Raw genomic sequence first — 57,671 nt, forward strand, 5'->3', positions numbered from 1 at the left:
TCTAATAGCACTTAAATAATATTAAATATTATCGAAAAAAGACCCTCCGCCATTACTAATTGATGCAGGAGATTCTTTGGCAAATTCTTCCATTACTGATGAAACGGTTGGTAATCCATCATCTTTTGTCAGTTTTCGAGGTCTGCCACGTGCTGCTTTCATTTCTTTTGTCAAATTATCCGCAATTTCATTAAATGGTAGTGAAGACAAATCTACCTGATGTTCTTCACTTAATATTGTATTAACTGTCGGCAATTCTATGTCTTCTTCTTTCTCAGCTAAAATCTTATGAACAGTTGGCAACTCAACTTCTTCTTCGATTTCACCTAAAATAGCATGAGTTGTTGGTAGTTCTGCTTCTTTTTCTACCAAAATATTGTGAACAGTTGGCAACTCTGCTACTACTTCTTTTTCACTCAATATAGCATGAACTGTCGGCAATTCTTCATTCTCATCATCAAAATCACTGGCAGGTTCAAAATCAATTTCAGCTTCATTGCTAACTTCTGGCTCAACGAAATTTGAAGATGGTTCTGAAATTACATTTGATAATTCTGTTCTAATTGGTTCTTCAACTGACTCTAAATCATTAATTATTAAACTACTTGTCGTCTCTTCAACAATAGGTTCAACAATTTTGTTCTCTTCCACTTCTTGAGTAGTCTCAAAAGATAATTCTGGAGTAACAATTGTAGGGATTGGAGCTGTTATGGCTGCCTCTTTTTCTGCAATTTTTATATCAAGGTCATTGAGTCTTGCTTCATTTGTTCTGCTATTGATACGTTCTTCAAACTTAGTTACTTTGTCGAGAGCATCATTAGCAAAACTTTTTAATTCAACCACCAAATAATCTTTATATCGTTCCATTGCCTTGAAATCACGCTCATAATTTTTGAGGTCATTCACGGCATCCTCCACTAAGAATTTGGCTTTACTTTCAGCTTCAGAAATTATCATATCAGCACCTTTCTGAGCTTCGGCAGTTATTCCCTCCGCATCTTTGGTAGCTTTATCTGTAATTAAATCAGCTTCTGCTTGAGCTTTTGAATTTATTTCTTGTTGAGCATCTTCGGCAGCTTTAAGAGTTTTGAAAAGACTATTTTCAATTTCTTTCATTCTTACAATCTCACGCTCAGCAACTTCCAATTGCTGTTTCGATTGTCTAAGTTCCTCCGATACACGTTCCCACTCCTGCGAAAGAGAAAGCAAGAAAGCATCAACCGACTCAGTATCGTAACCTCTAAAACTTTTATCGAAAGTATGTTGTCTGATTTCAAGGGGAGTAATTCTCATGATTTTTTAATTTATTTCCTCAGGTTAAGGATATATAAAACAAAGTTGGATTTTTATAGTTATTAGTTATTAGTTATTAGTTATTAGTTATTAGTTATTAGTTATTAGTTATTAGTTATTAGTTATTAGTTATTAGTTATTAGTTAAAAAGAATTGACTTTCAATCATATAAGTTCCCAAAACATTCGTAACTTACTACTTATTTTCTCTATTCTCTATTCGCTATATCAAGCTCCAAACAGAAATATGTCTATCGTCTGATGCTGTAACTAATAGGTTTTCGTATTGACTCCACCACAATTTATTGATTGAAGTCCCATGTCCTGCGTGACGAGCTTTATCAATAACTTTTAATAATTTGAATTGTTCTGCATCCCAAATTTTCACCGATTTATCCATACTACATGTAGCAAATAACTTTCCGTCTGGACTATACTTTATATCATTTATGGCAAATAAATGTGCTGCAATATCTTCTTGCAACTGATAGCCTTCTTCCGCATTCCAAATTTTTAAGTGAGCATCTCGGCCTGTTGAGAGTAAATACTGATAATCAGGCGAATAGCAAACACTAAAAACTGAGTTTGTGTGGTGATTTAACACTAATTTCAATGAAAAATCCTGCAAATCAAAGATTTTTACAGAAAAATCGCTGTATGCAACTGCAAATTCCCTTAAAATTGGGTTTATTGATATATTTCTAACGCTTTTATCTGATGCTTTAATATGCTTTTTTATACCAAAACTCTCTACGTCCATTACTACAATCGTTCCATCTGATAGTCCAATTAAAGCAATATTTTTATAAATTTTTATGTCAAAAATTGACCCTGAAGTAATTTTTATAGAAGCAATTTCTTCCTGCGAATCAACATCAATCAAATGAATACCTTCAAAATTTTGACCAATCCATAAATGATTTCTTGTTTCATCCAAACACAAAGCATAAATAGAAGCAGGTATTTGAGCAAATAGTTCTCCTGCATCAGGTTTGAGTAAATCCCAACGGACAACTAAGCCATCTCCACCTGCTGAAAAAAACTGACTACTTTCGGTAGCCCTTTCGAGCGTATAAACACAGTCACGATGTCCAGAAAATGTATCTATTTTTTCTACTTGCATTTTGTTGGTTATTGGCAACTGGTTATTAGTTATTGGTAGAAATTACATAAAATATCAGCGAAATTACCTTATTTTGCAGGGAATGACAACATTTTTAAATATGACTAATTATCCATAAAATTATTACCTTTTTCTAACCTCCTGATAACTAATAACAAATAACAAATAACCACCATCAAAATGGCCGTAATTTTTTCAAAAAATATTTCCGAACAATGTATCATCACACTTTGGAAAATTGAGGAAAACATCCATTTCTTTCTTAAATACTTAAATATTAAAGAAGAAGATTTACCAAGCCTTTCTAATGCAACACATCCTTTAAAACAATTAGAATGGTTGGCAAGCCGAACTTGCGTAAAATATACGGTTGAGTTGTTAGAATATAATTATCAAGGGATAGAAAAAGACGAATTCAACAATCCTTTTCTTTGTGAAATTAAAGGTTATGTTTCATTATCACATACTAACGAATATGCAGTGGCTATTGTTAGCTTGACTGATGAAGTTGGTATCGACATTGAGAGAGTTTCTAATAAATTAAGTAGAGTTGCACATAAATTTTTATCTAACCCTGAGCGTATTCATGCAGGTGAAGATTTATTTAAAATGTGTATTTATTGGTGTGCTAAGGAAAGTCTCTATAAATGGTATGGAAAAAAGAACCTTTCCTTCAAAGACAATATTTACATTGAGCCTTTTGATGAAAAACCTAAGACAATCCAAGGGGAAATTTTCATTGATGGTCAATTGAAAACGCAACATGAATTGGGGGTTTTCTATGTTGAAGATTTTGTCATCACAGCAACGATTTAGGGTTAAAAGTTAAAAGTTAAAAGTTAAAACAAAATGGAAATTGAAAAGATAAGTTCCCCAAAGTGTTGGGGATACTAAGATTTCAACACTTCTTATTTAGACATAACTTCATTATTGAATCACGACTTCATCATTTCCTCTAAGGCTCTTTCTATTTCTTTTACTTTGTCATCGTCACCTACTTTCTCAAAAGCCAACGTTAAATTTCTTAACACTCTGCGGATAATATCAAGGTGATTACATGGTTGATAGAAAATCTCATTTTGAGATAAATTAAGTTGAGAAATATAACTATCTATATCTACTTTACTAAAAACCAATCCACGATTAAACACATTGATATAAAATTGCATTCCACCCGATTTATAAGTCAGGATAAATAAATTGGGAAGATTCACACCCCAAATTGGAAGATTTAATTTCTGAGCTACCAATAAATAAATCACACACAGAGAAATCGGATTTCCTTTTTTAGAATCAATTACCACATTAAGCATCGAATTAGACGCTGAATGAAAATGTTTGGTATTTGCTCCAAATTTCAACTTTCCAAAAATAACCGAATTTAGGGTTTTAATTTGGTCCATTGGGTGCATATTATCTCGGATTTCGAGCCAAACTTCATAATAAATTTGTTCTAAATCTTGACGCAATTTTTCCAACGAAAGTTCTGGATATTGATACGTAGCAATTGCCCACATTCCTTCCAAGAGGTCTTGGGATTCACTATTTTTCCATTGTATTAGACGTTGATAAAAAGCATTGTATTGCAAGTCATGGATTAAATCTTCCAGTTTCTTTTGCATTATAGGACTTAAAGAGGATTCTTCCCAACGGTCTTCAAGGTACGGGATAACGGTATCTCCCATTGAACGAATTTTATTTTCTACATGATTTAGAACTTCATAATCATCGTCATCTAATAAAGAGATTAAGGCTTTAATTTCAGATTGTTTCATGTTTTTGAGCGAAATTAGCGAACTGCGATTTAGCGGACAATTTACTGATTTATCCTGAAAGAGACAGGTTCAAATGGTTTCACTATTTATTTAACTAAAATACAATATCTTTTTGATAAGCACAAATACAAAAAAATGATATTTTTACTTACCGTTTACACAAAATACATCAGGATAGTTTTTTCTAACAAGGCATTATTGTATTTTTGTAAAAACGAGTAAATATACTTCTATTCATATATACCTTCTAAAGAAGATTCCTTCATGAAAATTTTAGTCACAGGCGGAGCAGGCTTCATTGGCTCACACACAGTAGTAGAACTTCACAACGCAGGTTATGAATCCATTATTTTAGATAATTTCTCCAATTCAGAGAAGAAAGCTCTTGCAGGAATAGAGAAAATCATTGGTAAATCTGTAAAATATTACGAAGCAGATATTAATGAACCTTCTACTTGGGATAAAGTTTTCTCGGAACAGGATATTGATGGCATTATTCACTTTGCCGCAGCCAAAGCAGTAGGAGAATCTGTTGAAAAGCCTTTAAAATATTATCGAAATAATATTGCAGCAACAGTTTTGATGCTTGAGAAAATGATGGAACACAATGTAAATAACTTAGTCTTTTCATCTTCATGTACCGTTTATGGTGAACCCGATTCTTTACCAGTTACAGAAAATTCGGCTGTAAAACCTGCTACATCTCCTTACGGAAATACAAAACAAGTTTGTGAAGTTATTATTAAAGATACCGTTTCAAGTACCAAACATTTCCATGCTATCTCATTAAGGTATTTTAATCCAATTGGAGCTCATGAAAGTTGTTTAATAGGCGAATTACCATTGGGAGTTCCTGCCAATCTTGTGCCTTTCCTTACACAGTCTGTCGCAGGTATTCGTGGTCAATTAGCGGTTTATGGAAATGATTATCCTACGCCAGATGGTACGGCAGTTCGTGATTATATCCACGTAGTTGATTTAGCAAAAGCTCATGTGTCAGCATTAGATTTACTTCTCAAACAACCCGAAGGAAATTATTATGATTTCTTTAATATCGGAACAGGTACAGGAAGTTCGGTTTTAGAAGTTATTACAGCATTTGAAGAAGCAACTGGCTTAAAAGTTGATTATGCAATTAAGCCAAGACGTGATGGAGATATTACAGCCGTTTATGCAGACTGTACAAAATCAAAAGAAATATTAGGTTGGCAAACCCAAAAATCACTCAAAGATGCTTTGGGTGATGCTTGGAATTGGCAGAAAAAAATAAGTTAGTTTTGTATAAGCAACCAACCCTATCTGAACTGAGATTTGCAAAATTCATGGATTTTAGGATTAAAAACTCAATCCTAAAATCTGTAAATCTTGAAAATCATAGTGCAAACAGAAATAAGATTATATAATTGAATAAAAACAAATGAAAAAAATATTAATCACTGGCGGAGCAGGTTTTATTGGCTCACACGTTGTAAGACTTTTTGTTACTAAATATCCAAATTATCAAATCGTTAATCTCGACAAATTGACTTATGCAGGGAATTTAGAAAATATTTCTGATATTGAAAATTCCCCTAATTATACTTTCGTAAAAGGTGATATTGTTGATGCTCCGTTTATCGACCAACTTTTTGCAGAACATCAATTTGATGGCGTTATTCACTTAGCAGCGGAATCTCACGTTGACCGTTCTATTACCGACCCTATGGCATTTGTGATGACAAACGTTATTGGTACTTGCAATTTATTGAATGCTGCCAAAAATACGTGGAAAGAATCTGGTTACGAAGGCAAACGTTTTTATCATGTTTCAACAGATGAAGTTTACGGAGAATTACACAATCCAGAAGATTTCTTTACTGAAACTACGCCTTACGACCCACGTTCGCCATATTCAGCATCAAAGGCTTCATCTGACCACTTTGTTCGTGCGTATGGAAATACTTATAAGTTGCCAGTTGTCATTACAAACTGTTCTAACAATTATGGGCCAAATCACTTTCCAGAGAAATTATTGCCTCTAATGATTCATAATATCTTGAATAATAAACCGCTTCCTGTTTATGGAAAAGGCGAAAATGTAAGAGATTGGTTATTTGTGGTTGACCATGCAAGAGCGATTGATACCGTTTTCCACGACGGTGTTCTTGGTGAAACTTATAATATTGGTGGTTTTAACGAGTGGAAAAATATTGACATTGTGATGTTGGTTTGCAAGACAATGGATGAAAAATTAGGTCGTCCAGCAGGTACTTCAGAACAACTAATCACGTATGTAACCGACCGTGCTGGACATGACCTCCGCTATGCTATCGACGCTACTAAAATCATGAACGAATTAGGTTGGAAACCATCTTTACAATTTGAAGAAGGTTTAGAAAAAACTGTTGATTGGTTCTTGAATAATCAGGAATGGTTGGATAATGTAACTTCGGGGAATTATCAGAAATATTATGAAGGAATGTACGCAAATAGATAAATAGGGATTAGGGATTAGGGGTTAGGAATTAGTTGAGCAAACATTCTGCACACTAATTTCTAACCCCTAATCCCTACCCCCAAATCCCTTAAATAATGAACATATTAGTATTAGGCGGAACAGGACAATTAGGGCAATGCCTTGGCAAAGTAGCTTCGCAAAGAAATATAACATCCATCACTTTTGCGGATGAAATTGTAGGAAACATTTTAGACATTGACGTTTTAGAAAAACTCTTCATTGCTGAAAAACCTGCTTTTGTCATCAACTGTGCAGCTTATACAGCGGTTGATAAAGCCGAAGACGAAGTAGAACTTTCTCGTAAAATCAATCGTGATGGAGCTGAAAATATTGCTAAACTTTGCGTTAAATATAAGGCAACATTACTCCATATTTCTACCGATTTTATTTTTGAAGGAAATGTTCCTACGCTTCTAAACGAAGAAAGTCCTGCTGAACCGATTAGTGTTTATGGACTTACGAAATTGGAAGGAGAAAAAGCAATTACTGATGTTTTAGACCAATATTACATCGTGAGAACGGCATGGTTATATTCTGAATTTGCCAATAATTTCATGAAAACCATGATTAAATTAGGGACAGACCGTGACTCATTGGGTATTATTGCCGACCAAGTCGGAACGCCAACTTATGGTGTTGACTTAGCAGGTGCTTTATTAGACATTATTGCATCCGACAAAAAAGCGTATGGTATCTATCATTACAGTAACGAAGGAGCTGTTTCTTGGTACGATTTTGCCAAAGCTATTTTTGAAATTGGTAATATTACAGTGGCGGTCAAACCCTTAAAAACGAGCGAATACCCAACAAAAGCTACTCGCCCTGCTTTTTCAGTAATGGATAAAACGAAAATCAAAACGACTTTTGGTATTGATGTTCCCTATTGGAGAGATAGTTTAAAAGTAGCTATATCTGCTCTTTAATTTAATTAAAACATAGTTTTTATGAGAACGAATGATAATCACTCATTCACTCATTCACAATTCACTCATTAAGAAACATGAAAGGAATCATACTTGCAGGAGGCTCAGGCACACGCCTTCACCCATTGACTTTGGCAGTTAGCAAGCAATTAATGCCCGTTTACGACAAACCGATGATTTATTATCCTTTGTCGATTTTGATGCTTGCGGGAATTAAAGAAATTTTAATTATCTCCACACCACATGATTTACCACATTTCAAAAAACTTTTGGGTGATGGTTCACAAATAGGTTGTGAATTTTCTTATGCTGAACAACCACTTCCAAACGGACTTGCTCAAGCTTTCGTGATTGGTGAAGAATTTATCGGAAATGATAAAGTTGCGTTGGTTTTAGGTGATAATATTTTTTACGGAAGCGGTTTGAGTAAATTACTTCAAGCCAATAACGACCCTGACGGTGGCGTTGTATATGCTTATCAAGTACATGACCCTGAGCGTTATGGCGTAGTAGAATTCGACAAAGAATTTAATGTTCTTTCTATTGAAGAAAAACCTAATGAGCCAAAATCAAATTATGCGGTTCCGGGATTATATTTTTATGATAATTCAGTGGTAGAAATTGCAAAAAATATTGCTCCTTCCCCACGTGGTGAATATGAAATTACGGACGTAAACAAAGAATATTTGAAGCAAGGTAAACTAAAAGTAGGCGTTTTGAACCGTGGAACGGCTTGGTTAGATACAGGTACATTTGCTTCATTGATGCAAGCGGGACAATTTGTACAAGTAATCGAAGAGCGTCAAGGATTGAAAGTAGGTTGTATTGAAGAAGTTGCCTACCGAATGGGCTTCATTGATACTGAGCAACTGCGTAAAGTTGCCGAACCATTAGTAAAAAGTGGTTATGGGCAGTATTTGTTGAATTTGTTGAAGTAGTTTTTTTTCCAATGGAAGACAAGTATTTATACATAATTTCAGGTTGCAATGGAGCTGGGAAAACTACTGCTTCATTTACTATTTTACCCGAAATTTTGGACTGTAAAGAATTTGTAAATGCCGATGAAATAGCCAAAGGAATTTCACCATTTCAACCCGAATATGTATCATTAGAAGCGGGAAGAATTATGTTGAATCGAATTAAAGAATTACTATCTGATAATCATAGTTTTGCATTTGAAACTACTTTGGCAACTAAAAGTTATAAGAACACAATTGTTGAAGCCAAATCAAAAGGTTATACCGTTATTCTACTGTATTTCTGGTTAGAGACAATTAGTTTAGCCAAAGAAAGGGTAAAAATAAGATTTTCAGAAGGAGGACATAATATTGAGCATAATGTTATTGAAAGAAGATACAAAGCTGGAATACAAAATCTATTCGATATCTATCTTGATATTGTTGATTATGCACTTATTTTTGATAACTCACAAGGAAATCATCAATTGATTGCTGATAAATCTATCAATGAGCTACTTCATATTATTGATTATGTAAAATTCAACGAATTAAAATCATACTACTATGACTCCACAAAAAACCCTTGAAATAAAAGAGAAAATTCTATTCGGACTTGAAAAGACTTACGAAAACTTGATTGAATATAAGAAATATAAAAAATCAGATTTAGTAGTGATGCGAGATAAAAAAATTGTTAGAATTAAGCCTGAATAATTGCTTGACCACTTGTGAAGAGTGGGTATGACAGTATAAAAATAAATTTTGCCCCCAGAAATGAAAATCCTCTCTAAAATTAATTTAGCGGGGATTTTCATTTATAATTCAAATAGACCATTTATCTTTATCTCCATAAACTTCAAAATAATGGGAAAATTTAGTAATTCTATTAGTCCTGCTCATCAGGAATTTATCAAACAACAGCATATCTTTTTTGTTGCAACCGCACCGCTTAGTACTGAAGGACATATCAATCTTTCGCCAAAAGGAATGGATGCGTTCCGAGTTTTGGGAGAAAACAAAGTGGGTTACATGGACGTAATTAGTAGCGGAAATGAGACTTCTGCCCATACTTTAGAAAATGGAAGAATAACATTTATGCTCTGTTCTTTCGACAAAACGCCTAATATTCTCAGATTGTACGGAAAAGGCTTTGCGGTATTACCAAATACCCCTGAGTGGGATTTATACGCTCCACATTTTACCATTTATCCAAGCACTCGTCAACTTATCGTTGCGGATATTCATTTGGTACAAACTTCATGTGGCTTTGGGATTCCGATGTATGATTACATTGAAGAAAGAGACATACATTTTAAATGGGCAGAACAAAAAGGCGAAGAAGGCTTACAAGAATATATCAAAGAGAATAATCTTAAAAGTTTGGATGGACTTCCTACTGACATTGGGCTGAAAGATTCGTAATCAGTCTTACATTTTCCCCAAAATATCCTCAATCAAATCATTCATCACATTTCCTTGAATTTGTGGTTTTTGGTAACGACTATCGAAGTAAAATGGAGAGATTTTCGTGAGAATACTATCGTTCATTCGCTCATGAAGCGGATTCAAAAGCACATTGTACGATAATTCCGTTTGGGCAGAATGTACCGCCGTCGGGATTTGTAAAGCTAAAAACTTTTCACTTTTAAACCACTGGTTTGTAACGGTTTGTAAAGATTTTGGAGCGGGAGAATTCCGCCAATTTTTCGGCAACATTTCTGCTTCAATCGTCAAAATATCTTCTTGAGCAATTTCAATCGTTCCAACTAACAAATCAGGAAGTTTACTATTTGGAAAACCTTCAAAATAATGTACTAAATATTCTAAAGATGCTAATTCAACCGTTCGAGAAGTGTAAACAACGGGCATTCCAACAGGATTCCAACGTCCTCCCGTAAGTTCTGCTCCTTTCCCCGATAAAAAGTCTTTAGTTAAACCATAACGTGCCGATTGAAGGCGATATAATTTTATCATGAATACGTTCCAAATTCAATTCTGCTCAATACATTATCAACCCATTCAAAACCAGTTACGGTGTCTAAGAGGTCAAGGGCTGACTTATCCCCAAAAATTCGCATTGATTGACGCATCCAAGGTTTAAAATCTTCCAAATTAGCAAAAACCTCCTCACCGTGTTGGTATAAAAGCATTAACTTCAAAAGACGTTCTGTACTTGAAGTATCTAACTGTGTATCAGGCGTATATCTATGAAAAGTTCTTTCAGAAATATTTAAAATGCGTGCCATTTCACGGTCAGAGAGACTTAGTTTTTTTGCTACTAAATCTACCGCTGCACGACTTAACCCTTTGCGAGAAAGCTCAATTAAATCCAAAGGATTTTGAAGACGAGTTAATACAATTGGTTGTTTCATATCTACAAATTTACATTATGGCATAAATATATATGACAAATGGCGTATTTGCAAATTAATTTTTGGAAAGATGTTATGTCACAATTAAAGTAATTCCTAAATGTGGCACGTATCTACTTTTCAATTTACCTCTTTTCACCCATGTTCGAACCTTAGAAGCCGTCAATCCATTACGATTTGCATAATCACTTTGAGTAAATTCTCTACGGGAGTCTATTTCAATAATTGGAGGAGTTTCTGCTAAAACACTTTCGGTAAAAAGTGTATCAGGGTCAAATGAAATGGAGGTTAAATTGCCTTTTGTATTTACGTATTGAATATTCTCCCAAGAAAACGTATCGCCATCATTAATAGATACTTGAGAAAATTTTTCAAAATCTAATAATGGCTTTAATCTTTCTGTATTTCTAAAAATATCTAATTTACTGGAAAAGTCATTTAAACGTACATCTCCATTTGTCCAAAGAGAAGTAATTTTAAATGGTTCTACTTTTAATATTTTGATAATTCTTGGAGGTCTCATTTGCGAAGATGGGGATTTAAAAATTCAAATTCTTCCAATAATGCTTGTTGATTTATTTTAGCCCATTTCAAAATTCTCTTTAGCTGAGGTTTAGGCATTTCTCCTTTCAACACCTCCAAAGTGATAATAGAAATTAATACTTCGTACTCAGCACTAATAGCGTGAAAATGAGGTGGATTATGGTCAAAATCATAGACATAAATTTTTATGCCTTGTAAAAATTCAAACATTAGTTGTAGATTTTTAAATCAAATATACCAAGTGTAGCGTAACGTGTCAAACATTTCTATAAATATTTCCTGTTAAATAAAATCACACATTTTACCTCCCCCAATCAACTGCCAATTTGCCAATTTTCTCACCGCACATTTTACCTCCTTCATTATCACAGAAATAATGGATGCCCCCGTAAATTCTGGAAAGCCCAGCTTCGTTTGCCATTTTCTTTAAACGTACAGAATCTTTCGGGAAATAATGCCCCAAAACCAATGCGGCCGCAGCAGAAAATGTTGAATGCCCCGAAGTATATGAGGGGAAATTAGGTACACTCAATGAGTTCTTAATCGTTTTATCTACTTGCGTAGGTCTTGGGAAGAAATATTTATACTTCGTTGCCCAACAGGCAATAGCGGCATCTTCCTCCGCACGGTTGAGTTGTTGTAAAATTTTAGCAATTTTTAATTCCGTAAATTTTTCTTTTCTGATAAGTTCTTCTGCTATTTTATTCCAATGACCTGGAGGTGTAAAAGTACCAACACCGTCAGCCCAAAACTCTGCAATTCGCTTTTGTTCTTGGGTTCGGGTATCCCCTATTTTCTTGACAGAATCAATATCTTGCTTAAATTCCTTGCTTGTTAAAGCAGGCGGTGGAGATGGTTGCGGATTACCCAATACTTCATTTTTATCAAACCAAGTTTGTACCAAGCCCATTAATGGCAACAAAGGAGCGTGTTTGGGGTCATCTTGACTTATCCAACCATTTTTAATTTTATCAGTTTTTTCTTTCCATTTTTGGTCTTTGTCTTTGGCATTATCAAAATTATCATTTCGAGCATAATCAATGACTTTCTGAGCAATTTGTTCTCCTAAAAGTCCTCCTGCTACAATATCACTTTTCACGTTTGCTCCCGCCCATAAACGAGTATTTCCATGTTCAAGAGCCTTATTGTACAAATAATTATTTTCAGCAGGGAATAAATTGCTCAAAATCTTATAAGAAACCGCTGCAATAACGGCATCTTCAGAAGGATATGAAGGCAATTCTGTTTCGGGCAAAAAACTTTTTAAGCCACTATGAGAAGGACTTAGTCGGCGATATTTGTACTTATAAAACCATGTAGCAACCAAAGCATCGTATTGAGCAACACTTAATAAAGCATAAGCACGAGCCGCAAATGGAGGCGAAGCCATTGGTTTAATCGGGTCTGGTTTTTCACCTTCTTTAGGAGGATGATTATACTTTGCTACCAATTCTCTCGCAATCTGATTCCAACGCAAAACACCACCAGAAGCCCAATAATTGATGGCTACTTCTTGTGCATAAGTACGCTGAGAAACGGCATTTTTAGACTGAATAAGTTCATTTTGGTAAGTATCAGCATCCGTACTTTGAGGCGTTTCTACCAAATAATCTTGTGGAGCATTAATAATTACTGTTTTCCAAGCTCCTCCATTGGCATCTGGATTGTCAAAAGTTAAAGCAGAAAACTCAGGTTTGGACATGGGGGTATTCTCTTTACAACTTGACGTAAGTAAAGAAAGAATGACGGAAAAATGTGCGAAAATAGATAGCGGTTTTACTTTCATAGCAGTGTGTAAGTACAAACCTTTGGGTGGCAAAAACCGTGCAAAAAAATATTAGATTTATCACTTTTCTAAAAAGAAATAAATCTAATTATGAGTGTTAAACCTATATAAGATTAAATTTACTTTCTCTTACTCAACAAAGCTAAACCAATAAAAGTAAAAGCTCCGTTTACCAATAGTTTTTCAAATCCAAATTGATACCCACTTAGCCATTCTTTAGAATTAACATCAAGCACATAGGTTAAAATTGGGGAAATTACACACACAATAGGCACTAAAGAGTCTTTTACAGGTGTTTTTGTAAACAATCCGAAAGCAAATAAACCTAAAAGAGGGCCGTAGGTATATCCAGCAATATTGAAAACCGTTGAAATAATCGACTGGCTACTTACGGCATGGAAAATCAAGATAATCACAAAAAACAAGGCTGAAAAACCAAGATGTACATAATGTTTTATTTTCCCACGTTGAGCCTCTTCGTATTTTTCGATGTGCATAAAATCAATACAAAAAGCCGTTGTTAGGGCTGTAAGAGCAGAATCTGAGCTGGCATAAGTGGCAGCTGTAATACCTAATAAGAACGTGATGGCAGCTAAAAGCCCAAACTCTCCGCTTAATGCTAATTTTGGATATAATAAATCTGTACGAGCAGGAATTTCAAAACCAATTTTATCGGCATAAATATAAAGTAATGCTCCTAAACCTACAAACATCAAAGTTGTAAGGGCAAAAGTGCAGCAAAACCAAAACATATTTTTTTGAGCCTCACCAATATTTTTACACGTTAAATTTTTCTGCATTAAATCTTGGTCGAGTCCAGTCATTACAATGGCAATAAAAATGCCCGAAACAAAATCCTTACCAAAATGATGTTTGTAAGAAAAATCTTCAAAGAAAAACATTTGAGAATATTTACTTTCCTGAATCGTAGAAATTAATCCGCCCAAACCTAATTCTAATTTATTACCAATCAAGATAATTGTAAGTACCAAAGCCGTTAAAAGGAAAAACGTTTGAAGCGTATCTGTAACAATGATTGTTTTTACACCTCCACGATAAGTATAAACCCAAATCAAAGCAATCGTCACTAAAGCCGAAATCCAGAAAGGAATTTCCCAAGCATCAAAAATGGCTAATTGCAACACTTGAACGGCTAAAAACAAACGAGCTGCCGAACCTAAAGTACGAGCTAATAAGAAAAAAGATGACCCCGTTTTGTAAGACCATTTCCCAAAACGTTGCTCTAAGTATGTATAAATAGAAATTAGATTTAAGCGATAATAAAGTGGTAACAACACCGTTGCTATCACAAAGTAACCCACTAAATTTCCCAGAATAATTTGGTAGTATGAAAGTTTGTCAACACCCACTGCCCCAGGTACAGAAATAAAGGTTACTCCCGAAATAGATGTACCAATCATACCAATTGCCACAAGCCACCACGGAGACTGTTTATTGGCAGTAAAGAAAGTATTAGTGTCGGCACCTTTAGAAGTATAATGGGCAACAACGATAAGCATTAAAAAATAAACAGCTAAAATTCCGAATGCTAAACCTGTGGTCATGGGATAAGTTATTAGTTATTGGTAATTAGTGGGTGCGTTAATGGACGTAAAAAACTAATAACTGATACACCAGTAACTAATAACTAAAAACCGTTCTCCAAAATTGAGAAATTTTGTTAAATTTGCTACGATTATAGAGTTTTATTTTTCACAATCATTATTTTATCAGTATTATGTTACTGAAAAGATGATAAACCAAACATTCACAACAGAATAAATGCGACCTTTCGAACAATTTGAAGAAGACGTAGAAGTATTGGACGAAGTAATTGACGTTGACCAATACGACCTCATGGTATTTAATGATGAAATAAACACTTTTGACTTTGTGATTGAAACGCTCATCGATGTATGCGGGCATTCTGCTGAACAGGCTGAACAATGTACTTTGTTGATTCATTACAGAGGTAAATGTTCAGTTAAAAAGGGAACATTTGAAGAACTCGTTCCGATGCGAAACGATATTTGTCGTAGAGGAATTGATGCAAAAGTTGTTTGATTTTTAGCTATGAGGTAGTAGGTATGAATTATGAGGTATTAAAATTTCCTATCGCTTAGACCTCTATATTTTTTCAATTACTACTTCATTACTCATAACCGTAGCGGTGAGCCGCTCATCATTCGTAACTCTCTTGAATTATCCATCAAAACTCATAGAAAACGCCGTAGAAGAAATTTCCAAATTACCTGGTATTGGGAAGAAAACTGCCTTGAGAATGGCGTTACATTTATTGAAACGTGATGAACGCCAAACGCTTCAATTATCAGAAGCGATTATTGCTATGCGGACAAAAACTCAGTATTGTCGGCAATGCCATAATATTTCAGATGAAGAGTTATGTCAAATTTGTACCAATCCAAAGCGAGACGAATCCGTTGTATGTGTAGTAGAAGACACTCGTGACGTTTTAGCAATTGAGAATACTTCACAATACAGAGGTTTATATCACGTTTTGGGAGGAATCATCTCACCTTTGGAAGGAATTGGACCTAATGATTTAAAGATAGAATCATTATTGAAGCGTATTAGTGAAAAGCAAGGAACAGATTTAGCCGTAAAAGAAGTTATTTTAGGGCTAAGTCCTACAATGGAAGGTGATACTACTGCGTTTTATTTAACAAAAAGGTTAAAACCTTTAAATGTAAAAATCACGACTATTGCCAGAGGAATACCAATTGGGGGCGATTTAGAATATGCCGACGAAATAACATTGGGTAGAAGTATTGTTAGTCGTATTGTTTATGAGTAAAACAAAGATTAATAAAGCAACACATTGATTTACAGCCAATTATTTCTATTCTAATGAATTTAAAAGAAAAATACGTCAATCCATTTACAGACTTTGGTTTCAAAAAGCTATTTGGTACAGAACCCAATAAGGATTTACTGATTGATTTTTTGAATCAAATCATTCCAAAATCTCATACTATCAAAGATTTGAGTTATACCTCAAATGAATATTTAGGATATTCTGATGTGGATAGAAAAGCAATTTTTGATTTGTTTTGTACCTCTGAAAAAGGTGATAAATTCATTGTAGAATTACAGAAAGCAAAACAAAATTATTTTAAAGATAGAAGTATTTATTATTCTACTTTTCCTATTCAAGAACAAGCTATCAAAGGAGATTGGAATTATAAATTATCGGCAGTTTTTACCGTAGGAATTTTAGACTTTGTTTTTCAAGAAGACAAACAAGAAAAAGAGGTTTTACATATAGTGCAATTAAAAGACCAAAATAGTGAAGTTTTTTATGATAAACTGACTTATTTATATTTGGAGATGCCAAATTTCAATAAATCAGAAGATGAATTAGAAACACATTTTGATAAATGGCTTTATGTCTTCAAAAATCTTAATCGCTTAGAAAAAATCCCTGCAAAACTTCAAGATAAAGTTTTCAAAAAGCTATTTAATTCCGCAGAAGTTGCAAAATTTACTAAAAATGAGAGAGAACAGTACGAAGAGAGTTTAAAGATATATCGAGACTGGAAAAGTATTACAGATACGGCATTTGGTGAAGGTAAAATAGAAGGTAAAATAGAGGTAGCTTTAGTGGCTATTCAAAATGGTTTATCTGACGAAATGATTGTTACACTAACAGGGTTATCAAGCCAAGAGATTAATAAACTTAGACATAAACCATCTACCAAATGAAAAAGCTCATCTTTACCTTTAGTTTATGTACATTTTCTTTTTTAGGATTTTCACAAAATGCCCTAAAAATGAATCCAGAAATTCCTACATCTCCCATAATGTTGGATTTCTTGAAAAATTACCAAAATAAAAACGCTATTGCTAAAATAGAATTACCTCCTGTGGGAATTGAAAACGTTAAAAAATCTGCAAAGGAAATGGCAAATATTGATAATTTAACAATCGTAAAGCCCAACTTAACAGAACTCATAAAAATGCCTGTTGTTAAACCAGAAGATACTCAAACTTATCATTTGAAAATTGTTGGAGAACAACCCAAAGAATCAAATACTATCAAATAAACGCTAAAATTAGTTTCAGTTTTATTTCTTATCCCAAGTCGCTTACTATCTATTTATAAACGTGCAATAAATTATTGCCAACAAAATCCATGAATCGTAAAAACTTCCTTCAAACTACCTTGGCATCAGCATTTGCTTTATCAGGGTTCAAATCGTTTAGTTTCTCTTTTGGCAGTAGCTATAATAACAAGCTAACCCAAATGACTTTAGAGCAAACTACGCTTGAATCTGCTCCGTTTACTTTGCCTGCATTGCCTTATGCTCCAGAGAGTTTAGAACCTAATATTGACAAAATGACTATGGAAATCCACCACGGTCGTCATCATAAAGCTTATGTTGATAATTTAAACAAAGCAGTTACTGGAACACCCTTGGAAAAAACAACTCTTTGGGACTTGTTAAAAGATGCAGGAAAACAAACTGCGGCTGTTCGTAATAATGCAGGTGGACATTGGAATCACACCTTTTTCTGGAATGTTATGTCTCCAAAAGGTGGTGGCAGTCCGAAAGGAGCATTATTAGAAGACATCAACAAAACTTTTGGCTCTCTTGATAAATTTAAAGAAGATTTTGCCAAAGCAGGTACAACTCGTTTTGGTTCTGGTTGGGCTTGGTTGATTGTTCAAGATAAAAAATTGGTTATTACCTCAACGCCAAATCAAGACAACCCTTTGATGGACGTTGCTGAGAAAAAAGGAACGCCTGTTTTAGCATTAGACGTTTGGGAACACGCATATTATTTGAAATACCAAAACAAACGTGCTGATTATATTACTGCTTTCTGGAACGTAGTAAACTGGGATGCAGTAAGTAAAAATTATGAAAATGCGTTGAAATAGGAGTTAGGTTTTAGGGGTTAGGTTTTAGGGGTTAGAATTGAAAGATTAAGTCATTAACCTTTCAATTCTTTATTTACTTCTATCAAACCTAACACCTAAATTCTAACACCTAAAAACTATAAAAAAAACATGACACTTCTCGACACAATACCATCACTTGATTTAGCAGATTTTACTTCTGGAGACGCAACTCGCAAAGCGAAATTCGTACAAGATTTAGGAGCTGCTTTTAATAATATTGGCTTCGTTGCCATTAAAAATCACGGACTTTCGGACGATAATACAACTAAACTGTACGATACCGTTCAGAAGTTTTTTTATTCGCCAGACGAATTAAAACAAAAATATGCTATTGAAGGTATCGCTGGACAACGTGGCTATATCGGAAAAGGTAAAGAAACGGCAAAAGGCTTTAAAGTAGCAGATTTGAAAGAATTTTATCACGTCGGACAACCTAAAGTGGACGATGGCGACCCTATTTGGGAGGAATATCCAGATAATGTTTTTCCGAACGAATTACCTGATTTTGAAAAAGATACGCTTCATACTTATCGTACTTTAGAAAGTGCGGGTAAAAATTTATTACGTGCTATTGCTCTATATTTAGAATTACCTGAAGATTATTTTGAAGATAAAGTAAAACACGGAAATTCTATTCTGAGAGCTATTCATTACTTCCCAATTCCAAATCCTGATGATTTGCCCGAAGGAGCTGTAAGAGCTGCTGCACATGGTGACATTAACTTGATTACTTTATTAATGGGAGCATCTGCCGAAGGTTTAGAGGTTTTGAGAACGGACGGAAAATGGATTCCAATTACGTCATTACCTGATTATGTAGTGGTAAACGTAGGCGATATGCTTGACCGTTTGACCAATCACAAATTAAAATCTACGATTCACAGAGTAGTAAATCCTCCAAAAGAAAAATTAGGAACTTCTCGTTTTTCAATTCCTTTTTTCATGCACCCACGTTCAGAAATGAACTTGACTTGCTTAGAGTCTTGCGTAGATGCCACACACCCAAAAATGTACGTGGACATGACCGCAGGTGAGTTTTTAAATGAAAGATTGATTGAATTAGGACTTAAAAAATGAAAAAAATCAGACGACTCATTTTCTTGAAAGACGTTCTGATGCTTGCGTGCACTTCGTTTGGAGGGCCGCAAGTTCATTTGGCTATGTTCATAGACCTCTTCGTGAAGAAAAGAAATTATCTGACCGAAGCAGAGTTACTTGAGTTGCAAGCACTTTGTGCGTTTCTTCCCGGCCCTACCTCCACTCAAACCATTACGGCTTTGGGGTATAAAATTGGTGGACCAAATTTAGCCTACATTACTTTATTGGTTTGGATTACTCCCGCAGTGGCTGTTATGACTGCGGCTGCCTTTGGTATGACTTATCTCCAAAATAGAGATTTAATTCGTTTCATTCAGCCAATTGGGGTTGCCTTTATTATTCATGCAGGATTTATTTTAGGGCAAAAAGTTATTAAAAATAGCACGGGCATTATTTTAATGTTGCTTTCAGCGGTATTTGCTTTTTATTATCAATCGCCATGGGTTTGTCCGATTGCTCTAATAATTGGCGGGACTTTTACTTCCTTTAATTACAAAGATTACCCAAAGCAAACTCCACACAGAATGGTAATTCCTTGGGCAAATTTTAATTTGTTTTGGGGATTTTTACTGTTTTTAGCGGTTTTAGGGCATTTCACTGATTATGAACCAGTCCGACTTTTTGAGAATTTTTATCGAAATGGAAGTTTGGTTTTTGGTGGAGGTCAAGTATTAGCTCCCATGCTTTATACAGAGTTTGTAGAATTTAAGCATCTTATTCGTGGTGATGATTTCTTGACGGGTATGGCACTTTCTCAGGCTTTACCCGGCCCTGTATTTGCACTTACTTCTTATTTAGGCGTTTTAGTAATGAAAGGGGGTACTTGGTACGAACAACTTTTAGGCAGTGCCGTTGGTGCAGCAGGGATTTTTTTACCCGGTACTTTTTTGATTTTCTTCGTGTATAGAATTTGGGGACAACTCAAACAATATCGTGGAATCAGAGCTTCATTAGACGGTATCAATGCAACTTCTATTGGTTTAACACTTGCGGCGGCTTGTACTTTTTTAGTACCAATGGTTCAGCGAGTAGATATTTTAGGATTTATCACCATCATTATTACCTTCGCCCTTATTCATTTCACAAAAATCCCGACTTTCTTTATTTTTTTAGGAGGATTGATTTTAGGGTTAATTGTGTAATGGGGTTAGGGGTTGGGAATTAGGCAATGGTTAAAGTAGTGATTGGTGAATATTTCAAAAACCCGTACCTCGTTTAAGTAATTACCCGATAAATTCAACAATCGTAAATCGAATCATTCGTCAATTCTATATAATTTCTCCCATCATTTTTCCTTCTTGACTATCAAATCTTCTATGTTTGACTTCTCCAATTACTTGTTTGTTATAAATACTATTGTGTCCCGAAATCAGATAAGAAACTGTACACGCAATAGCCACATAAACGCCACATTCTGCTCCAAACAATTCAATTGCCATCATTGTACACGCTAAAGGCGTATTAGTTGCTCCTGCAAAAACGGCTACAAATCCCATTCCTGCCAATAATGCCATCGGGAGTGGAATAAAATACGACAAAGCATTACCTAATGTTGCCCCAATAAAAAAAAGCGGTGTCACTTCTCCCCCTTTAAATCCTGATGCAAGTGTGAGAATGGTAAATGCCATTTTCAAAGCAAAATCATAAGCAGGTAATTGATTCTCAAAAGATTCAACGATGGTTGGCACACCCAATCCAATGTATTTTGTAGTTCCCATTGTCCAAACCGCAAGAGCCACAATAATTCCTCCAATAACTGGGCGAAGCGGTGGGTAAGAAATCTTTGATTTGAAAAGGTAAGAAACTTTATGAATTACTTTGCTAAAAGTAGCAGCACAGATTCCGAAGAAAATACCTCCAATAATGGCATAAAGAAGATTAAAAGGATTAATTTCTGGAACAAAATCAATATGATAATGGGTATGTTTAGCTTGCCAAAGTTTGGTAACCATATCGGCAATGATTCCCGAAATAAAAGCAGGGAAAATGGCATTGTACCGCAAGCGACCCACTAAAAAAAACTCTAATCCAAAAATTGCTCCTGCTAAGGGCGTTCCAAAAACAGACCCAAAACCTGCTGAAACGCCCGCAATTAATAAGATTTTACGGTCGCTTTCTGTTAGTCGGAGCGGTTTGGTTAATTGGTCAACAATTCCACCTGCCATTTGAAGTGCAGTCCCCTCTCTCCCTGCCGAACCACCCAATAAATGCGTAACAATTGTACCCAAATAAATAAATGGCGTCATCCGAAAGGGAATAATTGACTTGGATTGACTGTCTTTGCTCTGCCCAATAATTTCAATAAGAAGATTATTTCCTGCCTCTACATCTTTTCCAAAATGTAGATACATCAATCCAACAAAAAAACCGCCCAATGGTAAAAAGGCAATCAGCCATAAATGCGTTTCTCTGAAATTACTAACCCAATCGAGCGAAATGAGAAAACCTGCCGATGCAGAACCCACCAAGACACCAACCAAAATACTTATCAATAACCATTTAAAAATATATGGCGTAGCGGGATACTTTCGAAAAAAATATTCACTCATATCCTTCTGTTTTTTTCTTCGATATCATTTCTTAACTAAATTCAGTTATCATTTAGATAACAAGTAAAGATAAGTTTTAAAATTTTGATGAGCAAAACATAAAAAAGTCCAAACCTCACAGCTTGGACTTTCATAAAACCTTATTTACAATTTATTACAAATTATAATGCGACCGAATTACGCCTTTATATCCACGTTGCGACAACCACGTTAATTTTTCAGTTGCGGCTTCTTTCGTATAAAATTCACCAAACATTAATCGAAAAATTTTATTAGTATCCTTCTCTCCTACCTGAACGTATATTTCTTCCTTTTTAATACCCATTTTCACCAATTCATCATATAAATCCTGAACCATATTCAAGCTTGAAAGTGCCGTAACTTGAACTCCAAAACCCTTTGGTGATTTCTCTGAGCCATTAATATCATACGTTCTATTTATTGAAAAAGGTGGTGCTGGCACTGCCGAATTTGCAACAATTTTATTCTCTTTGGGTTCTTCTTTAGAACTTACCTCACGTCCTTTGGTCAGTAAGTTATCCAAAGCTTTATCAATTGTTTTTTCAGGCGTTGGATGAGAAACTACTTCTAAACGAACTTTAGCTTTTCCACTTGCCATCATTCCTAATTTTGAAGCGGCTTCTTTTGATAAATTTATTATTTTACCCTCTTCTTCACATTTACAAAAATCATTGACTCTTACTTGTACTGAAAGATTATTTTCTAAATTAGTAACTTTCAATAAGGTATTAAGAGGAAATTTTGAATGAGAAGCTGTCAGTTGTGAATCGTCGTATTTTTCCCCAAAAGATGTTAACTTTCCTTTGAGATTAGCCGCATAGTAACGTGCTGTACCTTCTTCGGTACTTACGCCTTTGCCTACTGGGCCAATCTGATTGGCAAAGCTATGATGACCAGTGGCCCACAAAACAATCAATGCTGATGCGATAATCTTTTTCATGGTGGTTTGGTTTAATCTTAATTAATGGGTTATTTTTTATTTTAGTATGTTATAAACTTGTATCATAAATTCAATTTTTATTTATATTATTGTAAGGATTTGTTATTCAAAAAGGCTAATACTGCAAATCTAAGCACTTTTTATGACATTTACAGTAGGTATATCAATTTACGTGCCATTTTTTATAAACGAATAAAATGTGGTTTCGCTCACAAGTTACAAAATATTAAAAAATCAGCAAAAAATTGTGTAAAACAATCTATATTCACGCTTATACTGAGCTTAAAACCAAATTACCATTTTTTAACATAAACATTTATGAATCAATTTTCTAAATCAATTCAAGGACAACAACGAGTAATAATTGAACATATCACTCCACAATTAGAAGGTGGGCGTTTTGCGGTGAAAGCCTTTGTGGATGACACTATCAAAGTGGAAGCTGATGTATTTTTGGACGGACACGACCTCCTCTCTACCAATCTACTTTATAAATTTTCAAAAGATAAAGACTGGACAAGTATCCCGATGTCTTTTGTCGGAAATGACCATTACGAAGCCTATTTCGACGTAAAAGAGAATGGACTTTATACCTACACAATCGAGGCTTGGGTTGACCATTCGGCAAGTTGGGAGCATGAAATGGAAATGAAAATTAAGGACGGACAACACGTAAATGTTGAGCTATTGGTTGGGGCGAATATTTTAGATAAAATGGCATCAATTGCCAGTAAAGAAGATAAAACCGAACTAAAAGCCTACGCTAAATTATTCCGTGACCCTAAAAATTATGATGAATCCGTAGCCTTTGCCAGTAGCGAAAAAATGCACCATTGGATTCATCAATATCCAGATAAACAACACGTTAGCATTCATAAAGAATTAAAACTTTGGGTTGATAGAGAAAAAGCGGCATTTTCGTCGTGGTACTCCATGTTCCCACGTTCAGCATCAACCGACCGCAAGCGTTTGCACGGAAATTTTAAAGATGTTGAAGAAAATGTTTTACCCCGTATGAAATCACTGGGCTTTGATGTTTTGTATATTCCACCGATTCACCCCATCGGAATGCAATTCAGAAAAGGGAAAAATAATTCGACAACCTGTCAAGAAGATGAGCCAGGTGTTCCTTACGGCATTGGCTCAGAAGAAGGCGGACATACTGCTATTCATTCAGAATTAGGAACTTTAGACGACCTCAAACATTTAATTGCTACCTGTAAATCAATGGATATTGAGTTAGCGATGGATTTGGCAATTCAATGCTCGCCCGACCACCCTTGGGCAAAAGAACATCCAGAATGGTTCAAGATTCGCCCTGACGGAACGATTCAATACGCAGAAAATCCTCCGAAGAAATACCAAGATATTTACCCAATCAATTTTGAGTCTGAAAATTGGCAAGGGCTTTGGCAAGAACTTAAAAATGTCATTATGACGTGGGCAGAATGGGGCGTGCGTATTATTCGGGTAGATAACCCACACACCAAAGCTTTTGGCTTTTGGGAATGGGTCATTGCAGAAGTACAAGCGGTTTATCCTGATATGATTTTCTTAGCGGAAGCCTTCACGAAACCTCGTGTAATGGAACAATTGGCAAAATTGGGTTATACGCAGTCATATACGTATTACACGTGGAGAAATACAAAAGCGGACTTGATTGGCTACATGAATGAACTAACCAAAACAGACCAAGCGATGTATATGCGACCAAATTTTTGGTCGAATACTCATGATATTTTGCCGTATTCGTTGCAAAGCGGGCTTGAACCTTTGTTCTTGATTCGTTATTTTATGGCGGCTACGCTTTCATCAAATTACGGAATTTTTGGACCTTTCTACGAGTCGATGATTCACGAAGCAAATCCAGGAAAAGAAGAATATAAAAACTCTGAAAAGTACGAAATCAGACAGTGGGATTGGAAATTTGAGAATAAACTCACGCATATTATACGTATGACCAACCAAGCAAGAAAGGAAAATTCGGCACTACAACGCACCAATAATATTACTTTCTGTGAAATTGAAAACGATAATATTTTGGCGTATATCAAAACCCATTGGAACGGCAATCGTATTTTATCCATCGTCAATTTAGATGCGTACAATTCGCAAGGCGGTTATGTGCGAGTACCGTTAAATCTCATCGGCAAACGTCCAGACGAAGAATATATCGTTCATGATTTATTGACAGGAGCCAAATATTTTTGGACGGGGGAATTTAATCCAATTGAATTAAACCCACAATTAATGCCTATGCACTTGTTTAGAATTGAGGATTTGTAGCCAATCAAAGAAGTCTCTTCAATTTAGAGTTGAAAAGGCTTCTTTGTAAAATAACTATAATTAAAGTATTTTTAGAATCTATTTAAAGATTATATCAAACATGAGCAAACAACAATTACCAAAAGTGGTTGTAGAGATTCTGAAAGAAATTTCTCAGAAGGTGAAAGAGTTTAACAAAACTTCTGAGTTCAATTTAGTAGCAAAAACTTCTGATGACTTTTTGTTAAAAATTTACCCACAAAATCATGAATCTATATACTTTCAAATTAATCAATACCAAATAGATGACATTTATAAGCCTTTAGATGAAACAACCTCAAAGTACACATTTATTATCAACGTTAAGAGTTCTAATATAATTTTTTCAGAGAATGAGCGAAAGGGTACTATGTTCCAATTGAGTCCTAAGAAAGAACTAATTATGTATCTTGATAAATATTTACAGACACTAAATGTAATATATCTAACAGTTGAAGCAGCCAGAAAAGCGACAATAGATCTGTCAGATTTATTTGAGATAGAACAAGACGAAGAAGAAATCACCCACGAACCAGACCAATATGAATCAGCAGACAAGATTCTTCCATATACACTTAAACAATTAAAAGTAAAAGACTTTCAAGGTATTGACGAAACAGAAATTGAGGATATTCCAGTAGATACACAGTGGATATTTTTAGTAGGAGAAAATGGTTTTGGCAAAACTACTATTCTCCAAGCTATCTTTTTAGGACTTCATGGAACCTTAGATGGCAATATTAATCTATTGGAGGATAAAAATTGTAGTATTCAAGTAGAGTATAAAAGTCCAGAACAAAGTATCATCAATAGTATAAGAGACAATAAACATCCGCTAACTCATTTGGCTGCTTACGGACCTGGACGATTAAATTTACAGGGGGTAAAAAGTGAAAATGTAGAAGATAGGAATAATTCTGTTTCATACAATCTATTTAATTCAGACGGTTTTTTATTCAATATAAATGCAGACTTAGAACGTTTAGAGTACAAGGATAAAAAAAGGTTTAACCTACTAAAAAAAGCCATTTGCACACTCATTCCTAATATAGCTGACATCAAAGTAAATAAAGAAACGGAGCAAATTGAATATATAGAACAAGACTTAAATAACGAAAATCAAGAAGTTACGTATAAACCATTACCATTTAGAAAATTAGCCTCTGGATTCAAAAGTATTATTGCCTTAGCAGGAGATATTATTGTCAGACTTTCTAAAAACCAACCTGAAGCTAAGAATCCTTCTCAGTTAAAAGGAATCGTTATTATTGATGAAATAGATTTGCACCTACATCCAAAATTCCAAAGACTTTTAATAGGTAAATTCTCTGAAGTATTTCCACAAATTCAATTTATCGTTTCTACGCATAGTCCTATCCCTTTGTTAGGAGCCGCTTCTAATACAATTATTTTGAAAGTAAACAGAACGCAAGCAGAAGGCATCAAAATTGAAAAAGTAGATATTGATTTAAAGAACCTCACCCCAAACTTGGTTTTAACTTCAGGGATTTTTGATATGGAAGAATTTACTTCTATCCAAAATACAGATATTTCACAAGTAAGAACAGAAGATTCAGCCAAAGAAATGGAGGAAAATAACCGAGTGAAACAAGCACTCAAAGTTTTTGAAAAAAGTGACGAGAATTTTCCTGATGAATTATTTATTCCTACAACCACTAAATAGATTTGTAAACCTATGATTAGCATAAGTAAAGACTTTAAGAATCCACCCAAAAAACTATTAGATTCCAAAAGAAATGATCTTATTAAAGATTCTCTTATTACAAAAAATAAGCATAAATTTAACGGTTCTGTATATAGAAAAACTACGATTGAGGCATTGGAAGCACTATATAACCATAAATGTGCCTATTGCGAGACGGATACGTCCGCAGGTGCACCTTTACAGGTAGAACATTTTCGTCCTAAAGCTAAAGTAGATAATATAGAAGAAGATCCCGAACATTATGGGTATTATTGGTTGGCTTATGAATGGAGTAACCTTACATTAGGTTGTAGTAAATGTAATAATGCGAAGAAAAATCATTTTCCAATTACAGGTAATCGTTTATCAGAGCCAATATCCTTCGATGCAAATGGACTTCCTACTGATAAATATTTACAATTAAACTCCGAAACTCTATTAGCAGAAAAACCCGTACTCCTTAATCCTGAAATAGATGAAGTAGAAAAACATTTTTATTTTTTACCAAACGGTGAAATAAAAGGATTAAGTGACAGAGGACAACAAACCATAGAAATTCTTAAACTTAACAGAAATAGACTAATATTTTGGCGGAAAAAGTTGGTGGATGACTGTTTAAATGATATTAGTAATACTTTAGAAGATTTTATTGCCAAAAGAATCAATATCGAAACGTGTCAATATTATATCAGGAACATTTTTAGTAAAATTGCCCAACAACAACATCCAAGTAAGCAGTATTCCCGTTTTGACTTTTTTATGTTTTCTAAATTTGAAATATTTTTTGGTAATCAATTACAGCCTAAACAGCGTCAAGCAGTAATGAGATTTTTCGAAATGTATAGAGAAGGAACTTTATAAAATCAATCCCTATCTTTTGCCATCGTCTGTGTCTCCACAGACGACTTCAATTTATCATCTGTGAAGACACAGACAACAGCAAAAGCCCCATAAATTCCACAAAATCACTAATTTTACCATTAAACCAATAAAATATGTTAGACAAAAAGGATTATTCTAAATTAACACTTGAAGAGTTGTTGTTAGAAGAAAAAAAGGTAAAACAAAATGAAATCCTTTCTGCGGGATTCATCGGATTTTGTGTGGGTGTAATGATTTTTGGACTTGTGAAAAATGGCTTTGGTTTTCTTTATATTGCCATCTTATTATTTTTGATTTCTGCATCTTATAAAAATTCAAAGGTTCAAAAACAAAAACTGAAACAAATTCAAGCTGAAATCAATCTCAAAAACACCCAATAGCAATAATCTCAAGGCTGTATTTACACAATACTAACCAATAGAAGTATTAGAAAATATAAGTCTATTTATTTAACTTTGCTATGTTCATTAACTAAAAACAAGCCTTAATTTGAAAACAAACAAAAACTAACCCCTTCATTTTAAGTAAATATTGCCCCCCTTATTTACAAATATCATCCAAGGAGTTTACCGCAAATACAAATTCCTCAGTATTTAATCCCCACTTAAAAGCCTTATTCTAAATAATATAGGCATTTAATTTCTTGCATGATATATGAAACCTAACAACAGCATCCCTCTTAGCTCTCCCCTTGCGGAAGCAGTTTCTCACGATGGCACATTTAGTTTAGCCGTTTTAGAAAGTAGCCCCGATTGTCTGAAAATAATTGACACAAATGGACGACTTCTATTTATGAATACCAATGGACAATATTTAATGGAAATTGACAATTTTGATAGTTTAAAAAACAAACGCTGGAGTGATTTATGGGAAAAAGACTATCAAGAAACTGTTGAAAATGCTATTAATCAAGCATTAGTAGGTCAGACGGCTCAATTTACAGCACCTTGCTATACTGTTAAAGGAACACCCAAATGGTGGAATGTCATAGTGTCGCCAGTAGCCAATAAATCTGGAAATATATCGCAACTTATAGCGACATCAAGAGATATTACCGAGCAAAAAAAATACGAAGAAAACCTCCGTAAAACGCAAGAAAAATTGCACGGAGGCTTAAAAGTAGCCAATTTAGCCTTGGCAGAAGTTAATTATTTGACTAACACAATAGAACTTTCGCCAGAAGCTGCCATCATGTACGGTTTATCTACCGAACGTCTAAAAATTAGTCGGGAAGAATGGCATAATACTTTTCATCCAGATTATAAAAATGCTTTAGAAGAAGAAATTGATAAATCATTAAAACTCAATAATAGCCATTCTATTGAAGTTGAACATCCCATTATTTTACCATGTGGAGACATCCGTTGGCTAAAAGTCAATAAGCAAATATATTTTGACACCAATAGTTTATCGTTTAAACCTTTGTATAGTATTTTGGCAGTACAAGATATTACCCAAAAGAAAAAAGCCGAAGAAGAAATCAAAGAAAGCGAAAACCGTTTTAGAACTTTAGCCAATTCTATTCCACAATTAGCTTGGATGATGGATGCTCAAGGAAAAATTAGTTGGTACAACGACCGTTGGTATAACTACACAGGAACAACTTATGATGAAATGATGAAAAATGGTTGGCAACACATTCATCATCCAGATTTAATGGAAGGAGTTGTCGCTCATTTTAAAAAAGCTATTTTAACAGGTGAAGAATGGGAGGATACATTTTTATTAAAAAGCAAACACGGAGACTATAAATGGTTTCTTTCAAGAGCAATTCCACTCCGAAATGACAATGGAGAGATAGTTCAGTGGTTTGGGACAAATACTGACATTTCTGTTCAAAAAGAATCACAAGAGGCCTTAAACCTACTCAATGCGTCGTTGGAAGATAAAGTAAGAGTGCGTACAGAAGAATTAATGGCTAAAAATTTGGAACTTGAACAAATGAATAATGAACTTTCATCATTCAGTTTTGTGGCGAGTCACGACTTGCAAGAGCCTTTACGCAAAATTAGAGCATTTAGTACCCGAATTTTAGAAACTGAAACTTTCTCTGAACGCACAACCGATTATTTTAATCGAATTATTTCTGCTGGAGAACGAATGCAAAATTTAATTAATGATTTACTCAATTTTTCAAGAACTAATGCTACTGAATTGAAGTTCAGTTCTTGTAATTTGAATGAAATAATTGAAGAAATAAAGAATTTTTCAGCAGAAATAATCATTGAAAAAGATGCTATTTTTGATATTGAAGAACTGCCGACTATCCATAGTGTCCGTACATTCTTATCTCAATTGTTCTCAAATCTTATTAATAATGCCTTGAAATACAGCAAGAAAGATACAATTCCTCATATCAAAATTAATTCATTTATCATTAGTGGTGAAAATATAAACCTCCCTAATGTTGACATCCAAAAGACATATTATTGCATATCAGTTACTGACAATGGTATCGGTTTCGAGCAAGAATATGCTCAGAAAATTTTTGAATTATTCAAACGTCTTCATGGTAAAAGTGAATACTCTGGAACAGGCGTTGGACTTACAATTTGCAAAAAAATCGTTAGTCGTTTAAATGGATTTATTATCGCTACAAGCAAACTTAATCATGGAGCAACATTTACTATTTATTTACCCAAATCGTAATAAGATAATTGAAATGCTCTATATTACAAGACTGATACCATGTTTCATAAACTAATTGACATGGCAAAAAACAAACTATAAATATGCTAAGTCAAACTCTATCCAAACTCTTTCAAAGAGATTTGGCTATATTATACCGAGAAATAGAAAGCTATAAATCCGAAGATTCTTTGTGGATTATCAAAGAAGAAATTAACAATTCGGGAGGAAATTTAGCTTTACACCTTATCGGAAACCTCCGCACATACATTGGTAAAAATTTAGGAAATATACCTTACATTAGAAATAGAGAAGCTGAATTTTCATCAAAAAATATTCCTAAGCAAACAGTCTTGACGATGATTCAAGAAATGACTGAGATTGTTTTGTCAACTTTAAGTCAAATTAATGAAGAACGATTAGCAAAGATTTATGAAGAAGAAGTATTGAGTTATGAAATGACCACCGAATATTTTTTGGTGCATTTACACGGACATCTTACGTATCACACAGGGCAAATCAATTATCATAGGAGGTTATTAGATTCTCAAATCGACTATTTACTCCACTGATTTAAGGCTTATCATTTCCCAAATCAACTCAAAAGTATCACTAATAATTTGATGTTGTTTTGCCTTTGAGAAATCGTTATTTACCAAATAATTATTAAGCCCATAGGTATGACTACTGATAAGACTTAACATTAAATCTAACGGCAAAGGTTTTATAATTTTGTCATCAATTCCCTTATTAAGCATCTCAAACAATGGCTTGAGATGCTTTTCCATTTCTTCCGAAGCAATCATCGTTAAATAGGGAGACGTTTTGAATTGTTCCACAAAACGAAACTCCAATTTATTGTCCATCGCCCAATAAAGCGTTGACAAATATTGACCTTTCAGTATTCCTTTTAATGTATTTTCAATAACAGAATTTTCAGCAACATATTCAATCATTTTTCCTTTGGTTTCTTTAAATAAGGCGATAATTAAATCGTCTTTCGTCGGGAAATAATGAAAAAGTGTACCATTGGCAACGCCAGCCTCCTGAGCAATTTTACTGGTGGGCGTGCCATGAAACCCAAACTCGACAAAGAGTTTCAGAGCTGCTTCAAATATTTGTGTTCTTTTATCCATTAAAATAGGGGTTGGTGGTTAGGATTTAGGTGATGTTTCTAAATATTATTCACGAATGACGATTGTGGCGTATAGTAGTGGCGTATGGCATACGCCAAAGCTATGACGATTGTGGTGTATGCTATACGCCACTACCAAAGGTCAAATAATTTATTCTTAAATACGCATAAATAATTAACAAACTTCCTACTCCACTCCTATCCACCACTGTTTAAATACTTGCGTAGTGTCTTTCAAATTTACTTGTTCGCCAATAATAGGCGTAATTAAAGGCATATTTACCGACTTATTGCCTTCGGTAATTCTTTTCAATGGTTCATCCCAAGCGTGATTTCCCAAAGCAAATTTAGAAGAATGAACTGGAAATAAACGCTTCGCTCCCAAATCTTTCGCCGCTTGCAATACCTCCTCAGGCATCATGTGAATATATTTCCAGCTTTTATCGTACTGTCCATTTTCTAAAATCGCTAAATCGAAAGGGCCATAATTTTTACCAATTTGGGCAAAATGGGTATCATAACCACTATCACCACCAATAAAAAAATTGAAAGTTGGCGTTTTTAAAGCAAACGAAGTCCACAAAGCTCTATTTCTCAAAATCCCTCTACCCGAAAAGTGCCTTGCAGGAGCCGTATGAGCCACAAAACCATTATCAAGGATAATTTCTTCGTTCCAATCTTTTTCAATTATCATATTTTTATCAAATCCCCAAGACTCAAAATGCTCGCCCGTTCCCAAGCCACAAATTACTTTCCCAACCTTTGATTTTAATTTCAAAACTGTGTCATAATCTAAATGGTCCCAGTGGTCGTGCGAAATAAACAGATAATCAATGGCAGGTAAATCCTCCACCGTATAAGCATCTGTTCCTTGAAAAGCTTTGGTTGTAAATGAAATTGGCGAAGCAGCACCACTTAAAACAGGGTCAACCAAAATCTTTTTTCCATCAATTTGTATAAAATAAGACGAATGCCCAAACCAAACCAATACGTCCTTAGCAGGGTCTAAATGCAACAAATCTATTTTGGTTGAAGGAATGACATCGGTAGGTTTTACCCGTTTTTTCTCCCCAAAAATAAACTCTTTCATCACTGAGTAATAGGTAGCGTCTTCAGATAAGTCTGGGGTATGATTAAGATTCTGAAAAGAGCCATCTCTAAAATTTGGCGATTTTTGAATACGTGCCAAACGTTCTCCCGAAGGAATTTTACCAAACATGGGTTGTTGAAGAAATATAAATACGGCTACTGCCAATAAAGCAATTATTGCGATTATAGAAATCATGATTCGTGTAACGATTTTTTTCATTTGAAATATTAGACTGACTAAACACTCTACAATTTTAGATAGATTATTAGTCTTACATTTTTTATAAAAGAAAAGTTCAAATAGTATGAAAAATAAAAACCGCATCATTGAAATTGTCAATCATGCGGTTTTTATTTTATCTTACACTAACCCCTAAATCCTAACCCCTAACTAATTCTGTCCTGCCAATAAATACAACACAGCCATTCTTACGGCTACGCCATTTTCAACTTGGTCGAGGATAATAGAATGTTGAGAATCGGCAGCATCAGAAGACAATTCAACGCCACGATTGATTGGGCCGGGGTGCATAATGACAATTTCTTTATTCAAATCGTCGAGCATTTTTTTATTTATCCCGAAATACAGAGAATATTCACGAAGCGAAGGAAAATATTTAATTTGCTGACGTTCTAACTGAATTCTCAAAACGTTGGCAACATCGCACCAAGCTAAAGTCTTCTTTACATCATGTGAAACCTTCACGCCTAAATCAGTAACGTATCTCGGAATTAAGGTTGAAGGGCCACAAAGCGTAACCTCCGCACCTTGTTTTTTCAAAGCAAAAATATTGGATAATGCCACTCGTGAATGGAGAATATCGCCAATAATAGCTATTTTCTTTCCTGTCAAATCTCCTCCTAATTTTTCTCTCATCGAAAATGAGTCCAAAAGAGCTTGTGTTGGGTGTTCATGCGTGCCATCACCCGCATTGACGATATTGGCAGAAATATGTTTAGATAGAAAATGGGGAGCTCCCGGACTGGCATGACGCATCACAATCATGTCCACTTTCATTGCCAAAATATTATTAACTGTATCTAAAAGAGTTTCTCCTTTTTTAACAGAACTCCCTGATGCTGAGAAATTTAACGTATCAGCAGAAAGACGTTTTTCAGCTAATTCAAAAGATAGACGGGTACGAGTGGAGTTTTCAAAAAAGACATTCGCAATGGTTACATCACGTAAAGAAGGTACTTTTTTAATGGGGCGATTGATAACTTCTTTAAACTCACGAGCCGTCGCCATGATGAGTTCAATGTCGTTGGGCGTAAGGTCTTTAATACCCAATAAATGTCTGGTACTTAATTTCTGCATTTTGTTTGGGGGTTAGGGTTTAGGATGTAGGATTTGAAGGTAGAAGAACAAAACATCTCTTCTATAAATCCTATTGCCTAATCCCCAACCCCTAATTATTAGTTATTAACCAAATTTTATCTTCTTCGTATCCTTGTTCTTGCAATTCTACTAATACTTTTTCAGAATCAAGGGTATTTACTTTTTTACCTACATAATCCGCATTGATGGGAATGTCTCGGTTATAAATTCTATCAATCAAAACGCACAATTCTACTTTTTCTGGACGACCGAAAGCCGTCATAGCATCTAAAGCAGAACGTACCATACGCCCAGTCGCCAGAACGTCGTCAATCAAAATAACTTTCTTATTTTCAATGACAAAGGAGATTTTTGTTTCGTTGGCTTTTACCAATTCACGACGGCGATAGTCATCACGATAGAAAGTGGCATCCAAAAAACCAATTGGAATTTTTCTATCAATAATTCGCTCTAATTCTTGATGAATTCGTTTGGCAAAATGAATACCTCTTGGTTGAAGACCAATGATAACGGTATCGGCAAAATCCTGATGGTTCTCTATCAATTCCTGACAGAGACGGCTGATGGTAATTTCCAGAAGTGGACTTGAAAGAATGAGTTTGCGTTGCATAGCTCACAAAGATAAATAAGAAGTCGTTTAGGATTGTGATTTTGGCTAAAAAAAATGAAAAATGATAACAAACAAAAAGGTGTCGTAAAGTTTTACAACACCTCTTTTATTAAATTCTATTATTCAAAATTTCTCCTGCACGCAAAACGGTTTGGTACATGGGCGAATCCATTGTTTTTTGTAGCATTTCAATATGTTCTTCTTTGTGGCAGTCTGTCCCTAAAAAGCTAATCATTTGAGCTACTGACAGATACTCCGCTAATTCACGAGATTCATTGCCATAATATCCCGAAAAAGAATTAATATTTACTTGAAATAAAATTCCTGTTTCGTAGAGTTGATGCACCAACAGACGGTCACGTTGTAAATAATTATAACGTTCTGGATGTGCCAAAACAGGAATATAACCACGCCGAATTATTCTTTTAATTGTTTCAAAAAGCTGTTTGGGTTCGTGCAGATGTTGCGTTTCAAAAAGCAAATATTTTTTGTCATCTTCAGAATTAAAAGTCAATAATTCATTTTTGGACAGTAATTCTTTCAAGAAAAAAGCATCAAGATAATATTCGGCGGCGGCTTCAATTTCTACGTCTATGTGTTGGTCTTCAAGATGTTCTCTCAAAACTAACAAATGCTGTTTTATCTTATGAGGAGAATTTGGATAAAACCCCGCCATAATATGTGGCGTTAGAATCAACTTCTGAAAACCTAAATTTCTCAACGCTGCAATCATACTTACGCTTTCTTCTATATTTTTTGAGCCTTCATCTAAAGCTGGCAATAAATGAGAATGAACATCTACACGAAGAGGAGCAATCGTTAGTTTATCAGGTCGTTTTTCCCGATTTCTCAAAAAAGTTAGCCGCATAGGATTTATGGTTTTTAGGTTGTTATGAATAAGCCTTTGGCATTTTGTTTATTAACAACAATAGTCCAGATTTTTGTATCAAAAACTATGGATTATCATTTCAATAATTACGGCTATTATGCCTAAAAACAAGCAAAAAACGTGCCTTGCTCAATTTTATGGATGAAAATTAAAATATTTACCCTTTTTAATTACAATATCTATCAATGCACTTTTTTGTTATTTTTATGGCATTATCTTTGTGCAAATAGGCTTTCTTTAAATTTAACTTTTTCCATAAATTATTGTATCTTCGATGGATTAACGAAACAAAAAAATCTTGATTTCTCAACTATAAATTAGAGAGTATTACAAAAGAAATTTTATCTTTACGCATAGACATTAATTCTGTGAACTGAAACAGAAAAAATCATAATAATCTCATTAGACAAATTCCATTAACCATAAACAAGATGGCAAAAACATCAAAGAAATCTTCTGAAATAGCTGAACCAACTAAGAAAAAAACGACAAAAAAGGAAGTCGAAGCTGTTGCTCAAGAAACTCCTCCCCCACCTGTACAACTCAAAAATGTAGAAGGATTTAGCCGTTTTTCAGACTTTGACATTGACCTTTTCAAAGCAGGAAAACACTATCGCCTTTTTGAAAAATTTGGCTCTCATTTAACTGAATGTCAGGGTGTTCAAGGAACTTACTTTTCGGTTTGGGCTCCGTCGGCAAAGTCAGTTTCGGTAATTGGGAATTTCAATTATTGGGACAAAGACTCGCATCATCTTTTTGTCCGTTGGGATTCTTCAGGTATTTGGGAAGGATTCATTCCTCATATTGGCAAAGGCGAAACTTATAAATTTTGTATTCAAGCTCAAGATGGACGTTTTTTAGAGAAAATGGACCCGTATGCCCAAAGTTTTGAAGTTCCTCCTCGCACGGCTTCTATTGTTTGGGATAACTGGTACGAATGGACGGATGCAGATTGGATGGCAAAACGTCATACTAAAAATTCGTTGGCATCTCCTATGTCTGTTTACGAAGTTCATGTGGGTTCTTGGAGAAGAAAAGAACATGACGAAAAACTAACTTTTGTAGAACTTGCCGACCAATTGGTAAAATATGTAAAAGAAATGGGCTTTACGCACATTGAATTTATGCCAATTATGGAACATCCTTACGAGCCTTCGTGGGGTTATCAAGTTTTGGGATATTTTGCTCCTTCGTCACGTTTTGGAAAACCACAAGACTTCATGTATTTGGTTGAGGAATGTCACAAAAATGACATTGGTGTTATTTTAGACTGGGTTCCTTCGCACTTCCCCGGTGATGCTCATGGTTTATTTGAGTTTGATGGAACACATCTTTACGAACACCCAGATATGCGTAAAGGTTATCATCCAGACTGGAAATCATATATTTTCAATTATGGCAGAAACGAAATTCGTAGTTTCTTAATTTCAAATGCCATTTATTGGTTAGAACGTTACCATGCCGATGGTTTAAGAGTTGATGCGGTGGCTTCAATGCTTTATTTAGATTATTCAAGAAATGATGGCGAATGGGAACCAAATATTTTTGGCGGAAATCACAACCTTGATTCTATTTCATTATTTAAGGAATTGAACGAAACTGTCTATGCACAATTTCCTGATATTCAAATGATTGCAGAAGAATCTACTTCATTTACAGGCGTTTCTCGTCCGATTTACACAGGAGGTTTAGGCTTCGGACAAAAATGGATGATGGGCTGGATGAATGATACGCTGAAATATTTTGAAAAAGACCCAATGTATCGCAGACATCACCAAGAGCAATTGACATTCTCAACGGTTTATGCCTTCACAGAGAATTTCATGTTACCATTTTCGCACGATGAAGTTGTTTATGGAAAACAATCATTAATAGGAAAAATGCCCGGTGACGAATGGCAACGTTTTGCCAATTTGCGTTTGTTGTTTACTTATATGTTTACACACCCCGGAACAAATCTTATCTTCATGGGTGGCGAATTTGGACAAACGTCTGAATGGAATTTTGAAAAAGGTTTAGAATGGTGGCTAACAGAATTTGCTCCTCACAAAGGAATCCAAGATTTGATAAAAGCCTTAAATAATTTGTACAAAACCCAAGCAGCTTTGTACGATAAACAATTCTCTCATGAAGGTTTTGAATGGATTGACACAAGTGACCGTGAAAATTCTATTGTCGTATATGCTCGTAAAGGTAATGCCCACAAAGACCAATTAATTGTAGTCTTAAATATGACCCCTGTCCCAAGACCAGAATATCGCATTGGCGTACCAATGCAAGGAGTTTGGACTGAAGTATTAAACTCCGACGACCCAGCTTTCTGGGGAAGTGGCAAGATCAATCAGTCGGCACTTATGGCAGAAGAAATTGCTTGGCAAGGCAAAGCTTATTCAATCGCAATTACGGTTCCTCCACTCGGAGCAGTAATTTTAAAAGTTCAGTAATTTAACACTGACTTATCTCAAAAAATGGCATAATCGTCTCAGATTATGCCATTTTTTTTAAAATTACTCTAAAAAAATTAAACCATGAACAAACAAATTTGTCTAACCCTACTCAGAAATCTCATATCATAAATCTATAATTTCAGTATTGAATTAAAGTATATTAAAGCTCTTTAAACTCTTTCTCTATTATCAAATTTATTCTAAACAATTATCTTATAAGCTTGAATATAATATTTCAAAACATGAAAAAACAATTTCTTTTATTACTCTTATTTACGTTCAGCACCTCCATTTTAATCGCACAAACTTCTGTAAGTGGCGAGGTTCGGGAATTGGCAACTCAAAAAACTTTACGAAGTGCGTATGTTTCGTTGGTAAATCTTGCTGATTCTTCTCGCAAGAGAACAATTCCAACTGATGCAATGGGCAAATTTCAAATATCTCCAGTCCGAAGAGGCAATTATTCTCTTAGAGTTTCTTTCTTGGGTTATCAAGAGTTTCGCAAAAACATTCAAGTATCTGGCGATGAACCTGTTAAAGTTGATTCTATTTATTTGATAGAAGACAGCCAAGTGCTTAATGAAGTAAAAATTGTAGGGCAAGTGGCTGCCGTTATTCAGAAAAAAGATACCCTTCAATTTAATGCTAAAGCGTATAAGGTAAATCCAGATGCCAATGCCGATGAATTAATTGAAAAAATACCGGGAGCAGTTATCGACAATGGTAAAATGCAAATTCAAGGAGAAGAAGTTAAACAAGTCATGATTGACGGAAAGCTTTTTTTCGGGAAAGATGCCACCGCTGCCATGAAAAATATCCCAGCAGAGGTAATTGATAAGATTCAAGTATTCGACCAACTTAGTGAACAATCTCAATTGACAGGTTTAGATGATGGCAACACCACAAAAACCGTAAACATTACCACTCGCCCAGACATGAGAAATGGTCTTTTTGGGAGAAATTCAATAGGCATAGGCACAAATGATACCTACAAAGGCAACGCAAGTATCAATCGTTTTAAAGGGAATAGCCGTCTGACGGTTTTATTTCAAGCAAATAATATCAATCAACAAAATTTTTCTTCAGAGGATTTAATTGGTGTTTCCAGCGGTTCTGCACAATCTCGCAGAGGTGGTGGCGGCGGTGGTGGAAATCGTGGTGGTGGACAAGGCGGTGGTAGCACCGATAATTCTGGTAATTTCTTAGTAAATAATCAACCTGGTTATAATACGACCAATGCTTTAGGATTAAACTATTCAAATGAATGGGGAACAAAATTGAAGTTTCAAGGTAGTTATTTCTTAAATCAGGCTAACAATTCAATCATCGAAAGCACCTTTCAGCAATATATCCAGAGCAATAATACTGGTCAAACTTATACAGAATCAAGCAATTCAAGCACAAAAAGCTTAAATCACAGAGCGTATTTTAGATTAGAATATAAAATTGATGACCGAAATTCCTTGATTTTCACACCAAATCTTAGTTTTCAAAATACTGAAGCAAACTCGGGTTATGATGGCGTAACCAAACTTCCGACCAGTAAATTAAACGACGTTATCAATAGAAATATTAGCTCTAACAATGCCGTTAATTTTTCAAATAATATCTTATTTCGTCACCGCTTTGCCAAAATGGGACGAGCTTTGACCTTAAATATTACCACAACTTACAACGACCGTAATGCTAATAATGAATTGAGGTCAACCAATAATTTTTATGGAGCAAATCCTTCATCAAAAATTTTAAATCAAAATTCAAATACCGATGCTAAAGGCTTAGGGTTCTCTTCAAATTTATATTATTCAGAACCTTTGAGTAAACAAAGTTCCGTTTTTGTCAGTACAAGTTTTGGGTATAATGAAAATCAATCTGAAAAATATGCGTACAATTTCTCAGATTCAGAGCAAAAATATAATCGTTTAGACACCCTTTTAAGTAATGTTTTCAATAGCGATTATTATAATTACAGAGTCGGAACGGGATTCAGACAATTCTCAAAGGCAATGAATATTTCCGCCGAAATCAGATACCAAAACGCCCATTTAATGAACGAACAAATATTCCCTAAGGTATATAATCTCGACAAATCATTCAACAACATATTACCCTCTTTTTCAATGCGTTATAACATAGATGGCAGTGCAAAATCTTTGCGATTCAACTATCAAACACAAACGCAACAACCAAGTATTAGTCAGTTACAAGAGGTAGTAAATAACAATAATCCACTGAGACTTTCAACGGGGAATTCATCATTATCACAAGAATATCAACATCAATTGTCATTACGTTACACGGCGACAAGTCCAACTACTTTTTCAAATTTTGTCACCTTAATGAGTGCCAATTTTGTAAAAGGGAACATCACTAATAGCAGTTTTATTGCCACCAGAGACACCGTAATCAGTAAAGAAATTACGCTAAAAGCAGGCTCACAATTATCTCGTCCCGTTAATTTAGATGGGCAATATTCCATTAGAGGATTTATGTCTTACGGATTTCCTGTAAAAGCCCTTAAAATGAATATTAACACCAATATTACGGCAAATTTCAGCCGTACACCGGGTTTAATAAACACTGTTCTTAATTATAGCGATGCTCAAAAATATACTTTCGGTTTAGTTTTAAGTAGTAATATTAGTCCAAATGTAGATTTTACCATTTCTTCTAATTCAAATCTCAGTTACGTTCAAAACACAATTTCATCGAGTTTGAACAATAACTATTTCAATCAAAATTTAAAAGTAAGACTAAATATTATTTTCTGGAAAGGAATAGTTTTCAATACAGATGCCACTTACTACTCATATTCTGGACTTTCGTCATCTTTCAATCAAGCTTACACGCTTTGGAATATGGCAATTGGGAAAAAAGTATTTGCCAAACAACAAGGAGAAATCAGGCTATCGATTTTCGACTTACTGAAATTAAATACAAGTATTCAAAGAAATATTACGACAACTTACATTGAAGATTCACAGTCGAATGTACTACAACAATTCTTTATGCTTACTTTCAGTTATAATTTAAAGAAATATTGGAAGAGCTAAAAAGATAGGCACAAAAAAACCCTTGAATCCGCCAATTCAAGGGTTTTTATTTTTTTATGGACTTAGGGTTATTTTTAAAGTATTCTTAGGCAAAATCGTTTTCCTTACGCTTTTGATTCTTGGTGGAAAATTTCAGTTTCATCACTTACCGCCATAAATTCTAAAACTAAAACTTTCCTCGAATCTTGTCTTTCAACTTCATTACCGCCATAAATTCGTTGTTTGACTCTACAAAATTAACATACATTCAGAGTCAAAAAAACTTTTACTATATAATTTTTCCAAGAATTACACGAAAAAACATTATGTTCCATAAGTATCAAAAATCTGATGCGAATTTTTTCACTTTAAGCGTTCACCCTCCAAAAAATCACTTTTAAACACTATTTTAATAACGTTTATCATAAAGTATCGTAGCATTTTGTTACCATCGCAGATAAAACATTAAGATTAAAGAAAATACTTTGTTGTAATATTTCAAGAATACACTCTAAAATCTCATAATCAATTTTCTCCTTCTAATACAGCTTTTAGGCACTTTACGTATGTCCATATAAAAAAATAAAGACTCAGTGCATAGCTCCGAGCCTTTACGCAATCCGCCTAAGTAGTTATCTTTCGGGAAAACCCGCAAGCTCTACGGCTTGAATGTCTTAAATATCAAATTTTGATAATCGCTAAAATGTCATGTAAATACAAAAAGACAACACTCCTCCAATCTCTGCTTTATTGCAATGAATTGTTGGAATCTTGTCTCATGTTACTTGGCGGAAAAAATGTTAAAAATTTAATTAATTAAAGAGGCAACTAAGTGGCGGCTCAGTTACCAGAACTGAAACGTAGTTGGCGGACTACGCCTCAAAAGGTGAATAAATAAAGTGGCGGCCTTACGTATTCAAATATCTATATACTGTGTTTCGATATTCAATTGAATAACAGCGACACGACGATTCATTTTGAACCAGACGGAACAAATGCCAAGAAAGTTATAAGGATTTAAAACAAAGAAGAAAAATATGCAAAGCCACTTAGACAGGAGCAAAGTTTTTCTCATCCTAACATTTGGCGGAATGTCGCTGAGTAATAGAAATACTTCAAATATTATGCCAAAAAAGCAATTTTAAATAAAAGTCAATAATAAAAATATGGAAGTTTTTAAAAATCTGAGAGTTACCAAAAAAAGGTTAGTAGGAGAAAAAAATACTTAAAATAGGGAATAGCACTTTGAAAGTCCCTCCTCCCAAAATTACCATTTGTCAAGTTTCATGCCAAATAACATAAAACCCCAAAAGTTTTCACTTTTGGGGTCATTTTTAAGGGTTCGGGTTATCCCGAGAGCTAATCTACTTATAAACTTCTTAGACAAATTACGATTTTTACTGACGAGCCGCCACTCACAGCAAATAATCTTTTTGTTAACACTTATAAATTTAAAAATCAATAGAAACTCCTTCCGCCAAAGGCGTTTCTTCTTAATTTTCAGCTTATTCAGAGGTCTTTTCCTCGTCGATAAGTTTGTTGTATTATTCTGTATCCGTATTTATAACGGCAACTTTAAAAGAAAGTCACACCGCAAGTAACAAGATTTTTATATAATTTTTTCGAGAAAAAAGGCATCATTCTTTTATGTCGCTTGTCGTACTTTTTTTTCAATCAACATAAAAGTGAAGGCAAAAAATGGCAAAAAATATTTTTTATTTTTTTTCGTGAAGCCACTTTTTCAATTCTTTAGCGTAAAAATATTGGTAAGGCAAAACGATGATTTCAAATAATTTTTGAAGAAATCTGCCAATTTGGAATAATTTGGAAGGAAAAATATGCGTTTTGTTTTGAAGAATACCTTTTATCATTGCGTTGGCAACGTCTTCAGGCATCTGAGCAGGAAAAGGGATAGGAATATTAAGATTTGAGAAATGAGTTGAAGATTTAAAGAAATTAGTTTTTGTTGCAATAGGATAAATCAAAGAAAGACGACCTAAGTCCTGATTCTCAAAACGATAAGCAGCTTCAAACCTATCAAGAGCAGCTTTGGTAGCTCCATAAAGAGCATAACCCGGAATTGCCAACTTCGCCATGGCAGAAGAAGTTATCATCACAAAATATGCTCGACCAACGTTCAATTCTTTCATTTTTTGAAAAGAATATATCGGCGAAAATACATTTACTTGAAAAATATTCTCTATTCGTTGCCAATCAGGCTTTGAAATTTCTTCATAATATGCAAAACCCGCATTGGCAATAAAAATATCAATGGTTTGAAACTGTGTGAGAGCAAAATCAAAAAGTCGGTCAACTTCTGTTTGTTGTGATAAATCACAAATAAAAGTCGTTATTTTATCGGAAGAAGCCTCAATTGGATGTAAATCAACCGCTATTATTTTAGCCCCTTCAAAATCTACTAATTGAAGTATTAAAGCTTTTCCAATTCCAGAAGCAGCTCCTGTTACAATGATATTTTTATGGGCAATCTGCATGGAATGAATGGGCAAATAAAACGCTAATCAGTTACAAAATAATTTTTCTTCACAATTGGCTCATTAAAAGTCATTTCAAAATTTTCGACCTTCATGGTTAATAAAGGTGAAGCATTAGAAATATCTGGAAAAAGGCTTTCATTGACCTCCACCGACTTTAATTTAGAGAATGTAGCTTTCCCTTTAGCAGTCGGATTGGTGATAAATAAATCCTTATGAAGCTTCTGAACAACTGTTATTGGCAAAATGGAAGTCGTAAGCGGAAAAGGAATAAAACCTTTTGAGAATTTAGCCTTAAAAAACGACTCTCCTTCTAATTTTACAGCAATATCTTCTGTTCCGTCTGGGTTTTGTTGCCAATCAAAATCGGCATATTCTTTCGGGATTCCCCAATTTTGAATACCGTTATAAACACTATCTCGACTGGAAACGTAAATTTTGGAAATAGAAAATACTTTCTTCCAATCAAACGTAAACATTCCCGGAATAAATAATAATTCCTGATATACCCCAACACCCGACGTTTTATAGTCAACCAACATAACTGTACCTACATAACCCAAAAACCTATCTTTCTGATAATGAGACAAAAAGCCTTGTTTCTCTACGAATTCTTTGGAGAATTTGTAAATCATTATGTAAGCATTGCCTGTTAAATGCCAAGGGGCAGGAGCTATTTTTACGTCAGGTGTTAATTCCATTTAATCTGTGAATGTTTAAGACAAATATAAATTCAGGTATTTCTCCATCTCGACTTGCACTTTCTGAGCTTCCTCTCCTGCAACTTTAGCAAAATCTTTATCAGTCGAAGCATAGATAATTCCTCTTGAAGAATTAACCAATAATCCACAATGAGAATTCATACCGTATTTTGAAACCTCTTCTAAACTTCCACCTTGAGCTCCAACACCCGGTACTAACAAAAAATGTTCGGGAGCTAAAGTACGTATATGCGTGAGCATATCTGCTTTGGTTGCCCCCACAACATACATTAATTGTTCGTCAGTTGCCCATTCTTGCGACTTTCTGATTACCTCCTCAAAAAGTTGTTTATTATCTTCTAAACGTAAATTTTGAAAGTCTTTACTCCCACCATTTGAGGTAAGAGCCAGCAAAATCACCCATTTATTCGGAAAGTCAAGGAAAGGAGTAACAGAATCAGCTCCCATATATGGAGCAACAGTTACAGAATCAAAATCAAGTCCAGATGAGTTTTTATCAAAAAATGCTCTTGCATAAAGTCCAGATGTATTACCTATATCTCCACGTTTTGCATCAGCAATAGTAAAACATTCTTTGGGAATATATTCCATCGTTTTTTGAAGACTTTCCCAGCCCTTCGCTCCCATTGCTTCATAAAAAGCAATATTAGGCTTATATGCTACCGCAAATTGATGAGTAGCATCAATAATTTGGCGATTAAACTCAAATATTGGGTCTTTTTCAACTAATAAATGTTGTGGAATTTTCTGAATATCAGTATCTAAACCTACGCAGAGATATGATTTTTTTTGTTTGATTTGGTCAAATAATTGAGCTTTAGTCATTGCTTGTTTCGATGTTCGAGATTAGAAATTCGACAACCGTATAAATATGTTACTATGATTTTAGAAGTTTCAATTCTCGAACATCGACAAAGCAATACCGAAAATTGAAACCCTTTATTTGCTTAATCTTAGGAATAAGATTAATTTCGTGAACAATATTAATCTCTTAGTAGTCAAAATCAAAGATTATTAATTCAAATAAATCATTATTTATCCCCGATGCAATTCAAACCCCACGAAATAAAAGGCTTAATTGAGTGTATTCCTACAAAATTTGCCGATGACAGAGGTCATTTTTATGAATCTTATAACAAGAATCTTTTTACTGCAAATGGCATTCCTCATGATTTTGTACAAGACAATTATTCATGGTCTAAGAAAGGTGTAATTCGTGGACTACATTTTCAATACGAACCACACGGACAGGGAAAGTTGGTAAGATGTATGACAGGGAAAGTAATGGACGTAGTTGTTGACATTCGCAAAGATTCTCCAACATTTGGACAACACGCAAAATTCATTTTAGATTCAGCTATTGGCAATATGCTTTTTGTTCCAGTTGGTTTTGCACATGGTTTTGTGGCACTTGAAGAAACAATTTTTGTTTATAAATGTACTGACTTTTGGAATAAAGGAGCAGAATCAGGTATTTTATATAATGACCCTGCCCTTAATATTGAATGGGGTATCGAAAATCCAATTGTTTCCGAAAAGGATTTAATTTTACCAACTCTTTCAGAACTTAGATAGATGTTATGAGTTGAGCGGGGTGCGTAACCTTATGAGTTATGAGTTATGAGTTATGAGTTATGAGTTATGAAAAAGAGCTTTATCAAAATTTGAGTTCCATTTATTTCACAATTCATACCTCATAATTCATATTTAAAATCACATTCTGAGTTTTTCAATCTCTCGAATCACATTTACAATTCCCTTCAAAGGTATTTTTACCCAATCTGGACGATAACTAATTTCATATCCCAGCTCATAAACGGCTTTTTCCAGTAAATAAATTAGCATCAAAAAGTTAATTTCATTATTATTCTTAAACAATGGATGCGGATTCCCAAAAGTATCCAAATATTTTTCCATATATGTTTGTTGAATAAGATTATACCAACGGTCGGCAGCAGTTTGTACTCTCATTGGGTCAAATTTTGCCGTATCTGGGTCATTAAACATTTTTGCAGATATGGCATAATGATAACTTCTAATCATTCCTGCAACGTCTTTTAAAGGCGAATGCTTAATTTTACGGTCAGTAATTGAACTTTCAGGTTCTCCTTCAAAATCAATAATAATATAATCATTATGAGTTGCTAAAACCTGACCTAAATGATAGTCTCCATGTATTCTGATTCGCTGAGAATCTATTTCTCTGCTAAGAATTTCTTTAGCGAATTCATCTATCAATTCCTTCGCCTCCATAAAATCCCATGCTAATTTCTGCGTAACAGGGTCGGTAATTTTGGTATAATTATCAATCAAAAGATTATACCTTCTTTCGAGTAAATCTGATAATCGTTTATGAATAAACTGGCGATAATCATCATTAAATTGTTCTGGAGCAAACATTGTATCAGCTTCTGGTGCATATAAAGCTAAGTGCATTTCAGCGGTTCTTTGTGCCAAAAGCTCAACCTGCTCAAAAACCTCTTCTTTAATCGCAAAAGTTTTATCTGTAAAAGCATCTACAAAGGAATCAAGCTGTTCGCCCGTCTGCACCCAACTATCAGCTTTATTTTCAACCATTCGTTGCATCATACCCAAAGTAACATCAGGCTTCCCATCTCTTTTCCACACTACACTCCCAGCAAAAGCTGGAATATAAGCAAAATCTGAATTTTCTGTAATAAATTCAACCATATCCACTTCTGGATTGGTTTGTTCAAACAATTTTCGATAAAGTTTAAGGAAATATTTATCATTGAAAGTCATTGCCGAATTAGAAGAATCGACAGGCAAAACTCTCGATAAAATTGGAGCATTAATATCTTCTCCAGAAAGTCCTTTACCACGATTAAATTCAATCTTTCCATTCTCTTCTTGCCCTACACTATCAGCATGAGCTAAATGAGAAAAAAGTGCCTGCTGAAAACGCTCATCATAAATAGCATCAATTACCAATCCTCGTTTTTCATTAATGTATGCTAAAGTTATGATTCCCTTCGGAGAAACTTCCTGACTTTGGGTTGAATCAATAAAAGAAACTGGAAGTAAATAATTTTCAGTTTCACCATCAGCATATTTGACTTCAACGATAAATAGAAGTGCAATAGAATCTTTTATCGGAATTTCCATAGAAAATTTGATAGTAAATCTTTCTTGCAAACGAGCCTTACCTGCAAACCAACGACAAGTATTCATATAAGGTGGCAAAACACTTATTTCGAAGTCTTTTAATAAATCTTTATCATTTTGAATATCTGACCATGTTGTTTTTAACGACAAGGAAATGGTATTTTCTTTTTTCATATCTAAAAGTGAATTCTTTTTGCTTAATCAAATGGCATTATTCTACCTTAAAATTAGAATATATTTATATACAAAAAAAGCACTTAAATTGACTCAAAAAAAATATAAAAAAAGTTAAAAAAAGTTACCATCACAACCTTTTGATTATCAACCATTTCACATTTATTTTCATTTTTTTTGATTTTTTTTCTTCAAAAGTGCTTGCGTTTCAAAAAAATCGCCGTACCTTTGCATCACGAAAAACGAACAACGTTAACGAAATAAAAAACAAAAGTTAACTAATTCGAAATAACCCAAATGGTCCGTTCGTCTAGGGGTTAGGACACGTCCCTTTCACGGATGAAACACGGGTTCGATTCCCGTACGGACTACTGATTAAATTTCAATTATAGGCTAACCTTATCAGGTTGGCCTTTTTTGTGCCTAACCAACTAAAATAGCCTTAAAACACCTCACAAACCCTTTTTCAAAAAAAATAGCCTACACTACTCTATGGGCAAATTTCGACCGTTTAATAAACGTTACTAAGGAATTTACTAAGGAATTTTTAGTAGGCAAGAACCTTGATGTACAGTTCAGAAACTTTCATTATTAATTCTTAACTATTTCGCATCATGCAAAAAACTATCACTTCATTGCAGTGAATCAACTCGACTTCTATTATTACTTCCTGAAATCTACTGTCAATACCGATGATGGCGTAATTAACAGCGTCCTAAAAATTGATGGGAAAGATTCTGTTCCGATTTCTACACGAATCAAAACCAAAAAATCACAGTGGAATGCAAAAGACCAATGTTTTGAGGGAAAAGATTCTGCTAAGAAAGAGGCTCTCAAACGGAATTTCGAGAAAAGAATGGAGAGCATCAGAGACGTGCTGGCTCAGGAGCAAACGTTGAAATCTATCGACCCCAATGATATTTTGGCGATTCACAGGCAAGATAAGAAACAACAAATTGAAGAGAAACGTCCTGAAGGCAAGCAAAAACAAATGTTGCTTGAGCATTTTAGGCTGTATATTAAGCAACAACAAGAGCTTGTTGATGTAGGACGTTTGGCACAGGTCACGGTAGATGGATACATCGCTAAACGGAATACAGTTGTACAGTATCTTATCGACCGAAAATTGATTGGTTTTAGGACGGAGCAGTTTACTGAGGCTGTCATGCTGGACTTTGAGCATTATTTGATAATGAAAGGTCAAGCGGACTCCACCATTGCGAAGTATAAGCGATTAGTCAAAACTGTAACAACATGGGCAAAACAAAAGGGATTCACCAAAATTAAGCCACTCGAAGACTACAAAATTGAGAATGCTCCTGACAAAGAGCCCATTTCCTTAGACCGTGCGGAGCTGCAAAAGATTGAGGACGCTCAAAATGATGGTCGCCTAAATGATGACTTATCAATTACTGCAGATATTTATCGTTTTTGTGCCGAAACGTCATTAAGCCACGGTGACTATAATAGTTTGCGGAATTCTATGATGAAAACGGGCAAGAACGGCACAAAATGGATTAATCGCCCACGTGGTAAAACCAAGGTTGAACATCGCATTCCATTGTCCGAAAAGGCACTGGACATATTAAACAAATACGGTACATTGGAGGACCTCCCACGCAAGTCTAACCAAAAATCAAATATTGGCATCAGGAAGGTTGCCAAAATTGTTGGTATCGAAAAATATCTAACTTTCCATACTTCTCGAAAAACTGCGGTGGACGATATGTTTAACGTGAAAGGTATGCGTGAAACGGTAATACAGAAGGTTGTGGGTTGGAAGAGCAGCCGTCAACTGAAACTGTACGCAAAGGTCAAGGATTCGACGATTGAGCGAGAATTCTTTGGAGAGTAAACAAAAGAGCCTATCAGTATTACTGATAGGCTCTAACACAACGTTATACTACATTTAATATTTTGGAGAGATACTTAAACTTCCCCCTGGCAAGCAATATAATTTCCCACCTCTGGTTGATTTCAGCCCCTTTAATTGTCTTATAGTCGAAATACTTATACTGTCGTTGACATCAGCGACGTCGTAAGGCTCTGGAACTACGCCCAAATTCCAAACGGTTGGGTCTTCGTATGCTCCTGAGCGGATGGTATAGATTGTGGTACGTTGTGTCGGTTTTGGAGACACGTACTTAAATGCCTGCGGAGTTACTTTTTCAGTACAGCTCATTAGGCAAAGCAATAGAAAAAATAAGAGATATTTCATAGCAAGTTTTTTTTGTGCCGTCTTGAGACGGGCAAAACAGTGTTATTGACAAGATGTATTTCTGTGGGACAAATAGCGGCAATGGCATCATCATTGACAAGGTAAGATTGATGTATGCGTACAAAACCAACTGAGCTAATTAATCGGTCAATTTTCGACAATGAAAATGGTACATATATCATTTTGCCGTCTCTCAGGTAAATTGCCGTGTAATTAATATTAGACTGCAAATACACAATATTATTAACGAGAATAGACTTTCGTTTTTTCTCGTTAATAGTTAATAAGCCTCTATTTGCATCAAATGTCATTATTGACCTGTGTGTAGGTATGACAAGTTGGTAATTAACAATACACCTTTGACAGAACCTTCACCGTAAGAAATAGTCTTACAGTAGAAGTGATTGCGAACCTTGAGCGTGTCCCCTGGGCGAATAGTCACGATGTCTCCAGCTTGAGGGATAACGCCCCCCTGAAACGTACTCGGAACGTCTGAATAACCAGTTTGGGCTGTGGTAATTGTTGCAACACTTGCTTTCATGCTCATTAATAATGTAGCAAAAGCGAATAGGAATAATAGCTTTTTCATAATTAGAATTGATAACCTGTTTTAGACTGTATGTAACTCAGCTCTACAATTTTTGCGGTAACTGTCTTATCGTCATTCTTGAATAGCAAGCAAAGCGGTTGTGTACCATGCCCAAATATTACCTTCCAATAGAATTCTGGAATGTTTACATTTTGTTGACTGAGTGTGCCAATCTTACCAAGTCCACCTGCATAGATGGTTAGATTTTCATTGTTCAACGCCCACAGTTGGCACAAATCCTCATATTTTTTCCAAATTCCTCGGTTAAGATTTGGGGTTTGAGGCACGGCGTTAGTCATCACGTAGGTTTCTTTATTTAGCAGGACTGTTGACGTGCGAGCTTGCGAATTACATAAGTGACCTCTGTCGTAGTGGGTGTTACTATAGAAACTTCGATTAACCCGCTTGAAGTTTGCACCTAAGCTAATATCCGTATAGAAAACGCCTGGATATTTCTCGACTCCTATATCAGTCTTTTTTAAAGTCCAGCCAACCCAATTGGCATGACCTAAAATGTTGTTGTAGCTAATTATATAGCCTTTTTTGGGCAAATAGTAATTGTTTTTGTCTTTGCTTGTGGCATTAGAAATGTTTTTTACTTGTGAAAACGTCTGAACAGAAATAAGTAAAAGGATAAGTAATTTTTTCATTAATTGTAGATACTGTTTTGTTTATGGGTGTTTACTGTTTAGGAGTTAAAGGATTAAAAAACATTTGATTGGCATTGTCAATTCGTAATTTTCTTAGATTCTCATCCTCGAAATTCAATGAATCTTCGTCCAAATCAGTTTGATAAATAACAGAGGGAACAAATCTGAAAGGGTCTTTATTGATTTCCTTAAAGCGTTCCATGTCTTTGGCGAAGCTCTCGCCCACAGCCAAATCAATGGTGCGAAGCAACATTTGCTCCATTGTGAAATCACCTTTATGCACCGTAGGATTTACGGGCGACGAGTTGATGATTATAACTTGGTCGGGTCTGTGTTGCAACACAGACTTGATAGGCGAAACGGTGATGATACCGCCATCTGAGGCGTTGGTAAACTCTTCAAAATGGGTTGAGAATCGCTGAGGTTTCCAGATTACGGGTTGAGAACACGATGCCATGATGGCACGAATGTAGTTTTCATCAGTGTCAAAATCATACTGTGTGCAAGTGCGGTATTTTCCGCTATTCATGTCCACAAAACCGATGTGGAATACAATTCCTTTATCTTTTGCCTTCTGAAGTGAGATGTATTTGCTTAACAATGCGTGCAATGGCTCAATATCTAACACATAGTTTTTACCCAGTATGCGGTTTTTGACGATGTTGAAAGTCGAAATTTTACCCTTGTAAACGTCGTTATTTCGCAAGGTGGGGAATACCTTAATGATAGTGTCTATATCGCCCTGGGCAATCATTGCTCCGATTATTGACCCAACACTTACTCCAGAAATAAACTTTATGGTTTTGAAATCAAAACCATAGTCACGCATCCTTTTCAAGATTTGGACAGCGAACAAGCCCCTTGCACCGCCGCCCGAAAGAACAAGTCCTTTTCTCATTAGTTTGGGCTGGGATATATTGGGCATGGCATACCAATTAATTGAAAATATTTGCACTGAAACTGAATCTTGTCGAGTAATACTTTCTTAGCAGTATTCAGTCTTTTTTGCATAGAATCAATCATCATTTGGTCAGATTGAAACGTAGATGACGAATAATCTTTTTCGGGTGTCCATTCCAAAATTGAGCCTCGAAACTCTTTTTGTTCGATAAAATCAACGACTTTCTTCGGTAGATTTCTGAAAGACATCGTTAACAAATTTGGATTATCAACAAAAGCTTTGATTTCGGCAACACGATTGAACGTTGCGGCACTTGTAGAATCAGGCTTTGACTGATAATAATTGATGATGCCATCTATTAGCATTGTGGCTTGTGATTTCGTCAAATCGGGCATATCTAAAAAGACAGCGTGTTGCTCTTGTGCATAAGAGCAGAGACTAACAAGAGCTAATAAGCTCGCAAAAATTAGATTTTTCATGATTTATTGTTTTGTATAATTGATTGTGATTTCAGCACGCTGACCGTAATGACCAGTAGTGAGAGCTGGGCGATAAGCCGTGAGCGTGTGGGTAGTAGGATTGAGATATACAGGCGGACCAATTGGAATTACGTTCCGTTCTTCGTTGCCGTTGGCATCGAAATTGACGTCAACCATTTGGTAATAATAGAGATAGTCAACACCTGACACTAACTGTATTGATGGACTTGCCCAGGTAAGGTAAATCTTTTGTGTATAGATTGTTTTGCCCTTCCACGTGTAGTTTGTAGCGGTTTCCAGCTCACTGGAGAACTCTTTGTAGAGCTCTATCGGCGTTGAGGTTTTGACCATAATTTTACGGTCGGGAGTAAGTACCAAATTATTTTGTACTCGCTCAATCATTAGAGCTACGAGGGTATCGGTCGTAAGGTCATAGCCGTATTTGGGTTCTTCGCAGGTTGGGCATTTCTTTTGTGCCGTGCGATAAGCAAAACGATATACGGCATTATTGACATTTTGACGAGACAATACTTGTCTATTGGTCTGCGAAAAAGCACTGCCCATACTAAGGAGCAAGCATAGAAAAAGAAAATTTCTCATTAGTTGAAAATTTTGATTGATACGTTGATTGTTACTTGAGTAGTAGAGCAATTGACAATGATTGCTCCGTCTTGATTGGTCTGAGCATCGACGGTGTTGGTCTTACTGCAGTTATAAGATAGTACAGACACACAGGCATCTACGCCCAACGTGTCGGTTTCCCAAATCGTAAATTCGTAGTCGCCTTCTGCGGCGTTGACAAGTTGTTCAGAATCGGTAACCCAATCGTAGAATAAGAACATCGTATTAGTAGTGTCCTTTTTTAGCCACAAACCATTTCGGACACCCTCAGTACCGTGCACGACGTTGGCATCAAAAACAGCCACTGGAAGTATCGAACCTGACTGTTTGTGTACGCCGATAGCACGAAAATTTAGATTTCTAATATCGAAAGGAACAGGTGCAACAGGATTTGTAACATCAAAAAACTGAAATTCTTGAATAATAGTTGAACCCGAAATAATTTTGAAATTGAGCTTTACAGGACTTCTATCAATTGTTGCCATCGTATTTTTTTTCTACGAAGGAACTGCCATAGGAATTTTCAAAAAAGGACGTTAAAACTATCCTATGTATCTACGAAGCTTTAGTTCAACGACATATTTATTTATGTCTGACCTTATTTTTACTGATATTGAGCTGGCTAACCAAAAAACGTCGTAGGCGAGTATTTTGCGTAGAAACGAAAATTCTACGAGTTCTTGAAGGGTAAGTTTTGCCGAAATTTCAAAATAGAGTGTATTATCATTAAAGTCTTGTTTAGCCTTATTGAAGGTCTTATAAATACCTGTTGCTTTTTCGAGGTCGAAAGACAAGGTATTTGTTTCAATTTTTCCTTTGTTTTCGTCCCAAAACAAAAACCGCAATGGAGAGGTATTTTTGTCTTGAGCAAATAGCGGTGAAATTGATTGAGCTTCAATTTGGGGGCGATTTGCGTTTTTGGTCAATCCCGGTATTTGTAAGGGCAAGTCTTCGAAATCGTCCTTATTGGCTTCAACGACAGCATCGCTCGGAATAGGATTGTATGGCGCCGTGTTTTCCTTGGCAAGAGCATCACCCGAAATATTCCATTTCAATTGCTGTTTTTTAGCTTTTCGATATTGTATTTTTCTCGTATAAGAACTTCTACCTGTTAGGTCAAGATAATCCACTTTCAAAATATTGGTATTGAAACGACTTAATTCTACGGTTTTTACGAACAAATTAAAGTGCAGCACTAAACCAAATTGGTCGATAAGATACTGGAGATAATCCCCAAACTTAACATCTGGCAAATGATTGGCGTAAGTGATGGTATTATTGTAGATATTAACAGGATATTTGAGACCGTCGAGCATTTTGTCAAGCGTGTACAAATTGAAAATCAATATCTTTTTCACGTCCACATTTTGCAAAAAATCCCCTACGACGGTGTAACCCACAAGGCTAAAAATCTTCCTGAGTACAAATTCTAAATACAACATTGGCACTAAGGAATACTTTGTTTTTTCGGTAATGACGTTGGCATTTCTTAATATTTTCCCTGCATCTGTTTTGTTAATTGTTCCGTTGAACACGTCTTCGGAATAATGTTTTGTGTTGTCAATTTCGGGCAATTGGTATGGTTTTGTCCATGTGGCTTTTAGGGAATTGTCCAGATAATCCGTAATGGTTGATACCGTCGAGGGATTAAGAATGAAAGTGGCTGTTTGGGTTATGCCTGCATTGCCGTCACGAAACGAGAATTTGACCGTAAATGTGTCTGTACTTATGCCCGTAGAAACGGCTAAGAATTGCTTATTCGAGAATAATACTTCATTGTTTTGCTGTGTGGTATTGTAAGCCGCTAAAAATTCTACAAAAAGTGGAATATTAGAGGTATCCGTAGGGGTAACTCCTAACTGAGCGGTTTGCTTTTCAGATAGTAGCACTGTGCCTTTATAAATCTGGAGCGTGGTTGGTCGAAAAATTCGCTTAATACATTCAAGCATAGTAATACCAACGGTAAGATTGCGACCCAATGAATTATCATAGACCACACCCACACTTGAATTACCATCAACTTTATAGAGTGTTGCATTAAGGTTTTGAGTTGGTATAACGTCTTTACCGATGTCAAACTTATTCAACGATTTTTGCCAAAAAGCTTGAGCAATATTTCCCGGTGTTACGGTAAGGGTTGCGGTAATAATATTTTCGTCGGCATAGTCGAGAGCAAGCACTCCTTCAAATAGCTGAAGGGATACTTCAAACAACAATACTTTGTAGGAAATTGTGGCCACACGGTTGACGTTCACCAAATTTGGATAATCCAATTTTGCCAAAATGGTTGGCGATGACGCAAATGTGAACGGATATGACCAGTCTCCAGAGAGCGGATTGAATACTGGAGACGACAAAGTATGTTCTATCTCGACGTCGGTAAGATAGACTTGAAAATTAAGGTCTATGAAGTGTAGATACATTAGTATTGTGTCTTTTGGGCAATTTCAAATTCTAATATAGTTTGCTCATTTGGATTGAAAGAATCAGTCTCAAGGCTTTGCATAACACTTTTAAGACGGACGGTTTCGGTGTCATCAACATAAAAAATATCTTTGGATGTACATAAATCCTCTGATAAATACGATAGCCAACCTTGCGACAATACACCCGTAGGAATTGCAAGCTTAGTGGACAATTGAACAGAATTGTCAATTGTTTCGAGATTTTCATTGGCAAAAACCTCTCGGCTGTATTCGGTAGTGGTGGTGATGCCTTCGGAAATTCTGAAGGTATCCCACACGCCAAAAAGGTTTTTGAAGTAGATGGTTCGCTCTGGTAAATCTGTTATGGATTCGTCGAGATAGAAAAAAAAGCTTTCTGAAAATTGTTCACCTAATACTCCAGCTTCGTTGACATTATACAGCGTGATGGAATAATGTGAAAAGTCTGGAGGAACAATATCTCGTAGTTTAGGAAGCGATACATTAAGTTGATAGACATCGTTTTGCTTGAGTTCGTGAATTTCTGAATACTTGACAGAGCTGATTGATGAAAAATCAGCATCGAAAAAGTCAGCTACGACGGCGACGCCTTCAGGACAAGGGTCAAGGTTGAACAGAAAATACAGAAATGAATGAGAACTTTCGGATATAATTCTGTAACGTGGACCTCCTTGCAAAAACATAATTCCGTTATTTCCTAAGCGATTTTTAAGAGCATTTTGTCCATCAGCATTCCATTTTTTACGGGCTATTTTGGCATTAATAGCCGTAAAGGTTTCCGATTTGGTAATGACATCTTGAGAAACAATTTTGCTTTGAATTTGATAATCTAACGAAAAATTAACTAATTTTTGAGCGGTGAAACTTAAAAGGCTCGGACGTGCTACGCTCTGAAAATGCGGGTTATCTTGTAAAATAGCCTGCAAATTGAAGTTGTAAGTATTGTTACGATTAATGGTAATGAGCGGAGCATTAGCATTAATCGGCAAATCAAAGTCTCCACCTGCTACGGACTGAATATAAATAACAGCTTGACGAAGCGTAATAGCAGGTTCATTTTGTACTGCGAGCGGATACAAAAGTGGATTTCTTGCACTCAATATTGGTGTTAAATTACTTGTTGATGTTGCCATTTTGATTTGCGGATGCACGTTTACGGGTATCCTGATTAATAGTTAACAATTCGTTGAAATCATCAGCGTGCTTGTGGGTGAACATTACATAAGACTGTATGCCTGTTTCTAAGTTATCGTTAAGACGGTTAATTGCTTGTAATAATAGTCCGTCCATCGCATCAGCGACGTGCTGATTTTGTGGAGCTGTATTTGTAGAAGCCATGAAACTTGGTGCAGCACTCGTAAAATCCCCTCTTTTGAATTGTGGCACTTGCATTTGTGCTGCTAAATTCTTGAGGTCAGGAAATACAGTTTGACCCGTGTTCATTTTGCGAAGTATCGGCAAAATGTACGGGAACTCAGGTGCATTGACACCTGTATTATTCGTGATAAATTCAGGGCCTTCTTCGTTGACAATTGCCCATTTGGCGGTGGACGTTGGCAATTTGCTGAATTTGTCGGGGCTTTTATTGTCAGTAAATCCACCTTTTGCATAAGCATCAAAATTGGGTGGCTCTTGAGATAAAGCGACCGCTAATTGTGCTGCACCTGTAACACCCGAAATGATAGACAAAGGGATATTAGGCAAAGAAGCAACTACGGCTCTGGCGGTTTCAATAACTATTTGAGCAATACGAGCTTGCTTGTCTGCCTCCCAAGCTTTTTTCTTGATTTCAGCAGATTTTTTATTATGCTCAAGTTCAATGGCTGCTTTTTGGTCTTGATACTCTTGCTCACTAATAACGCCTTGAGATTTCTGAGACTCAAGGTTCTGGATTTTTTTCTGGTATCGCTTATCCTCCTGAATCTGCTCGTTTTCAATTCCTGCTCTTTGCATATTGAAAAACTCACCTACAAGATTGCCTGTGATGCCAATACCTTTTTGGATGTTGGCATATACCTTTTGCTGTTTTTGCTCTAAATCTGCCTTAATTTTAGCGTCTTTGGCTTTCTGCTTTTCGGACTTGTCAACGGCTAAATCGTCATATTTTTGAGCGATTAAGGCTTTATCGTCCAGATATTTTCGTTCGATTTCGAGTTTTTGCGAAGCGTTAGCAGTAAGTAAAGCAAGTTCATAATCAAGCTTGAGAATGAATAATTCGATAGATTCTGCACGTGCTAAATCTTCATTTTTCTGTGCATTTTTGAGAGCCTTATTTTGGGTATTAATCTCCCCTTTTAGCTTCTTTTCGGTATATTCAAGATTGACTTTTTGAGCGGCTTCTAATGCCTTTTTGTTGGCATCAGCATCGTTATCAGCTAATTCTTTGTCAA

General features: G+C 35.2%; 56 protein-coding genes and 1 tRNA gene (1 of these 57 cut by a window edge). 26 read left to right on the forward strand and 31 right to left on the reverse strand.

What is annotated here, in order from left to right:
- Nucleotides 1-21: 21 nt before the first annotated feature.
- Together LV89_RS09615 and LV89_RS09620 are read right to left on the reverse strand one after the other, a co-directional pair.
- A complete protein-coding gene (locus LV89_RS09615) occupies nucleotides 22-1,293 on the reverse strand; it encodes a DivIVA domain-containing protein (RefSeq protein ID WP_109742675.1) in 1,272 nt (423 codons plus the stop codon).
- Nucleotides 1,294-1,515: 222 nt separating this feature from the next.
- Nucleotides 1,516-2,415 (reverse strand): WD40 repeat domain-containing protein, encoded by a 900-nt coding sequence (locus LV89_RS09620; RefSeq protein WP_109742784.1) that lies wholly within the window; start codon nucleotides 2,413-2,415, stop codon nucleotides 1,516-1,518.
- 180 nt (nucleotides 2,416-2,595) lie between these two features.
- Here LV89_RS09620 and LV89_RS09625 point away from each other — a divergent pair, with 180 nt between their 5' ends.
- The gene (locus LV89_RS09625) at nucleotides 2,596-3,231 is read left to right on the forward strand and encodes a 4'-phosphopantetheinyl transferase family protein (RefSeq protein WP_109742676.1); all 636 of its coding nucleotides are present in this window, start codon (nucleotides 2,596-2,598) and stop codon (nucleotides 3,229-3,231) included.
- A gap of 119 nt (nucleotides 3,232-3,350) precedes the next feature.
- Here LV89_RS09625 and LV89_RS09630 read toward each other — a convergent pair whose 3' ends face one another.
- On the reverse strand, nucleotides 3,351-4,190 hold the full coding sequence (locus LV89_RS09630; protein ID WP_109742677.1) for a transglutaminase-like domain-containing protein: 840 nt from the start codon (nucleotides 4,188-4,190) through the stop codon (nucleotides 3,351-3,353).
- 264 nt (nucleotides 4,191-4,454) lie between these two features.
- Here LV89_RS09630 and galE point away from each other — a divergent pair, with 264 nt between their 5' ends.
- The 7 genes from galE to LV89_RS09660 all read left to right on the forward strand — a co-directional run bounded on the left by galE (nucleotide 4,455) and on the right by LV89_RS09660 (nucleotide 9,991).
- Nucleotides 4,455-5,465: a UDP-glucose 4-epimerase GalE gene (gene galE / locus LV89_RS09635; protein ID WP_109742678.1), complete on the forward strand. Its 1,011-nt coding sequence runs from the start codon at nucleotides 4,455-4,457 to the stop codon at nucleotides 5,463-5,465.
- A 142-nt stretch (nucleotides 5,466-5,607) separates the two neighbouring features.
- A complete protein-coding gene (gene rfbB / locus LV89_RS09640) occupies nucleotides 5,608-6,666 on the forward strand; it encodes a dTDP-glucose 4,6-dehydratase (protein ID WP_109742679.1) in 1,059 nt (352 codons plus the stop codon).
- A gap of 95 nt (nucleotides 6,667-6,761) precedes the next feature.
- Entirely contained in the window at nucleotides 6,762-7,610 is an 849-nt protein-coding gene (gene rfbD / locus LV89_RS09645; protein WP_109742680.1) for a dTDP-4-dehydrorhamnose reductase, read from the forward strand.
- Nucleotides 7,611-7,687: 77 nt separating this feature from the next.
- The gene (rfbA, locus tag LV89_RS09650) at nucleotides 7,688-8,548 is read left to right on the forward strand and encodes a glucose-1-phosphate thymidylyltransferase RfbA (protein WP_109742681.1); all 861 of its coding nucleotides are present in this window, start codon (nucleotides 7,688-7,690) and stop codon (nucleotides 8,546-8,548) included.
- A gap of 11 nt (nucleotides 8,549-8,559) precedes the next feature.
- Entirely contained in the window at nucleotides 8,560-9,156 is a 597-nt protein-coding gene (locus LV89_RS09655) for an ATPase (protein WP_109742682.1), read from the forward strand.
- The gene (locus tag LV89_RS25495) at nucleotides 9,134-9,283 is read left to right on the forward strand and encodes a hypothetical protein (protein WP_170117755.1); all 150 of its coding nucleotides are present in this window, start codon (nucleotides 9,134-9,136) and stop codon (nucleotides 9,281-9,283) included. The genes LV89_RS09655 and LV89_RS25495 overlap by 23 nt, the downstream gene beginning before the upstream one ends.
- A 150-nt stretch (nucleotides 9,284-9,433) precedes the next feature.
- Complete coding sequence (locus LV89_RS09660; RefSeq protein ID WP_109742683.1) at nucleotides 9,434-9,991, forward strand: pyridoxamine 5'-phosphate oxidase family protein; 558 nt, start codon at nucleotides 9,434-9,436, stop codon at nucleotides 9,989-9,991.
- Nucleotides 9,992-9,997: 6 nt separating this feature from the next.
- On the opposite strand, the gene LV89_RS09665 is transcribed toward LV89_RS09660, so the two are convergent.
- The 6 genes from LV89_RS09665 to LV89_RS09690 form a co-directional block, all read right to left on the reverse strand.
- A complete protein-coding gene (locus LV89_RS09665; protein ID WP_109742684.1) occupies nucleotides 9,998-10,543 on the reverse strand; it encodes an RES family NAD+ phosphorylase in 546 nt (181 codons plus the stop codon).
- Entirely contained in the window at nucleotides 10,540-10,941 is a 402-nt protein-coding gene (locus LV89_RS09670) for an Xre family toxin-antitoxin system antitoxin (protein ID WP_109742685.1), read from the reverse strand. The genes LV89_RS09665 and LV89_RS09670 overlap by 4 nt, the downstream gene beginning before the upstream one ends.
- Nucleotides 10,942-11,014: 73 nt before the next feature.
- Complete coding sequence (locus LV89_RS09675; protein ID WP_109742686.1) at nucleotides 11,015-11,464, reverse strand: hypothetical protein; 450 nt, start codon at nucleotides 11,462-11,464, stop codon at nucleotides 11,015-11,017.
- Entirely contained in the window at nucleotides 11,461-11,694 is a 234-nt protein-coding gene (locus tag LV89_RS09680; protein WP_109742687.1) for a DUF4160 domain-containing protein, read from the reverse strand. The genes LV89_RS09675 and LV89_RS09680 overlap by 4 nt, the downstream gene beginning before the upstream one ends.
- A 91-nt stretch (nucleotides 11,695-11,785) precedes the next feature.
- Nucleotides 11,786-13,186 carry a phosphatase PAP2 family protein gene (locus LV89_RS09685; protein WP_158279556.1) on the reverse strand — a complete coding sequence of 467 codons (1,401 nt, stop codon included), beginning with the start codon at nucleotides 13,184-13,186 and terminating at the stop codon, nucleotides 11,786-11,788.
- A gap of 203 nt (nucleotides 13,187-13,389) precedes the next feature.
- The gene (locus LV89_RS09690) at nucleotides 13,390-14,835 is read right to left on the reverse strand and encodes a sodium:solute symporter (RefSeq protein ID WP_109742689.1); all 1,446 of its coding nucleotides are present in this window, start codon (nucleotides 14,833-14,835) and stop codon (nucleotides 13,390-13,392) included.
- A 217-nt stretch (nucleotides 14,836-15,052) separates the two neighbouring features.
- Between LV89_RS09690 and LV89_RS09695 the strand changes: the two genes are divergently transcribed.
- From LV89_RS09695 to chrA, 7 genes are all read left to right on the forward strand, one after another.
- The gene (locus LV89_RS09695; RefSeq protein ID WP_109742690.1) at nucleotides 15,053-15,334 is read left to right on the forward strand and encodes an ATP-dependent Clp protease adaptor ClpS; all 282 of its coding nucleotides are present in this window, start codon (nucleotides 15,053-15,055) and stop codon (nucleotides 15,332-15,334) included.
- A gap of 133 nt (nucleotides 15,335-15,467) precedes the next feature.
- Nucleotides 15,468-16,085 (forward strand): recombination mediator RecR, encoded by a 618-nt coding sequence (recR, locus tag LV89_RS09700; RefSeq protein WP_109742691.1) that lies wholly within the window; start codon nucleotides 15,468-15,470, stop codon nucleotides 16,083-16,085.
- 53 nt (nucleotides 16,086-16,138) lie between these two features.
- Entirely contained in the window at nucleotides 16,139-16,993 is an 855-nt protein-coding gene (locus tag LV89_RS09705) for an Rpn family recombination-promoting nuclease/putative transposase (RefSeq protein WP_109742692.1), read from the forward strand.
- A complete protein-coding gene (locus LV89_RS09710; protein WP_109742693.1) occupies nucleotides 16,990-17,334 on the forward strand; it encodes a hypothetical protein in 345 nt (114 codons plus the stop codon). Before LV89_RS09705 ends, LV89_RS09710 begins: the two co-directional genes overlap by 4 nt.
- 89 nt (nucleotides 17,335-17,423) lie before the next feature.
- Nucleotides 17,424-18,173: a superoxide dismutase gene (locus tag LV89_RS09715; protein WP_109742694.1), complete on the forward strand. Its 750-nt coding sequence runs from the start codon at nucleotides 17,424-17,426 to the stop codon at nucleotides 18,171-18,173.
- A gap of 129 nt (nucleotides 18,174-18,302) precedes the next feature.
- On the forward strand, nucleotides 18,303-19,271 hold the full coding sequence (locus LV89_RS09720) for an isopenicillin N synthase family dioxygenase (RefSeq protein WP_109742695.1): 969 nt from the start codon (nucleotides 18,303-18,305) through the stop codon (nucleotides 19,269-19,271).
- Nucleotides 19,268-20,434, forward strand: coding sequence for a chromate efflux transporter (gene chrA / locus LV89_RS09725; protein ID WP_109742696.1), 1,167 nt, complete (start codon nucleotides 19,268-19,270; stop codon nucleotides 20,432-20,434). The genes LV89_RS09720 and chrA overlap by 4 nt, the downstream gene beginning before the upstream one ends.
- Nucleotides 20,435-20,560: 126 nt before the next feature.
- Here chrA and LV89_RS09730 read toward each other — a convergent pair whose 3' ends face one another.
- Complete coding sequence (locus LV89_RS09730; protein WP_109742697.1) at nucleotides 20,561-21,841, reverse strand: voltage-gated chloride channel family protein; 1,281 nt, start codon at nucleotides 21,839-21,841, stop codon at nucleotides 20,561-20,563.
- 154 nt (nucleotides 21,842-21,995) lie between these two features.
- Entirely contained in the window at nucleotides 21,996-22,802 is an 807-nt protein-coding gene (locus LV89_RS09735; RefSeq protein ID WP_109742698.1) for a septal ring lytic transglycosylase RlpA family protein, read from the reverse strand.
- A gap of 318 nt (nucleotides 22,803-23,120) precedes the next feature.
- On the opposite strand from LV89_RS09735, the gene LV89_RS09740 reads away from it, so the two are divergent.
- From LV89_RS09740 to LV89_RS09765, 6 genes are all read left to right on the forward strand, one after another.
- Complete coding sequence (locus LV89_RS09740; RefSeq protein WP_109742699.1) at nucleotides 23,121-25,088, forward strand: alpha-1,4-glucan--maltose-1-phosphate maltosyltransferase; 1,968 nt, start codon at nucleotides 23,121-23,123, stop codon at nucleotides 25,086-25,088.
- A gap of 100 nt (nucleotides 25,089-25,188) precedes the next feature.
- Entirely contained in the window at nucleotides 25,189-26,790 is a 1,602-nt protein-coding gene (locus tag LV89_RS09745) for an AAA family ATPase (protein WP_109742700.1), read from the forward strand.
- 12 nt (nucleotides 26,791-26,802) lie between these two features.
- Nucleotides 26,803-27,672 carry an HNH endonuclease family protein gene (locus tag LV89_RS09750; RefSeq protein WP_109742701.1) on the forward strand — a complete coding sequence of 290 codons (870 nt, stop codon included), beginning with the start codon at nucleotides 26,803-26,805 and terminating at the stop codon, nucleotides 27,670-27,672.
- Between the two features lie 134 nt (nucleotides 27,673-27,806).
- Complete coding sequence (locus LV89_RS09755; RefSeq protein WP_109742702.1) at nucleotides 27,807-28,073, forward strand: hypothetical protein; 267 nt, start codon at nucleotides 27,807-27,809, stop codon at nucleotides 28,071-28,073.
- Between the two features lie 274 nt (nucleotides 28,074-28,347).
- Nucleotides 28,348-30,342: a PAS domain-containing sensor histidine kinase gene (locus LV89_RS09760; protein WP_109742703.1), complete on the forward strand. Its 1,995-nt coding sequence runs from the start codon at nucleotides 28,348-28,350 to the stop codon at nucleotides 30,340-30,342.
- A gap of 122 nt (nucleotides 30,343-30,464) precedes the next feature.
- Nucleotides 30,465-30,893: a DinB family protein gene (locus LV89_RS09765; protein WP_310588775.1), complete on the forward strand. Its 429-nt coding sequence runs from the start codon at nucleotides 30,465-30,467 to the stop codon at nucleotides 30,891-30,893.
- On the opposite strand, the gene LV89_RS09770 is transcribed toward LV89_RS09765, so the two are convergent.
- The 5 genes from LV89_RS09770 to LV89_RS09790 form a co-directional block, all read right to left on the reverse strand.
- Nucleotides 30,882-31,457 carry a TetR/AcrR family transcriptional regulator gene (locus tag LV89_RS09770; protein ID WP_109742705.1) on the reverse strand — a complete coding sequence of 192 codons (576 nt, stop codon included), beginning with the start codon at nucleotides 31,455-31,457 and terminating at the stop codon, nucleotides 30,882-30,884. The genes LV89_RS09765 and LV89_RS09770 overlap by 12 nt on opposite strands.
- 186 nt (nucleotides 31,458-31,643) lie before the next feature.
- A complete protein-coding gene (locus LV89_RS09775; protein WP_109742785.1) occupies nucleotides 31,644-32,741 on the reverse strand; it encodes an MBL fold metallo-hydrolase in 1,098 nt (365 codons plus the stop codon).
- A 195-nt stretch (nucleotides 32,742-32,936) separates the two neighbouring features.
- Complete coding sequence (locus LV89_RS09780; protein WP_109742706.1) at nucleotides 32,937-33,863, reverse strand: aspartate carbamoyltransferase catalytic subunit; 927 nt, start codon at nucleotides 33,861-33,863, stop codon at nucleotides 32,937-32,939.
- Between the two features lie 91 nt (nucleotides 33,864-33,954).
- A complete protein-coding gene (gene pyrR / locus LV89_RS09785; protein ID WP_109742707.1) occupies nucleotides 33,955-34,494 on the reverse strand; it encodes a bifunctional pyr operon transcriptional regulator/uracil phosphoribosyltransferase PyrR in 540 nt (179 codons plus the stop codon).
- Nucleotides 34,495-34,603: 109 nt separating this feature from the next.
- On the reverse strand, nucleotides 34,604-35,362 hold the full coding sequence (locus tag LV89_RS09790) for a tyrosine-protein phosphatase (RefSeq protein WP_109742708.1): 759 nt from the start codon (nucleotides 35,360-35,362) through the stop codon (nucleotides 34,604-34,606).
- Between the two features lie 452 nt (nucleotides 35,363-35,814).
- Here LV89_RS09790 and glgB point away from each other — a divergent pair, with 452 nt between their 5' ends.
- Both glgB and LV89_RS09800 read left to right on the forward strand, forming a co-directional pair.
- Nucleotides 35,815-37,827, forward strand: a complete 2,013-nt coding sequence (glgB, locus tag LV89_RS09795; protein ID WP_109742709.1) for a 1,4-alpha-glucan branching protein GlgB — start codon at nucleotides 35,815-35,817, stop codon at nucleotides 37,825-37,827.
- Nucleotides 37,828-38,072: 245 nt separating this feature from the next.
- Entirely contained in the window at nucleotides 38,073-40,883 is a 2,811-nt protein-coding gene (locus LV89_RS09800) for an outer membrane beta-barrel protein (protein WP_109742710.1), read from the forward strand.
- A 1,694-nt stretch (nucleotides 40,884-42,577) separates the two neighbouring features.
- Here LV89_RS09800 and LV89_RS09805 read toward each other — a convergent pair.
- From LV89_RS09805 to pyrF, 3 genes are read right to left on the reverse strand one after another with little or no spacing between them, the layout of a single operon-like run.
- A complete protein-coding gene (locus tag LV89_RS09805; protein WP_109742711.1) occupies nucleotides 42,578-43,357 on the reverse strand; it encodes an SDR family NAD(P)-dependent oxidoreductase in 780 nt (259 codons plus the stop codon).
- A gap of 23 nt (nucleotides 43,358-43,380) precedes the next feature.
- Entirely contained in the window at nucleotides 43,381-44,058 is a 678-nt protein-coding gene (locus tag LV89_RS09810) for a hypothetical protein (protein WP_109742712.1), read from the reverse strand.
- Nucleotides 44,059-44,073: 15 nt separating this feature from the next.
- On the reverse strand, nucleotides 44,074-44,904 hold the full coding sequence (gene pyrF / locus LV89_RS09815; protein ID WP_109742713.1) for an orotidine-5'-phosphate decarboxylase: 831 nt from the start codon (nucleotides 44,902-44,904) through the stop codon (nucleotides 44,074-44,076).
- 219 nt (nucleotides 44,905-45,123) lie between these two features.
- Between pyrF and rfbC the strand changes: the two genes are divergently transcribed.
- Nucleotides 45,124-45,654 (forward strand): dTDP-4-dehydrorhamnose 3,5-epimerase, encoded by a 531-nt coding sequence (gene rfbC / locus LV89_RS09820; protein WP_109742714.1) that lies wholly within the window; start codon nucleotides 45,124-45,126, stop codon nucleotides 45,652-45,654.
- A gap of 138 nt (nucleotides 45,655-45,792) precedes the next feature.
- On the opposite strand, the gene LV89_RS09825 is transcribed toward rfbC, so the two are convergent.
- Complete coding sequence (locus tag LV89_RS09825) at nucleotides 45,793-47,379, reverse strand: putative maltokinase (RefSeq protein WP_109742715.1); 1,587 nt, start codon at nucleotides 47,377-47,379, stop codon at nucleotides 45,793-45,795.
- A gap of 299 nt (nucleotides 47,380-47,678) precedes the next feature.
- On the opposite strand from LV89_RS09825, the gene LV89_RS09830 reads away from it, so the two are divergent.
- Together LV89_RS09830 and LV89_RS09835 are read left to right on the forward strand one after the other, a co-directional pair.
- Nucleotides 47,679-47,750, forward strand: a tRNA-Glu gene (locus LV89_RS09830).
- 269 nt (nucleotides 47,751-48,019) lie between these two features.
- A complete protein-coding gene (locus LV89_RS09835) occupies nucleotides 48,020-49,234 on the forward strand; it encodes a tyrosine-type recombinase/integrase (protein ID WP_109742716.1) in 1,215 nt (404 codons plus the stop codon).
- Between the two features lie 54 nt (nucleotides 49,235-49,288).
- Here the strand turns inward: LV89_RS09835 and LV89_RS09840 are convergent, their stop codons facing one another.
- The 11 genes in view from LV89_RS09840 to LV89_RS09890 are tightly spaced (at most 57 nt apart) and all read right to left on the reverse strand, a layout consistent with a single transcriptional unit that may run on beyond the window.
- Nucleotides 49,289-49,597 (reverse strand): hypothetical protein, encoded by a 309-nt coding sequence (locus tag LV89_RS09840; protein WP_146199121.1) that lies wholly within the window; start codon nucleotides 49,595-49,597, stop codon nucleotides 49,289-49,291.
- Nucleotides 49,594-49,908: a LytR/AlgR family response regulator transcription factor gene (locus LV89_RS09845; protein ID WP_109742718.1), complete on the reverse strand. Its 315-nt coding sequence runs from the start codon at nucleotides 49,906-49,908 to the stop codon at nucleotides 49,594-49,596. The genes LV89_RS09840 and LV89_RS09845 overlap by 4 nt, the downstream gene beginning before the upstream one ends.
- Nucleotides 49,908-50,186: a hypothetical protein gene (locus tag LV89_RS09850; protein WP_146199122.1), complete on the reverse strand. Its 279-nt coding sequence runs from the start codon at nucleotides 50,184-50,186 to the stop codon at nucleotides 49,908-49,910. The genes LV89_RS09845 and LV89_RS09850 overlap by 1 nt, the downstream gene beginning before the upstream one ends.
- A 2-nt stretch (nucleotides 50,187-50,188) precedes the next feature.
- The gene (locus LV89_RS09855; protein WP_109742720.1) at nucleotides 50,189-50,836 is read right to left on the reverse strand and encodes a DNA/RNA non-specific endonuclease; all 648 of its coding nucleotides are present in this window, start codon (nucleotides 50,834-50,836) and stop codon (nucleotides 50,189-50,191) included.
- A gap of 31 nt (nucleotides 50,837-50,867) precedes the next feature.
- Nucleotides 50,868-51,734 (reverse strand): patatin-like phospholipase family protein, encoded by an 867-nt coding sequence (locus tag LV89_RS09860; RefSeq protein ID WP_158279557.1) that lies wholly within the window; start codon nucleotides 51,732-51,734, stop codon nucleotides 50,868-50,870.
- Entirely contained in the window at nucleotides 51,734-52,216 is a 483-nt protein-coding gene (locus LV89_RS09865) for a hypothetical protein (protein WP_146199123.1), read from the reverse strand. Before LV89_RS09865 ends, LV89_RS09860 begins: the two co-directional genes overlap by 1 nt.
- Nucleotides 52,217-52,219: 3 nt before the next feature.
- The gene (locus LV89_RS09870) at nucleotides 52,220-52,816 is read right to left on the reverse strand and encodes a hypothetical protein (protein WP_146199124.1); all 597 of its coding nucleotides are present in this window, start codon (nucleotides 52,814-52,816) and stop codon (nucleotides 52,220-52,222) included.
- Nucleotides 52,816-53,322, reverse strand: a complete 507-nt coding sequence (locus LV89_RS09875) for a hypothetical protein (protein ID WP_109742724.1) — start codon at nucleotides 53,320-53,322, stop codon at nucleotides 52,816-52,818. The genes LV89_RS09870 and LV89_RS09875 overlap by 1 nt, the downstream gene beginning before the upstream one ends.
- Before the next feature lie 57 nt (nucleotides 53,323-53,379).
- Nucleotides 53,380-55,260 (reverse strand): hypothetical protein, encoded by a 1,881-nt coding sequence (locus tag LV89_RS09880; RefSeq protein ID WP_109742725.1) that lies wholly within the window; start codon nucleotides 55,258-55,260, stop codon nucleotides 53,380-53,382.
- On the reverse strand, nucleotides 55,260-56,414 hold the full coding sequence (locus tag LV89_RS09885) for a hypothetical protein (RefSeq protein ID WP_109742726.1): 1,155 nt from the start codon (nucleotides 56,412-56,414) through the stop codon (nucleotides 55,260-55,262). The genes LV89_RS09880 and LV89_RS09885 overlap by 1 nt, the downstream gene beginning before the upstream one ends.
- On the reverse strand, nucleotides 56,395-57,671 hold the 3' end of the coding sequence (locus LV89_RS09890) for a phage tail tape measure protein (protein WP_109742727.1). The gene runs 2,239 nt beyond the window's last position; only the last 1,277 of its 3,516 coding nucleotides appear in the window; its start codon lies off the right edge, out of view; it ends in the stop codon at nucleotides 56,395-56,397. Before LV89_RS09890 ends, LV89_RS09885 begins: the two co-directional genes overlap by 20 nt.

Source organism: Arcicella aurantiaca (assembly GCF_003148625.1).
Lineage (GTDB): Bacteria > Bacteroidota > Bacteroidia > Cytophagales > Spirosomataceae > Arcicella > Arcicella aurantiaca.

Excerpts from the sequence above, each read along its gene's own strand:
- LV89_RS09615 (WP_109742675.1), bottom strand. The coding sequence starts at position 1,293 with ATGAGAATTACTCCCCTTGAAATCAGACAACATACTTTCGATAAAAGT.
- LV89_RS09620 (WP_109742784.1), bottom strand. The coding sequence starts at position 2,415 with ATGCAAGTAGAAAAAATAGATACATTTTCTGGACATCGTGACTGTGTT.
- LV89_RS09625 (WP_109742676.1), top strand. The coding sequence starts at position 2,596 with ATGGCCGTAATTTTTTCAAAAAATATTTCCGAACAATGTATCATCACA.
- LV89_RS09630 (WP_109742677.1), bottom strand. The coding sequence starts at position 4,190 with ATGAAACAATCTGAAATTAAAGCCTTAATCTCTTTATTAGATGACGAT.
- galE (WP_109742678.1), top strand. The coding sequence starts at position 4,455 with ATGAAAATTTTAGTCACAGGCGGAGCAGGCTTCATTGGCTCACACACA.
- rfbB (WP_109742679.1), top strand. The coding sequence starts at position 5,608 with ATGAAAAAAATATTAATCACTGGCGGAGCAGGTTTTATTGGCTCACAC.
- rfbD (WP_109742680.1), top strand. The coding sequence starts at position 6,762 with ATGAACATATTAGTATTAGGCGGAACAGGACAATTAGGGCAATGCCTT.
- rfbA (WP_109742681.1), top strand. The coding sequence starts at position 7,688 with ATGAAAGGAATCATACTTGCAGGAGGCTCAGGCACACGCCTTCACCCA.
- LV89_RS09655 (WP_109742682.1), top strand. The coding sequence starts at position 8,560 with ATGGAAGACAAGTATTTATACATAATTTCAGGTTGCAATGGAGCTGGG.
- LV89_RS25495 (WP_170117755.1), top strand. The coding sequence starts at position 9,134 with ATGACTCCACAAAAAACCCTTGAAATAAAAGAGAAAATTCTATTCGGA.
- LV89_RS09660 (WP_109742683.1), top strand. The coding sequence starts at position 9,434 with ATGGGAAAATTTAGTAATTCTATTAGTCCTGCTCATCAGGAATTTATC.
- LV89_RS09665 (WP_109742684.1), bottom strand. The coding sequence starts at position 10,543 with ATGATAAAATTATATCGCCTTCAATCGGCACGTTATGGTTTAACTAAA.
- LV89_RS09670 (WP_109742685.1), bottom strand. The coding sequence starts at position 10,941 with ATGAAACAACCAATTGTATTAACTCGTCTTCAAAATCCTTTGGATTTA.
- LV89_RS09675 (WP_109742686.1), bottom strand. The coding sequence starts at position 11,464 with ATGAGACCTCCAAGAATTATCAAAATATTAAAAGTAGAACCATTTAAA.
- LV89_RS09680 (WP_109742687.1), bottom strand. The coding sequence starts at position 11,694 with ATGTTTGAATTTTTACAAGGCATAAAAATTTATGTCTATGATTTTGAC.
- LV89_RS09685 (WP_158279556.1), bottom strand. The coding sequence starts at position 13,186 with ATGTCCAAACCTGAGTTTTCTGCTTTAACTTTTGACAATCCAGATGCC.
- LV89_RS09690 (WP_109742689.1), bottom strand. The coding sequence starts at position 14,835 with ATGACCACAGGTTTAGCATTCGGAATTTTAGCTGTTTATTTTTTAATG.
- LV89_RS09695 (WP_109742690.1), top strand. The coding sequence starts at position 15,053 with ATGCGACCTTTCGAACAATTTGAAGAAGACGTAGAAGTATTGGACGAA.
- LV89_RS09705 (WP_109742692.1), top strand. The coding sequence starts at position 16,139 with ATGAATTTAAAAGAAAAATACGTCAATCCATTTACAGACTTTGGTTTC.
- LV89_RS09710 (WP_109742693.1), top strand. The coding sequence starts at position 16,990 with ATGAAAAAGCTCATCTTTACCTTTAGTTTATGTACATTTTCTTTTTTA.
- LV89_RS09715 (WP_109742694.1), top strand. The coding sequence starts at position 17,424 with ATGAATCGTAAAAACTTCCTTCAAACTACCTTGGCATCAGCATTTGCT.
- LV89_RS09720 (WP_109742695.1), top strand. The coding sequence starts at position 18,303 with ATGACACTTCTCGACACAATACCATCACTTGATTTAGCAGATTTTACT.
- chrA (WP_109742696.1), top strand. The coding sequence starts at position 19,268 with ATGAAAAAAATCAGACGACTCATTTTCTTGAAAGACGTTCTGATGCTT.
- LV89_RS09730 (WP_109742697.1), bottom strand. The coding sequence starts at position 21,841 with ATGAGTGAATATTTTTTTCGAAAGTATCCCGCTACGCCATATATTTTT.
- LV89_RS09735 (WP_109742698.1), bottom strand. The coding sequence starts at position 22,802 with ATGAAAAAGATTATCGCATCAGCATTGATTGTTTTGTGGGCCACTGGT.
- LV89_RS09740 (WP_109742699.1), top strand. The coding sequence starts at position 23,121 with ATGAATCAATTTTCTAAATCAATTCAAGGACAACAACGAGTAATAATT.
- LV89_RS09745 (WP_109742700.1), top strand. The coding sequence starts at position 25,189 with ATGAGCAAACAACAATTACCAAAAGTGGTTGTAGAGATTCTGAAAGAA.
- LV89_RS09750 (WP_109742701.1), top strand. The coding sequence starts at position 26,803 with ATGATTAGCATAAGTAAAGACTTTAAGAATCCACCCAAAAAACTATTA.
- LV89_RS09755 (WP_109742702.1), top strand. The coding sequence starts at position 27,807 with ATGTTAGACAAAAAGGATTATTCTAAATTAACACTTGAAGAGTTGTTG.
- LV89_RS09760 (WP_109742703.1), top strand. The coding sequence starts at position 28,348 with ATGAAACCTAACAACAGCATCCCTCTTAGCTCTCCCCTTGCGGAAGCA.
- LV89_RS09770 (WP_109742705.1), bottom strand. The coding sequence starts at position 31,457 with ATGGATAAAAGAACACAAATATTTGAAGCAGCTCTGAAACTCTTTGTC.
- LV89_RS09775 (WP_109742785.1), bottom strand. The coding sequence starts at position 32,741 with ATGATTTCTATAATCGCAATAATTGCTTTATTGGCAGTAGCCGTATTT.
- LV89_RS09780 (WP_109742706.1), bottom strand. The coding sequence starts at position 33,863 with ATGCAGAAATTAAGTACCAGACATTTATTGGGTATTAAAGACCTTACG.
- pyrR (WP_109742707.1), bottom strand. The coding sequence starts at position 34,494 with ATGCAACGCAAACTCATTCTTTCAAGTCCACTTCTGGAAATTACCATC.
- LV89_RS09790 (WP_109742708.1), bottom strand. The coding sequence starts at position 35,362 with ATGCGGCTAACTTTTTTGAGAAATCGGGAAAAACGACCTGATAAACTA.
- glgB (WP_109742709.1), top strand. The coding sequence starts at position 35,815 with ATGGCAAAAACATCAAAGAAATCTTCTGAAATAGCTGAACCAACTAAG.
- LV89_RS09800 (WP_109742710.1), top strand. The coding sequence starts at position 38,073 with ATGAAAAAACAATTTCTTTTATTACTCTTATTTACGTTCAGCACCTCC.
- LV89_RS09805 (WP_109742711.1), bottom strand. The coding sequence starts at position 43,357 with ATGCAGATTGCCCATAAAAATATCATTGTAACAGGAGCTGCTTCTGGA.
- LV89_RS09810 (WP_109742712.1), bottom strand. The coding sequence starts at position 44,058 with ATGGAATTAACACCTGACGTAAAAATAGCTCCTGCCCCTTGGCATTTA.
- pyrF (WP_109742713.1), bottom strand. The coding sequence starts at position 44,904 with ATGACTAAAGCTCAATTATTTGACCAAATCAAACAAAAAAAATCATAT.
- rfbC (WP_109742714.1), top strand. The coding sequence starts at position 45,124 with ATGCAATTCAAACCCCACGAAATAAAAGGCTTAATTGAGTGTATTCCT.
- LV89_RS09825 (WP_109742715.1), bottom strand. The coding sequence starts at position 47,379 with ATGAAAAAAGAAAATACCATTTCCTTGTCGTTAAAAACAACATGGTCA.
- LV89_RS09840 (WP_146199121.1), bottom strand. The coding sequence starts at position 49,597 with ATGAAATATCTCTTATTTTTTCTATTGCTTTGCCTAATGAGCTGTACT.
- LV89_RS09845 (WP_109742718.1), bottom strand. The coding sequence starts at position 49,908 with ATGACATTTGATGCAAATAGAGGCTTATTAACTATTAACGAGAAAAAA.
- LV89_RS09850 (WP_146199122.1), bottom strand. The coding sequence starts at position 50,186 with ATGAAAAAGCTATTATTCCTATTCGCTTTTGCTACATTATTAATGAGC.
- LV89_RS09855 (WP_109742720.1), bottom strand. The coding sequence starts at position 50,836 with ATGAAAAAATTACTTATCCTTTTACTTATTTCTGTTCAGACGTTTTCA.
- LV89_RS09860 (WP_158279557.1), bottom strand. The coding sequence starts at position 51,734 with ATGAGAAAAGGACTTGTTCTTTCGGGCGGCGGTGCAAGGGGCTTGTTC.
- LV89_RS09865 (WP_146199123.1), bottom strand. The coding sequence starts at position 52,216 with ATGAAAAATCTAATTTTTGCGAGCTTATTAGCTCTTGTTAGTCTCTGC.
- LV89_RS09870 (WP_146199124.1), bottom strand. The coding sequence starts at position 52,816 with ATGAGAAATTTTCTTTTTCTATGCTTGCTCCTTAGTATGGGCAGTGCT.
- LV89_RS09875 (WP_109742724.1), bottom strand. The coding sequence starts at position 53,322 with ATGGCAACAATTGATAGAAGTCCTGTAAAGCTCAATTTCAAAATTATT.
- LV89_RS09880 (WP_109742725.1), bottom strand. The coding sequence starts at position 55,260 with ATGTATCTACACTTCATAGACCTTAATTTTCAAGTCTATCTTACCGAC.
- LV89_RS09885 (WP_109742726.1), bottom strand. The coding sequence starts at position 56,414 with ATGGCAACATCAACAAGTAATTTAACACCAATATTGAGTGCAAGAAAT.